The 57266-nt window shown below is 68.8% G+C and carries 51 protein-coding genes and 4 riboswitches (1 of these 55 running past the window's edge); of the genes, 27 read left to right on the plus strand and 24 right to left on the minus strand.

All coding sequences use genetic code 11. The features are described 5' to 3' along the window. Positions 1 to 95 precede the first annotated feature (95 nt). The 3 genes from purB (at position 96) to AB0333_RS07345 (ending at position 3384) form a co-directional block, all read left to right on the plus strand. Complete coding sequence (gene purB / locus AB0333_RS07335) at positions 96 to 1586, plus strand: adenylosuccinate lyase (RefSeq protein WP_366218040.1); 1491 nt, start codon at positions 96 to 98, stop codon at positions 1584 to 1586. 63 nt (positions 1587 to 1649) lie between these two features. Continuing rightward, entirely contained in the window at positions 1650 to 2303 is a 654-nt protein-coding gene (locus AB0333_RS07340) for a trimeric intracellular cation channel family protein (RefSeq protein ID WP_366218041.1), read from the plus strand. 208 nt (positions 2304 to 2511) lie between these two features. Beyond that, a complete protein-coding gene (locus AB0333_RS07345; protein ID WP_366218042.1) occupies positions 2512 to 3384 on the plus strand; it encodes a methylenetetrahydrofolate reductase in 873 nt (290 codons plus the stop codon). 80 nt (positions 3385 to 3464) lie between these two features. On the opposite strand, the gene AB0333_RS07350 is transcribed toward AB0333_RS07345, so the two are convergent. After that, positions 3465 to 4055 (minus strand): dihydrofolate reductase family protein, encoded by a 591-nt coding sequence (locus AB0333_RS07350; protein ID WP_366218043.1) that lies wholly within the window; start codon positions 4053 to 4055, stop codon positions 3465 to 3467. A gap of 106 nt (positions 4056 to 4161) precedes the next feature. Here AB0333_RS07350 and AB0333_RS07355 point away from each other — a divergent pair, with 106 nt between their 5' ends. Then, on the plus strand, positions 4162 to 4683 hold the full coding sequence (locus AB0333_RS07355) for a septum formation family protein (RefSeq protein WP_366218045.1): 522 nt from the start codon (positions 4162 to 4164) through the stop codon (positions 4681 to 4683). Positions 4684 to 4932: 249 nt separating this feature from the next. Here AB0333_RS07355 and AB0333_RS07360 read toward each other — a convergent pair whose 3' ends face one another. Together AB0333_RS07360 and AB0333_RS07365 are read right to left on the minus strand one after the other, a co-directional pair. After that, positions 4933 to 6078: a hypothetical protein gene (locus AB0333_RS07360; RefSeq protein ID WP_366218047.1), complete on the minus strand. Its 1146-nt coding sequence runs from the start codon at positions 6076 to 6078 to the stop codon at positions 4933 to 4935. A 373-nt stretch (positions 6079 to 6451) separates the two neighbouring features. Continuing rightward, a complete protein-coding gene (locus AB0333_RS07365) occupies positions 6452 to 7879 on the minus strand; it encodes an aminomethyl transferase family protein (RefSeq protein ID WP_313818079.1) in 1428 nt (475 codons plus the stop codon). Positions 7880 to 8034: 155 nt separating this feature from the next. Between AB0333_RS07365 and AB0333_RS07370 the strand changes: the two genes are divergently transcribed. Further along, entirely contained in the window at positions 8035 to 8517 is a 483-nt protein-coding gene (locus tag AB0333_RS07370) for a hotdog domain-containing protein (RefSeq protein WP_366218049.1), read from the plus strand. A gap of 207 nt (positions 8518 to 8724) precedes the next feature. Beyond that, positions 8725 to 8940: a hypothetical protein gene (locus AB0333_RS07375; RefSeq protein WP_366218051.1), complete on the plus strand. Its 216-nt coding sequence runs from the start codon at positions 8725 to 8727 to the stop codon at positions 8938 to 8940. A gap of 23 nt (positions 8941 to 8963) precedes the next feature. On the opposite strand, the gene AB0333_RS07380 is transcribed toward AB0333_RS07375, so the two are convergent. Continuing rightward, a complete protein-coding gene (locus AB0333_RS07380) occupies positions 8964 to 10094 on the minus strand; it encodes a putative sulfate exporter family transporter (protein ID WP_366218053.1) in 1131 nt (376 codons plus the stop codon). Positions 10095 to 10165: 71 nt separating this feature from the next. Between AB0333_RS07380 and AB0333_RS07385 the strand changes: the two genes are divergently transcribed. Next, a complete protein-coding gene (locus AB0333_RS07385; protein WP_366218055.1) occupies positions 10166 to 11173 on the plus strand; it encodes a LysR substrate-binding domain-containing protein in 1008 nt (335 codons plus the stop codon). Between the two features lie 158 nt (positions 11174 to 11331). Continuing rightward, a complete protein-coding gene (locus AB0333_RS07390) occupies positions 11332 to 12330 on the plus strand; it encodes an MDR family oxidoreductase (RefSeq protein WP_366218057.1) in 999 nt (332 codons plus the stop codon). A gap of 114 nt (positions 12331 to 12444) precedes the next feature. Here the strand turns inward: AB0333_RS07390 and AB0333_RS07395 are convergent, their stop codons facing one another. After that, positions 12445 to 13611, minus strand: a complete 1167-nt coding sequence (locus AB0333_RS07395; protein ID WP_366218059.1) for an epoxide hydrolase family protein — start codon at positions 13609 to 13611, stop codon at positions 12445 to 12447. Between the two features lie 136 nt (positions 13612 to 13747). Here AB0333_RS07395 and AB0333_RS07400 point away from each other — a divergent pair, with 136 nt between their 5' ends. The 12 genes from AB0333_RS07400 to AB0333_RS07455 all read left to right on the plus strand — a co-directional run bounded on the left by AB0333_RS07400 (position 13748) and on the right by AB0333_RS07455 (position 28462). Next, a complete protein-coding gene (locus AB0333_RS07400) occupies positions 13748 to 14104 on the plus strand; it encodes a VOC family protein (protein WP_366218061.1) in 357 nt (118 codons plus the stop codon). A gap of 321 nt (positions 14105 to 14425) precedes the next feature. Beyond that, positions 14426 to 16639 (plus strand): tannase/feruloyl esterase family alpha/beta hydrolase, encoded by a 2214-nt coding sequence (locus AB0333_RS07405; RefSeq protein WP_366218062.1) that lies wholly within the window; start codon positions 14426 to 14428, stop codon positions 16637 to 16639. A 244-nt stretch (positions 16640 to 16883) separates the two neighbouring features. After that, the gene (locus AB0333_RS07410) at positions 16884 to 17786 is read left to right on the plus strand and encodes a MetQ/NlpA family ABC transporter substrate-binding protein (RefSeq protein WP_366218064.1); all 903 of its coding nucleotides are present in this window, start codon (positions 16884 to 16886) and stop codon (positions 17784 to 17786) included. A gap of 128 nt (positions 17787 to 17914) precedes the next feature. Then, complete coding sequence (locus AB0333_RS07415; protein WP_115932694.1) at positions 17915 to 18946, plus strand: methionine ABC transporter ATP-binding protein; 1032 nt, start codon at positions 17915 to 17917, stop codon at positions 18944 to 18946. Between the two features lie 26 nt (positions 18947 to 18972). After that, entirely contained in the window at positions 18973 to 19611 is a 639-nt protein-coding gene (locus tag AB0333_RS07420) for a methionine ABC transporter permease (RefSeq protein WP_245952487.1), read from the plus strand. 262 nt (positions 19612 to 19873) lie between these two features. Then, positions 19874 to 20524: a GntR family transcriptional regulator gene (locus tag AB0333_RS07425; RefSeq protein WP_366218065.1), complete on the plus strand. Its 651-nt coding sequence runs from the start codon at positions 19874 to 19876 to the stop codon at positions 20522 to 20524. A 48-nt stretch (positions 20525 to 20572) separates the two neighbouring features. Then, the gene (gene atzF / locus AB0333_RS07430) at positions 20573 to 22300 is read left to right on the plus strand and encodes an allophanate hydrolase (RefSeq protein ID WP_366218066.1); all 1728 of its coding nucleotides are present in this window, start codon (positions 20573 to 20575) and stop codon (positions 22298 to 22300) included. A gap of 97 nt (positions 22301 to 22397) precedes the next feature. Further along, positions 22398 to 23363: an ABC transporter substrate-binding protein gene (locus AB0333_RS07435; RefSeq protein ID WP_366218067.1), complete on the plus strand. Its 966-nt coding sequence runs from the start codon at positions 22398 to 22400 to the stop codon at positions 23361 to 23363. 26 nt (positions 23364 to 23389) lie between these two features. Continuing rightward, the gene (locus tag AB0333_RS07440; RefSeq protein ID WP_366218068.1) at positions 23390 to 24322 is read left to right on the plus strand and encodes an ABC transporter permease; all 933 of its coding nucleotides are present in this window, start codon (positions 23390 to 23392) and stop codon (positions 24320 to 24322) included. A gap of 16 nt (positions 24323 to 24338) precedes the next feature. Next, positions 24339 to 25139 (plus strand): ABC transporter ATP-binding protein, encoded by an 801-nt coding sequence (locus AB0333_RS07445; RefSeq protein ID WP_366218069.1) that lies wholly within the window; start codon positions 24339 to 24341, stop codon positions 25137 to 25139. Positions 25140 to 25292: 153 nt separating this feature from the next. After that, positions 25293 to 25976 (plus strand): TetR/AcrR family transcriptional regulator, encoded by a 684-nt coding sequence (locus AB0333_RS07450; RefSeq protein ID WP_366218070.1) that lies wholly within the window; start codon positions 25293 to 25295, stop codon positions 25974 to 25976. After that, positions 25976 to 28462 carry a YhgE/Pip domain-containing protein gene (locus AB0333_RS07455; protein ID WP_366218071.1) on the plus strand — a complete coding sequence of 829 codons (2487 nt, stop codon included), beginning with the start codon at positions 25976 to 25978 and terminating at the stop codon, positions 28460 to 28462. Before AB0333_RS07450 ends, AB0333_RS07455 begins: the two co-directional genes overlap by 1 nt. A gap of 6 nt (positions 28463 to 28468) precedes the next feature. Here the strand turns inward: AB0333_RS07455 and AB0333_RS07460 are convergent, their stop codons facing one another. The 8 genes from AB0333_RS07460 to AB0333_RS07495 form a co-directional block, all read right to left on the minus strand. After that, entirely contained in the window at positions 28469 to 29788 is a 1320-nt protein-coding gene (locus AB0333_RS07460; RefSeq protein WP_366218072.1) for an LLM class flavin-dependent oxidoreductase, read from the minus strand. Continuing rightward, a complete protein-coding gene (locus AB0333_RS07465) occupies positions 29785 to 31524 on the minus strand; it encodes an ABC transporter ATP-binding protein (RefSeq protein ID WP_366218073.1) in 1740 nt (579 codons plus the stop codon). Before AB0333_RS07465 ends, AB0333_RS07460 begins: the two co-directional genes overlap by 4 nt. Beyond that, a complete protein-coding gene (locus tag AB0333_RS07470) occupies positions 31524 to 32450 on the minus strand; it encodes an ABC transporter permease (RefSeq protein WP_366218074.1) in 927 nt (308 codons plus the stop codon). Before AB0333_RS07470 ends, AB0333_RS07465 begins: the two co-directional genes overlap by 1 nt. Continuing rightward, complete coding sequence (locus tag AB0333_RS07475; RefSeq protein WP_366218075.1) at positions 32447 to 33583, minus strand: ABC transporter permease; 1137 nt, start codon at positions 33581 to 33583, stop codon at positions 32447 to 32449. Before AB0333_RS07475 ends, AB0333_RS07470 begins: the two co-directional genes overlap by 4 nt. Next, the gene (locus tag AB0333_RS07480; RefSeq protein ID WP_159553072.1) at positions 33580 to 35223 is read right to left on the minus strand and encodes an ABC transporter substrate-binding protein; all 1644 of its coding nucleotides are present in this window, start codon (positions 35221 to 35223) and stop codon (positions 33580 to 33582) included. Before AB0333_RS07480 ends, AB0333_RS07475 begins: the two co-directional genes overlap by 4 nt. After that, complete coding sequence (locus AB0333_RS07485) at positions 35220 to 35999, minus strand: class I SAM-dependent methyltransferase (protein ID WP_366218076.1); 780 nt, start codon at positions 35997 to 35999, stop codon at positions 35220 to 35222. Before AB0333_RS07485 ends, AB0333_RS07480 begins: the two co-directional genes overlap by 4 nt. Further along, entirely contained in the window at positions 35983 to 37329 is a 1347-nt protein-coding gene (locus AB0333_RS07490; RefSeq protein WP_366218077.1) for an acyl-CoA dehydrogenase family protein, read from the minus strand. The genes AB0333_RS07485 and AB0333_RS07490 overlap by 17 nt, the downstream gene beginning before the upstream one ends. 55 nt (positions 37330 to 37384) lie before the next feature. Then, positions 37385 to 37499, minus strand: a riboswitch (SAM riboswitch). A 172-nt stretch (positions 37500 to 37671) separates the two neighbouring features. Then, positions 37672 to 38028 (minus strand): DUF1801 domain-containing protein, encoded by a 357-nt coding sequence (locus tag AB0333_RS07495; RefSeq protein ID WP_366218078.1) that lies wholly within the window; start codon positions 38026 to 38028, stop codon positions 37672 to 37674. A gap of 159 nt (positions 38029 to 38187) precedes the next feature. Here AB0333_RS07495 and AB0333_RS07500 point away from each other — a divergent pair, with 159 nt between their 5' ends. Beyond that, positions 38188 to 39312, plus strand: coding sequence for a DNA alkylation repair protein (locus tag AB0333_RS07500; protein ID WP_366218079.1), 1125 nt, complete (start codon positions 38188 to 38190; stop codon positions 39310 to 39312). Between the two features lie 80 nt (positions 39313 to 39392). Then, on the plus strand, positions 39393 to 40160 hold the full coding sequence (locus tag AB0333_RS07505) for a helix-turn-helix domain-containing protein (protein ID WP_115932678.1): 768 nt from the start codon (positions 39393 to 39395) through the stop codon (positions 40158 to 40160). Here AB0333_RS07505 and AB0333_RS07510 read toward each other — a convergent pair. Both AB0333_RS07510 and AB0333_RS07515 read right to left on the minus strand, forming a co-directional pair. After that, positions 40115 to 41323 (minus strand): globin domain-containing protein, encoded by a 1209-nt coding sequence (locus AB0333_RS07510; protein WP_115932677.1) that lies wholly within the window; start codon positions 41321 to 41323, stop codon positions 40115 to 40117. The genes AB0333_RS07505 and AB0333_RS07510 overlap by 46 nt on opposite strands. 117 nt (positions 41324 to 41440) lie before the next feature. Continuing rightward, positions 41441 to 42412 (minus strand): AraC family transcriptional regulator, encoded by a 972-nt coding sequence (locus tag AB0333_RS07515; RefSeq protein WP_366218080.1) that lies wholly within the window; start codon positions 42410 to 42412, stop codon positions 41441 to 41443. A 103-nt stretch (positions 42413 to 42515) separates the two neighbouring features. Between AB0333_RS07515 and AB0333_RS07520 the strand changes: the two genes are divergently transcribed. After that, a complete protein-coding gene (locus AB0333_RS07520; protein ID WP_366218081.1) occupies positions 42516 to 43373 on the plus strand; it encodes an NAD(P)H-dependent oxidoreductase in 858 nt (285 codons plus the stop codon). 94 nt (positions 43374 to 43467) lie between these two features. Further along, on the plus strand, positions 43468 to 44322 hold the full coding sequence (locus tag AB0333_RS07525; RefSeq protein ID WP_366218082.1) for a DUF5067 domain-containing protein: 855 nt from the start codon (positions 43468 to 43470) through the stop codon (positions 44320 to 44322). 30 nt (positions 44323 to 44352) lie between these two features. Here AB0333_RS07525 and AB0333_RS07530 read toward each other — a convergent pair whose 3' ends face one another. Together AB0333_RS07530 and AB0333_RS07535 are read right to left on the minus strand one after the other, a co-directional pair. Then, complete coding sequence (locus AB0333_RS07530) at positions 44353 to 44496, minus strand: hypothetical protein (protein ID WP_211309052.1); 144 nt, start codon at positions 44494 to 44496, stop codon at positions 44353 to 44355. A gap of 165 nt (positions 44497 to 44661) precedes the next feature. Then, the gene (locus tag AB0333_RS07535; RefSeq protein ID WP_366218083.1) at positions 44662 to 45336 is read right to left on the minus strand and encodes a thiamine phosphate synthase; all 675 of its coding nucleotides are present in this window, start codon (positions 45334 to 45336) and stop codon (positions 44662 to 44664) included. A gap of 8 nt (positions 45337 to 45344) precedes the next feature. After that, positions 45345 to 45438, minus strand: a riboswitch (TPP riboswitch). Between the two features lie 165 nt (positions 45439 to 45603). Here AB0333_RS07535 and AB0333_RS07540 point away from each other — a divergent pair. Next, positions 45604 to 46506, plus strand: a complete 903-nt coding sequence (locus AB0333_RS07540) for a type II CAAX endopeptidase family protein (protein ID WP_366218084.1) — start codon at positions 45604 to 45606, stop codon at positions 46504 to 46506. Positions 46507 to 46509: 3 nt separating this feature from the next. Here AB0333_RS07540 and thiM read toward each other — a convergent pair whose 3' ends face one another. Continuing rightward, positions 46510 to 47328 carry a hydroxyethylthiazole kinase gene (gene thiM, locus AB0333_RS07545; RefSeq protein WP_366218085.1) on the minus strand — a complete coding sequence of 273 codons (819 nt, stop codon included), beginning with the start codon at positions 47326 to 47328 and terminating at the stop codon, positions 46510 to 46512. After that, a riboswitch (TPP riboswitch) is annotated at positions 47319 to 47412 on the minus strand. Its footprint overlaps the gene before it by 10 nt. Positions 47413 to 47497: 85 nt before the next feature. On the opposite strand from thiM, the gene AB0333_RS07550 reads away from it, so the two are divergent. Next, positions 47498 to 48007: a helix-turn-helix domain-containing protein gene (locus AB0333_RS07550; RefSeq protein WP_115932670.1), complete on the plus strand. Its 510-nt coding sequence runs from the start codon at positions 47498 to 47500 to the stop codon at positions 48005 to 48007. Beyond that, the gene (locus AB0333_RS07555; RefSeq protein WP_366218086.1) at positions 48004 to 48561 is read left to right on the plus strand and encodes a DUF6036 family nucleotidyltransferase; all 558 of its coding nucleotides are present in this window, start codon (positions 48004 to 48006) and stop codon (positions 48559 to 48561) included. The genes AB0333_RS07550 and AB0333_RS07555 overlap by 4 nt, the downstream gene beginning before the upstream one ends. Here AB0333_RS07555 and AB0333_RS07560 read toward each other — a convergent pair. The 6 genes from AB0333_RS07560 to AB0333_RS07585 form a co-directional block, all read right to left on the minus strand. Next, on the minus strand, positions 48552 to 49952 hold the full coding sequence (locus AB0333_RS07560; RefSeq protein ID WP_366218087.1) for an MFS transporter: 1401 nt from the start codon (positions 49950 to 49952) through the stop codon (positions 48552 to 48554). The two genes, AB0333_RS07555 and AB0333_RS07560, sit on opposite strands and share 10 nt — an antisense overlap. Then, positions 49949 to 51652: a bifunctional hydroxymethylpyrimidine kinase/phosphomethylpyrimidine kinase gene (locus tag AB0333_RS07565; RefSeq protein WP_366218088.1), complete on the minus strand. Its 1704-nt coding sequence runs from the start codon at positions 51650 to 51652 to the stop codon at positions 49949 to 49951. Before AB0333_RS07565 ends, AB0333_RS07560 begins: the two co-directional genes overlap by 4 nt. Next, positions 51643 to 51736, minus strand: a riboswitch (TPP riboswitch). Its footprint overlaps the gene before it by 10 nt. Positions 51737 to 52079: 343 nt before the next feature. Further along, positions 52080 to 53048 carry an HNH endonuclease signature motif containing protein gene (locus AB0333_RS07570; protein ID WP_366218089.1) on the minus strand — a complete coding sequence of 323 codons (969 nt, stop codon included), beginning with the start codon at positions 53046 to 53048 and terminating at the stop codon, positions 52080 to 52082. 168 nt (positions 53049 to 53216) lie between these two features. Beyond that, a complete protein-coding gene (locus AB0333_RS07575; protein ID WP_366218090.1) occupies positions 53217 to 54299 on the minus strand; it encodes a hypothetical protein in 1083 nt (360 codons plus the stop codon). Beyond that, positions 54296 to 56542, minus strand: a complete 2247-nt coding sequence (locus AB0333_RS07580) for an ATP-binding protein (protein WP_366218091.1) — start codon at positions 56540 to 56542, stop codon at positions 54296 to 54298. The genes AB0333_RS07575 and AB0333_RS07580 overlap by 4 nt, the downstream gene beginning before the upstream one ends. Further along, positions 56539 to 57266, minus strand: the 3' portion of a protein-coding gene (locus AB0333_RS07585; protein WP_366218092.1) for a DNA cytosine methyltransferase. Its footprint extends 1102 nt past the window's final position; only the last 728 of its 1830 coding nucleotides appear in the window; its start codon lies beyond the right edge, outside the window; it ends in the stop codon at positions 56539 to 56541. Before AB0333_RS07585 ends, AB0333_RS07580 begins: the two co-directional genes overlap by 4 nt.

Raw genomic sequence — 57266 nt, forward strand, 5'->3', positions numbered from 1 at the left:
GTGATTGACGCTCCGTGCACGGCGGCTGACGATCCGCGCACGACGCCGCCCGGTACAGAACCCGGCGCACACGCCGGGGATGAAAGAATGGCCCCATGCCTGAGTCTTCCGCGCCGCAGTCGGCCTCCTCCGCCCAGCCCGCTTCAGCCCAGAGCCCGTCTGCCACGGACGCGTCCTTCGGCTTCGTCGCCGGAGGACGCAGGTCCCTGGCCGACGCCGGAATCCCGCTGGGCCCGCTGGACGGCCGCTATCGTTCCGCGGTGGACGGGCTGGTCGAGCATCTCTCCGAGGCCGCCCTGAACCGCAACCGCCTGCACGTGGAGGTGGAGTGGTTCATCCACCTGGCGCGCCACCAGGTGCTGCCCGGACTCACGCCGCTGCACGAGGCACAGGAGGCGGGCCTGCGCCGTATCGTCACCAGCTTCGACCGGGACGGCGTCGCCGAGCTGGCGGCCATCGAGAAGGAGACGGTCCACGACGTCAAGGCCGTGGAGTACTACATCAGCCGCCGGCTGCCGGACCTGAAGCTGGAACACCTCACCCCACTGGTCCACTTCGCCTGCACCTCCGAGGACATCAACAACCTGTCCTACGCCGTGGGCGTGCGCGACGCGATCCGCGAGGTCTGGCTGCCAGCCGCGCGGACCGCCGTCGGGACCCTTCGCCAGATGGCCGAGACCGCGGCCGGCACTCCGATGCTCTCCCGCACCCACGGCCAGCCGGCCACGCCGACCACGCTGGGCAAGGAGATGGCGGTGTTCGTGCACCGCCTGGACCGCCAGCTGAGGCGCATCGAGCAGCAGGAGTACCTGGGCAAGATCAACGGCGCCACCGGCACGTACGCCGCGCACCTGTCCGCTGTCCCGGAGGCCAACTGGCCAGAGGTGGCCCGCACCTTCGTGGAGCACCTCGGCCTGACCTGGAACCCGTTGACCACGCAGATCGAGTCGCACGACTGGCAGGCCGAGCTGTACGCGGACATCGCGCGCTTCAACCGCATCCTGCACGGCTTCTGCGTGGACGTGTGGAGTTACATCTCCATCGGCTACTTCGCGCAGATCCCGGTGGCCGGTGCCACGGGCTCCTCCACCATGCCGCACAAGGTCAACCCGATCCGCTTCGAGAACGCCGAGTCCAACCTCGAGCTGTCCAACGCCCTGCTGGACTCGCTCGGCGCCACACTGGTGGAGTCCCGCTGGCAGCGCGACCTCACCGACTCCACGTCCCAGCGCAACATCGGCAACGCCCTGGGCCACTCGGTGCTCGCCCTGTCCAACGTCACGAAGGGCATGGGCCAGCTCAAGGTCGCGGACGCCGTGCTGGCCGAGGACCTGGACCACAACTGGGAGGTCCTCGGCGAGGCCGTGCAGACGGTCATGCGCGCGCAGGCCATCGCCGGCGTGGAAGGAATGGACAACCCCTACGAGCGCCTCAAGGAGCTCACCCGCGGCCGCCGCGTGGACGGGGAGCGGATGCGCGAGTTCGTCCAGGGCCTGGGCCTGGAGCCCGACGCCGAGGCTCGCCTCATCGCCCTCACCCCCGCCTCCTACATCGGCCTGGCCGAGGAGTTGGCCCGCGGGATCTGACCGGGCGCCGGCACGGACCCGACCGGGTACCGAGCCGGCCCCGCCGACAGAGGAGGGACGGGCATGATCGAGGCCCCCGAGGCGCCGGCCTATCTCGAGACGCTGCTGCTGGTCCTGGACCTGTGGGGCGTGTTCTTCTTCGCCGTCTCCGGCTGCCTGCTGGCCGCCCGGCGGCAGTTCGACATCATCGGCTCGGTGTTCCTGGCCTTCCTGGCCGGGCTCGGCGGCGGTGTGGTGCGGGACCTCATCATCGACGACGGGGTCCCCAATGCCTTCGCCAACCCGCTGTACCTGATCCCGCCCGCCGTGGCCGCGGCGCTGGTGTACTTCCGGCTCATCACCCAGGGCCGCCTGCGGCGCACGCTGCTCGTCTTCGATGCGGCCGGCCTGGCCCTGTTCTGTGTCACCGGCACGCGCACCGCGCTGGCCGCGGGAATCGAGCCGGCCATGGCCATCCTGCTGGGCGTCGCCACTGGTGTGGTCGGCGGCCTGCTGCGGGATGTGGTGGCCAATGAGGTCCCCGAGATCTTCAACCGCCATGGCCTCTACGCGGTGCCGGCCCTGTTCGGCGCCGGCCTGAGTTCGCTGCTATGGACGCTGGATATCTTCAACTGGCTGACGGCCGCCCTGGTGATGGGGGCCGTGTTCGCGTTCCGGGTGATCTCGTTGCGCCGCCGGTGGGTGGCCCCCAACGCCGCTCGCAGCCCCGAGTCCTGAACCGGCGCGAGCGACGTCGGCAGGGAACCTTCGATCAACATACCTATACCTATGGGGATAGTTATATTAGGCTCGGTTCTGTCAGCGTGACCGGGACCACAGCCGAACCGGTCACGCGGCACCAAGCCAGCCCGGCCGACGTCGGGCCCGTCCTCCCGGAGCAACCGGACCACACGGGCCACGGCCCCCGAACATCCGAAGGATCCGCATGAGCTCTCCGAACCCCACCCCCACCGCCTCCGGCCGCCCCTCCGTCATCACCGACCCGTCCCTGGAGATGACCGGCAAGGACAAGGACATCGACGCGCTGCGCGAGGCCGCCCCGCTGATCCCGGCCGGCACCCGCATCAACGTGACGTTCCTGGGCAACGAGGACCTCGGCATGCGCGTCAAGGCCTCCACCGCCGCGAAGGAACTGGGGTACGTCCCGGTCCCGCACATCTCGGCCCGCCGTCTGACCTCCGAGGCCGAGCTGGTGGAATTCCTCACCGCACTGCGGGACCAGGTCGGCGCCACCCACGCCTTCGCCGTCGGTGGCGACCCCTCAGAGCCGATGGGTCCCTACGGCGCCTCGGTGGACCTGATCACCTCCGGCCTGCTCAAGGAGTACGGCTTCACGGACATCTCGATCGCCGGCTACCCGGAGGGCCACCCGGACATCTCCGACACCCAGCTCTGGGATGCCCTCGAGCGCAAGTACGCCTCCCTGCAGGAGCAGGGCCTCAACGGCACCATCCTCACCCAGTTCGGCTTCGACGTGGACCCGGTCCTGGCCTGGGTCAAGGAGGTCCGCCGCCGCGGCATCGACCTGCCGATCCGCATCGGCGTCCCCGGCCCGGCCGGCATCAAGCGCCTGCTGACCTACGCCTCCCGCTTCGGCGTGGCCACCTCCGCGGGCATCGCCAAGAAGTACGGCTTCTCCATCACCAACCTGCTCGGCACCGCCGGCCCGGACAAGATGATCCAGGACCTCGACGCCGGCCTGACCCCGGCCGAGGGCGACGTCAAGCTGCACTTCTACACCTTCGGCGGAACGAAGACGACCGCCGAGTGGATCAAGGACTACCAGGCGAAGCACTGACCCTGAATCCGTGGCGTGCGGGCCGAGATCACTCGTGATTTCGGTCCGCACAGCGGCGGCGGGGTTACCGTCCGGCAGGCTCAGGCGGGGCCGTGCAGAGTGGGGCGGTAGACGAGTTCCTGGGTGCGGCCGTCCAGGGTCCGGCTCTCGAGCAGCTCCAGGTCGAGATCACCCGCCCCGGCGAACACCGGCGCCGTCCCCGACTCGGCCGTGAGTACGGGATAGACGGTGACTTGCATCCGGTCCACGAGCCCCGCGGCCAGCAGCGCCCAGTTCAGGGACAGGCTGCCGTGGGAACGCAGCGGCACCTCGGATTCCTCCTTGAGCCGGGCGACCGCCGCCACCCCGTCCTCGGTCACGAGGGTGGCGTCCGGCCAGTCCAGCGGCTCGGTCAGGGTCGAGGAGATGACGAAGGCCGGGCAGCCGACCATGCGCGTGACCCAGGGGTCCCGGACCTCGTCCTCCGCGCCGGCTCCGGAGAGCATCCCGACGAACTCCCGGAATGTGGTGGCGCCGAAGACCATCCGCTGCTCCGGCCCAAACGAGGCAAGGCGGTGCTCCAGCAGCTCAGGTCCCTGCTTACCCCAGTAACCGCCCCAGTCCCCCGGCGGGCCGTAGGAGCCGTAGCCGTCCAGGCTGGCGAAGACATCCCACGTGTAGCTGGCGGTCATGGTGATCTCCTCGAGCGGCGGCGGTCTCGGCGGCGGTGCTGGACTCAACGGTCCGCCTGCCGAGGCCGCGGCGCAAGGGGCCGGCGGCGGCTTCTAGAGTGGTCTCATGCGCGCCGACCCTTCTTCCGCCGCCCGCCCGGCCCTGATCACGACGGCGGCCCTCGGCCTTCTCCTGAGCGTCGCCGGGTGCGGCGGTCCGGGAGGCCATGAGGAAGTAGTTGGAACCTCGACCCCCACGCCGGCGGTCACGGCGGAGCCCACGAGCATCTTCCAGCTCGCCCCCGGGCAGTGCTTCGACCGGCCCGAGGAAGACGGGCTCTACGAGGTGGCGGTGGTGCCGTGCGAGGTGGCCCACGACCTCCAGATGTACGCCCTGTTCCAGCTGGATGACCCGGCCTGGCCGGGCGATGACCGGGTCCATGAACTGGCCGATGACGGGTGCCGCGAACAGTTCACCACCTTCACGGGCTCGGGCCCGGAGGAGTCCGACCTCGGCTACACCATGTACACGCCGTCCGAGGGGTCCTGGTCCGAGGGTGACCGCCAGGTGCAGTGCGCCCTGCAGCTCAACAGCGGCGGCCGGATGATCGGCTCGCAGGTGGGTGGGGCTCGGATGGGTGGTTCGTAGGGCCGGCCTGTCGCCGATCACGCTGGCGACCCCGTCATTGGCTGGATAATTCGTCACTGGCATTGGCGACCAATTGTCCAGCCGATGACGGGCAATTGCCGATGACGGGCAATTACTGCCCCACGGCGCAGGCGGGGTGCCTGAAGACCGTGGCGGACGGCCTGCTCCCCCACGCGTGGAGGAGCCGCAGAGGCCAGGAGCTTCCTCGTTGGCCTGTGGATCACACGTACTGGATCACAGGTACCACCTTCATCCCCTGCGCGGCACGCCGGCGCGGTCCAGCTTCCACGCCAGCCTGCGGGGATGTCTCAGGTCGGACCAGTCCCAACGCACGGTGATGATGCCTTCAGCCCGGATCCTGTCCTCCCGCTCCCGTTCCTTCCGTAGGACGTCCATCGTGGATTCACCGGAGTAGCTGTCCGGTCCGCTGTACTTCTTCAGGCCATCGCACTCACCGAGAATGCGGCCCCCTTCCCACCAGAAGTCGCCTCGGGCGATCTCCTCGCCCTGGGCATCTTGCAGCACTTCCTGTTGGACCGGCGCCTCAAAGCCCAGCTCATGGAATCTCACCTTGCTCCACGACTCCGCCACGGATTCCGAGCGCTCCGAGGCGAGGGCAAGGCACGCGAGATACCGCTGTCTCGCGCCGGCCGAGGTGCACCACGATGCAGCATCCACCAGATCCTCCATGCTCCACGGCTCCTCAGCCCGCCCGGACCCAGACCGGTCCCGCCGCCCACTCATCAGGGCATCGAGCACCGACACCGCGTCACCCAAGGGCAGCAGGGGTACGGTGTCCGCCACGGCACAGACCAGCGCCTCGGCCGTGAACAGCGAGCCGTTCGGCAGCAGGGACTCGATCACGGGATCCCCCGTCTCACGGACTTCTCGCCAGGCCGACGGCCACAGGTGGCAACACTCAGCGAAGGCCGAGAAGTCCGACCTTCCACCGAGAACGGGGCGTCGCCTCCTGGCCGACCCCGGATGGATCGTACGGGTGTCGATGGCCTGGGGGACGTTGACCATCGGCAGGTCGTGAAGCACCAGGGCCGCCTGCCGGCAGAACACGGGGGTGCCGGGCCGGCTGATGGCCATGGCCGCCACCGTTGTCAGGAACCGCTGCCGGGGCCGCGCCTCGTTCCACTCGGGGAGAGCTGCGTAGACACCGGGACGGACGCGGACGGCCCGGCCCCGGCTGACGTCTCGGGAGCATTGACGAATCAGCCCGTCAGCATCGATCTCCCCACGTGCCAGCCGCACGGGCATCCCCCACAGGAGCATCCCGGAGTCGTCGAACCCGTCGGAACCGCAGTCGAGGATCCCGCCCCGCCCTCGGGGTAGGTCCAGCAGGGAGCCCGCCGGAGAGAGGACATCAACATCGGTGAGAGCCGTCATGGTCCAATCTGACCTCACTGGCCGGAGCCGTAGGTCCGTCCTGATCGTCACTGTGGACGAATCCATCGGTCGGACCACTGTGGAGGAGTGCGCCACCCCTCCCCGGCACGCGTCCTCGCCCACGGGGTCGTCACCAGCCTCGTCACCATCTGGACAGTTCGTCGATCGGTACTCTGACGAAGTGTCCAGCCAATGACGAGACAACGGCCCGGTGGTGGCCGGGAACGGCGGGCCCTGATCCGGCCAACGCCAGAGACGACGGCGGCGCCCCACCTGCGAGAGGTGGGGCGCCGCCGTCGTTCAGACGCCTTGGCGGGCCATCCCCACCGGTGGAGATGGCCCGCAAGGCGGGGGGCCGTTCAGGCCGAGAGGATCAGCCCTTGTAGCCGGTGCGCCAGCCGCCCTGGTAGGACTCACGGGCCACGGCGGAGAAAGGCACCGGGGAGACCGTGGCGGAGACCTCGGTCTGGACGTGCGGCTCGACGGTGGTCTTCCGGGTGCCGCCGTCCGGCTCGCCCCAGACGACCTTCAGCTCGGCGCCCTCGGGGACGTCCGGGTTGATGGTGGCCAGGGAGAGGGCACGCTTCTCATTGGCGGAGTAGCCGGTGAACATGGACACGCCGACCACGTTGCCGTCGGCGTCCACCACGGCGTCGTAGTTCGAGGAGCCGTAGTTGGCCAGCGGCAGGTCGAAGTACTTGAAGGGGGTGCCCTCCGTGTCGTACAGCGAGGACTGGATGCGCTTGATGTCCTCCGGATCCCAGGCGAGGGTGACCTTCTTGCGCTGGGCGGCCGGGTCGATCTTCTCGAGGGCCTCACGGCCGATGAAGTCGTGATCGAACTTCACGAAGTTGCCGTAGCCCAGCTCCCACGGGTTGAGGTAGTAGTCCTCGATGTTGTCCGAGACGAAGGAACCGGCCACGGCGTTGTTGGCCTCGTAGGAATCGGCACCCAGCCACTGGCGGTACTCGGCCATCATGCCGTCACCGGTGTAGATCGCCGGCAGTGGGGACGGGATCCAGCCGGACTCCAGGGTGTTGGACGGGTAGGCGCGGGAGCCCACGGGCAGCATGCCGAACTCGGCACCGGCGGTCACGATGGCGTCGCGGATGCGGTCGTAGTCGGCGTAGGGGCCCCAGATCTCCAGGCCCGGAGCACCGGACATGCCGTGACGCAGGGTGCGGACCTGGGTGCCGTCGATGTTCATCCAGGACATGTTGAAGAAGCCCAGCTGCTCCAGCTTCTCGCCGTGCAGCTTCTCGATGATCTCCCAGGCGCGCGGGCCCTGGATCTGGAAGCGGTAGTACTCGCGGTGCACCGGCTTGCCCATGGGGCGGGACGGGGAGCGGCGGTCCTCGACGATCTCGAGGTTCTTGTAGTCACCGCGCTGGGCCTGGAAGAGCATCCAGTTGGTGACGGGGGCGCGGCCCACGTAGACGTACTCCTCCTCTTCCTGGCGGAACAGGATGCCGTCACCGATGACGTGGCCGGCCGGGGTGGTGGGGACGTACTGCTTGGCCTTGTTCACGGGGAACTTGGCCACGGAGTTGATGGCGGTGTCCGAGATCAACTTGATGGCGTCCGGGCCGCGCAGGATCAGGTTGTCCATGTGGTGCGACTGGTCGAACAGCACGGCCGACTCACGCCAGGCGCGCTGCTCCGAGCGCCAGTTGGAGAACTCCGGGGCGACGACGGGGTAGATGTAGGCGCCGATCTGGGAGTTGCGCAGGTGGTCAACCACGTTGCCGGACGCGTCCAGCACGTCCTGCAGGGACTTGGTGTTTGCAACGGTTTCGGTCATCGAAACGGTCCTTTCTGGGGTTACTGCCGGGGCGACCGCGCGGACGGGGGTGATCCGCACCACACGAGGTTCACTCCAGACCATATACCTATGACGATAGGTATGTCGAGACCTGTCTTCCGACGCGATCAAGACGCCCGGGATACGCTCGGTCCATGAGCGAAGAACCGACCGACCGCACCGCCGCCCTGCCCACGATCGGCCTGGACGGCCCCATCGACCCGGCCACGGACGGCGTCAGCTTCCACACTCGCAAGTGGGTCAAACCCGAGGACCTCAATGCCAACGGCACCCTCTTCGGCGGCTCGCTCCTGCGCTGGATCGACGAGCAGGCCGCGATCTACGCCATCATCCAGCTCGGCAACCACCGCAGCGTGACGAAGCTGATCTCCGAGATCAACTTCGTCTCCTCCGCCGAGCAGGGCGACATGATCGAGATGGGCCTGAAGGCCACGCACTTCGGCCGCACCTCCCTGACCATGCGCGCCGAGGTCCGCAACATGATCACCCGCCAAGTCATCCTCACCATCGAGAAGATCGTCTTCGTCTCCCTCGGCCCGGACGGCAAACCTGTCCCGCATGGGTACACGGACATCACCTACCACCGGGACCGCCTCCCGCTGCAGAACCGCGGCTGATCCCACACCACACCCCCGTGCCCGACGCCGGCCCTGGCCTCCGCAGTGCTGTGGCGCGCCGCGCCGGGACTCACCGGCCGGCGTCGCCGATTGTCCACAGTTGAGCGCTCGTTTCCCGGCGGGTCCGGACCGGCTCCCCGGGCGGGGATGAACCCGTGCGCCGTGGCGCCGGGAGACCGATGATGGAAGCAGTCGAAAGGAGACGTCATGAGCGACCCGAAGGCTGGCCCCGGGACCAGCACCACCCCGTCCGCCGCCACCGCCACCGCCACCGCCGAGGCCACCAGCACCCACGCGGAGGTGGCCGACCAGCTCATGGCGGAGGCCGCGAAGGCCCAGGCCCGGCATGAGCACGATGACGCCCGCGCGGACGACTGGGGACAGGCCTCGTTCCCCGCGTCCGATCCGCCGCAGAACTACTGAGGCACCGGGGCCGACGTCGGCCGCTACAGCCCCAGCGCGGCGATCCCGCCCAGCGAGATCCCGAGGATGACCACCGTGGAGAGCAACCCGAGCAGCACCGGCCGATAGCCGACCCGCATCAGGCTCTTCAGGTGCACCCCGAGGCCCAGGGCAAACATGGCCGCCGAGAGCAGCAGAGTCTGCAGGACCTGGCCCACACCCAGGACCGGCTCGGGCAGCACGCCCGCGGTCCGCAGGAGCATGGCCGCCACGAAGCCGAGGACGAAGAGCGGCACGATCGGCGGACGCTTGACGTCCCGGCTCGTCGCTTCGGCCTTACCAGCCGTGACCGCCCGGCGCTGCTGCCGCCGGTGGTGGATCGACACCCCGGCCGCCATCGGCGCCAGCATCAGCACGCGGGCCAGCTTCACGGTCACGGCGACGGCGAGCGCGCCACCGCCCACCGCACCACCGGCGGCCACCACCTGCGCGACCTCATGGGTGGAGGCCCCGATCCAGATCCCGAGCGTCTCCCCCGGCAGGTCCAGCAGCCCCCCGAGGAACGGCACCAGCGGGATCATGATCGTGCCGAACAGCACCACCAGGGCGATGGCGGTGGCGACCTCTTCCTCCTTGGCCTTGGCCACCCCGTCCATGCCGGCCACCGCCGCCGCGCCGCAGATGGAGAATCCGGAGGCGATCAGCAGCCGCTGGGCCGGCGAGATCCCCAGCCGGGCCCCGATCCACAGTGTCCCGAAGAAGGTCACGGCCACGGACACCACCACCACGGCCAGCACCCCGACGCCCAGGTCCAGCACCGAGGCCAGGGACACCTGCAGCCCGAGCAGCACGATCCCCGTGCGCAGCAGCTTCTTGGCCGAGATCGCCACCCCCGGCGCCAGCACGGCCGGCACGGGAGCCAGGTTCCGCCACAGCGCCCCGGCCAGGATCGCCACGAGCAGGGGGCTGACGCCCGGCACCAGCTGGGCCAGCCCCCACGCGAGCCCCGCGCCGGCGAGGCAGACGGCGAGGCCGGGCAGGGCCGGCGTCGGGAACCGGCGGAAGCCGCGCCGCGTCCCTGGCAGAGCCGCGGGAGTTGAACCGCGCTCGCCGCCGGCCCCCGGGGGCGGCGTGGGTGCTGCGGAACGGGTGTGGAGGCTGTCAGGAAAGGGCACCCCTCGACGATTCCAGCCCCGACCGACGGGCAGTAGCCCCCGCCAGACCAACGCGGTCATATGATGCTGATATGTCCACCGCAGCAGAACACGGCCCTCAGCAGAGCCGCGAGCCTGGCCCGCAGCACACCCACCAGGACTCCCCCCGCGCCCCGCACATCGACTCGTGGCTGAACCTGACCATGCTGCGCCTGCTGGTCGGCGTCGCCGATCGAGGGAGCCTGAGTGCGTCGGCGCGGGCGGCCGGGATCGCCCAGTCCAATGCCTCCCGTTCCCTCCGGACGCTCGAGCGGCGGCTGGGCTACACGCTGCTGCGCCGGTCCACCCGCGGCTCGACGCTGACGCAGGAGGGCGTGCTGACCGTCGAGTGGGCGCGCGAGGTGCTGGACGGCGTCGACCGACTGTCCGCGGGGGCCGACGCCCTGGCGCACCGGGGGCAGGAGGAGCTGGCGATCGGGGCGAGCATGACCATCGCCGAGCACCTGCTGCCGGGCTGGATCGGGGGCTTCCGCACGCGGCGGCCGGGCGTGGCCACCCAGCTGCGGGTGATGAACTCCGCGCAGGTCATCGAGGCGGTGACGGCCGGGACGGTGGCCCTGGGCTTCGTGGAGACCCCCGACCTGCCGGCGGACCTGCACGCGGTCACGGTATTCACGGATCAGCTGGTCGTCGTCGCGGGACCGGGGCACCCGTGGGCCCGGCGCACCGAGCCTCTGGACCCGGCCGAGCTGGCCACCACCGCCCTGGTCGAGCGCGAGGAGGGGTCCGGGACCCGCGCCTTCCTCGACCGCCTCGTGGACGACCACCGCCCCGCCCCGCTCGTGGAACTCAACAGCAACTCGGCGATCTGCCAGGCGGTCGTGGAGGGCATCGGCCCCACCGTCCTCTCCCGCCTGGCTGTGGAGGGCTACCTTCGTTCCGGCCAGCTCACCGAGATCCCGACGCGCGGCCCGCGGCTCGATCGCCTCCTGCAGGCCGTCTGGCGGGGCCGGCTGCCCGACGGCGGCACGGCGGCCGAGTTCCTCGAGGTCGCCCTGGGTGGTGGCCACGGAGGCTGCCCCTCGCACAATTCCCGGTGATCCTGGCTACTCCCGGTCATGATCACCGGGAATAGCCAGGATCGGCGGGAAAGCTGCCCTGGGCCCATGGCGTCCGGCGGCGCTCCTCCGTACGGTGAGTGGGGAAGAGCCACCGGTATCTAACGAAGACCGAACGAAGACCGAACGAAGGAGGACGCATGCGCGCAGTGATCGTGCCAGCCCAGGGCGCCGAGGCAGAGGTCAAAGAGGTGATGGAGGACGAGCTGCTTCACGGCGTCGGCGAATCCGGCACCGTGGAGCTGGACGTGCTCTACTCCAGCTACAACTACAAAGACGGCATGGCCATCAACGGCGGCGGCCGGGGCATCCTGCAGAGCTTCCCGATCATCCCGGGCATCGACATCGTCGGCACGGTGACCCGTTCCGAAGACCCGAACTGGTCCGCCGGAGACACCGTGGTGCTCAACGGGGACGGCATCGGCGAGTCCCTGCACGGCGGCTTCGCCACCCGGGCCCGGGTCCGGCCGGACGCCCTCGTGAGACTGCCGGAGGCACTGAGCCCGGAGCGCGCCGCGGCCCTCGGCACCGCGGGCTTCACCGCGATGATCTCCGTGCTGCAGTTGGAGGACGCGGGGGTGACCACGGAGTCCGGTGACATCCTGGTGACCGGCGCCGCCGGCGGGGTCGGCTCCGTGGCGGTGTCCCTGCTGGCCGGCCGCGGCTACCGCGTGGTGGCCTCCACCGGACGCGTCGAGGAGGAAGGCGACTACCTCCGCAGCCTCGGCGCCGCCGATTTGATCGACCGCCACGAACTCTCCGACGAGCTGGGCAAGCCCCTGCAGTCCGAGCGGTGGGCCGGGGCCGTCGACGTCGCCGGCAGCACCACCCTGGCCAACATCCTCGCGCAGATGCGGTACGGCGGCACCGTCTCCGCCTGCGGCCTCGCCCAGGGGATGGACCTCCCGACCTCCGTCACCCCCTTCATCCTGCGCGGGGTCACGCTCACCGGCGCGAACTCCGTCAAGGCCCCGCGGGAGCTGCGGCAGCGGGCCTGGGATGCGCTGGCCGCGGAGCTGGACCTGAACCAGCTGGACGAGATGACCACGACGATCGGCCTGGAGGACACCATCCCCTACGCCGAGCGGATCCTGGCCGGACGCACCCGCGGGCGCACCGTCGTCGACGTCAACCGCTAGGCCGGACCGCGACGGCGGCGCGGTTCAGCAGGCCGCCCGGCGCACCCCGCGCTCCGGGCCCGGCCTCGGCGCTCGGAACATGTGCGCGGCGGCGCGGAGCAGGGCTCCCCATCCTCACCGGAGGTCGCGGAAGAACGCGGTGATCTCCTCCGCCAGGGCCTCGGGCTGCTCGAGCGCGGCGAAGTGCCCGCCGCGGTCCATCTGCGTCCAGCGGCGGAGGTCCGTGAAGTGCCGGGCGGCCAGGCTGCGCGGTGGAATCCGGATCTCGGCGGGGAAGGCCGCATAGCCGGTGGGCACGTCCACGGTGGCGCCGCCGGACAGTGGACCGATGCCCTGGACCTGCCCGTGGTACGGCCAGAACGAGGACGCGATGGCACCGGTGAACCAGTACAGGGCGATGTCCGCCAGCATCCGGTCACGGTCCACGGCTTCGAACACGTCACCGCCGTGGTCCGTCCAACCGTGGAACTTCTCCCCGATCCATGCCGCCAGCCCGGCCGGGCTGTCCATCAGGGCAGCCGCGAGGGTCTGCGGCTTGGTGCCCTGGATCTGGGTGTAGGCGCCCTCCTGCCGGCGCCACTGCGCCTGCTGTTCCAGGTAGCGCCGTTCCTCCTCCGTAGTCTCCTCGGCGGGGACGGCGCCGGGCAGTCCGATCAGGAAGTTCAGGTGGATGCCCGTCAGCTGCTCCGGGTGGCGGACGGCGAGGCTGGTGGCGAGGTGCGCACCCCAGTCCCCGCCCTGGGCGCCGAACGTGCGGTAGCCGAGGACGTCGGTCATCAGCTCGCCGAAGAGGTCGGCCATCTCCGGCACGGCGAGCCGGGGCTGTCCAGGCCGGAAGGACAAGCCGTAGCCGGGCAGGGACGGCGCCACCACGGTGAACGCATCGGCCGGGTCTCCTCCGAAGCGGGCCGGGTCGGTCAGCCGCGGGATGAGGTCCAGGAACTCGAACACCGAGCCGGGCCAGCCGTGACTGAGCAGCAGGGGCATCGGCGCCGGTCCCTGCCCCGGGACGTGGAGGAAGTGCAGCGGGATCCCCCGCACCTCGCTGCGGAACTGCGGGAAGGAGTTCAGCTCGGCCTCGTGGGCTCGCCAGTCGAAGCCGTCCCGCCAGTAGCCGACCAGCTCGGCCAGCCAGCCGACGTCGGTCCCGTGCTCCCACGGTTCACCCGGCGCCGGGTCCGGCAGCCGGGTGTGGGCCAGCCGCCGCTCAAGGTCCTCGAGGGCGGATGCGGGAATGTGCAGTTCGAAGGGCACAGGCTGGCGAGGGTCGTCCGTTGTCATGGCCTCAGTGTGGCGCACGGCACGTCGGGGCGCGACACCCTCTGGAGGGACGGGGCGCCTGACGTGACGGGGCGCCCTGGAGGGGCGGAGCACCGAATCGTCGACGCCGTCCCCCCGGCGTCCCTACGATGGGCCGATGGCACCCACCCACCACACCATCGACTACGTCGAGTTCGCCGCCCCGGACCTGGAGAGGGCCAGGGCCTTCTACGGCGAGGCCTTCGGCTGGGCCTTCAACGACTACGGCCCGGATTACGCGGGCATCCGTGCGGCCGAGGGCGACGGCGAGGTGGGCGGCCTGAACCCCCATGCGGCCGCCGGGTCCGGCATGCCCCTGGTCATCCTCTACTCGGACGACCTCGACGCGACCGTGGAGGCGGTGCGATCAGCCGGCGGGCAGATCACCCAGGAGCCCTACACGTTCCCCGGCGGCCGGCGGTTCCACTTCACCGACCCCGGCGGCAACGAGCTGGCGGTCTGGTCCACGTCCTGACGAGGCCGGGCACGGACCCTCAACGTCTGCCCGCAAAGTGCGCTGGAGACGGTGCAGTGGAGTGGAAGGGTGGCGAGTTCCCGTCAAGCCCTGCGCCGAGTCCAGCAGCGATGAACGTCGCCGCGCCAACGGAAGAGTTCCACCCGGCGGTGTGATCCTTGACACACCTGCGGTGCTGGATCAAGGATATGGCCACAGTCCGTCGGCGCTCCCCCCGCTCTGGTGACCCATCCTCGCTGCTCTCGATGGGTTCCACGGCGGGCGAATCGCGGGTCCTCCCGCACGGCACCGCCGGAAGCCATCACTCGGGGAGGAACCATCATGTCCAGATTCAAGGACGGTGCACGGCGACTGGCCTGCACCGTGGCGGCGGTATCCATGGTGGCGGTGGGCCTCTCGGCCCCGGCCCAGGCAGCCGGGTCGGCGGGCCCGGCAGACGTGGGATCAGGTGGAGCTGAGAACTGCTCCACCCTCGCCGGACTGCAGATCGACGCCGCACAGATCGGGGTGCCCACCTCGGGCGCCGTCGTCAACAGCGCCGAGCACGTCTCGGACGAGACGGACGGGTCCTACTGCCAGGTGATCGGCAAGACCCTGCCGGTCGATCCGGAAGCGCCCGGCGTGACCTTCCAGGTGAACCTCCCGGACGGTTGGAACGGGAAGTCCCTGCAGTTCGGTGGCGGTGCGTTCAACGGCACCCTCGTCACCGGGACCGGGCACCACAGCCTGCAGCCGCAGGACCTCGAGACCCCGCTGGCCCAGGGCTACACGACCCTTGGCTCGGACGGAGGCCACGAGTCGGGGGGCGGCTTCGACGCCGAGTTCGCCCTCAATGAGGAATCCCTGAAGGACTACGGCCTGTACTCCATCAAGAAGGCCCATGACGTCTCCGAGATCCTCATGGACACGTACTACGGCCAGGAGTCCGAGTTCGCCTACTTCATCGGTGGCTCCCAGGGCGGCCACGAGGCCCTGGACGCCGCGGCCCGGTACCCGGACGACTACGAGGGAGTGGTGGCCAACTACCCGGCCTACAACGTCATGATGCTGCACCTGTCCTCCCTGAATGCCGGGCGGACCATGTACGCCGAGGGCGGCGAGGCGTGGCTCAGCCCGGAGGACACGGAACTGCTGACGGACACCGTCTACGAGGTGTGTGACACGGTCGAACTCGATGGCGCCGCAGACGGCATCATCTCGAACGTGGCGGGCTGTAACGAGGTCCTGACCATCGATGCAGTCGAGCAGCTGCTCGGCTGCGAGGCCGGTGCCACGGACGAGGACGCCTGCCTGACACCGGAGCAGATCACGGCCATCAGCACGGTCCACTCCAGTTACGTCCCCGGCGTGGAGATCGCCGGCCAGACGGAGGCCCGTCGCTGGCCGATCCTGGAGGGCGCGCTCTGGCAGGCCTCGAACTTCGGGGCCGAGCCGCAGCCGTCCAATCCCCTGTCCGGCAGTGAGGGCCTGCTCTACAGCGTCGGTGCCACCAACGTGAAGTACCTGATCACCCAGGACCCGGACTACGACGCCATGGAGTTCGATCCCACGGAGTGGGAGGACCGGATCCAGGAGCTGGCGGCCATCACGGACGTCTCCGACGTGAGCCTGGAGCCCTTCTTCGACCGTGGCGGCAAACTGATCATGACCCACGGCACCGCGGATGACTTCATCAGTCCCCACAACTCGGACGCCTACTGGGAGCAGCAGACCGAGATCTTCGGCGATGAGCTGGCGGACAATGCCCGTTACTACAAGGTCCCGGGACTCGGCCACGGATTCGGGCCGTTCAACGCCACCTGGGACGGACTGGGTGTGCTCGCGGGTTGGGTGGAGGACGGCACGGCGCCGGGCACCCTGACCGCCGAGGATGCCAATGAGGGCACGGACCGGACCCGGCCGATGTGCCAATATCCGGCCTGGCCCGAGTATCAGGGAGCCGGATCCGAGGACTCGGCCGACTCCTTCGAGTGTGTGACCACGGAGACGGTGGCCGATTTCACCGACAATGAGCCCGGATCGGTGTACTACGCCCCGGTGCGGTGGCTGCAGGTGGCGGGGATCACCCACGGCTATGCCGACGGCACCTTCCGCAAGTTCCGGGACATCAGCCGTGGCGAGTCCGTGGCCTTCCTGCAGCGTCACCTCGCTCCGGATGCCGAACCGACCGGGATCACTTTCCCGGATGTGCCCGAGGGGTCGACCTTCTTCACCCCGGTCAGTTGGGCCGCCGCCGAGGAGATCACCCTCGGCTATGCCGACGGGAAGTTCAGGCCGGGCCAGTCCGTGACCCGCGGCGAGTTCGCCTCCTTCCTCTACCGCGCCGTGGACCCGGCACACCAGGGCCCGGAGGAGAGCGAGTTCACGGACGTGGACACCACCGACACCCACTACGAGGCCATCACCTGGATGGCATCGGAGGGCATTTCGCAGGGTTACCGTGACGGCTCCTACAAGCCGCACCAGCACATCACCCGGGCCGAGACCGCCACCCTGCTCTACCGGTACGAGTACCTGGTGGCCGCCCAGGGCTGACGCTCCGCTCCTGCCCAGCCACAGGGTTGCTCACTGTGGCTGGGCAGGATCGCAGTGGCCGGGGCAGTGGTGGGCAGGATCGTGCCGACCCTGGCGTCATGCAACTACACGTTTCGCCCGGAAAGCGCAGTCGGGGACTCCACAGGCCGGTGAACTATCCTGTATGTCGGCGTATGACGGCAAGAGCGCGCATAAAACTACGCTTTAACCGGTCACCACCCCCTTGACAACAGGAGCACCACCCATGACTCGCAACCACACCCGCGCACTCTCCCTCTCGGCTCTGGCCCTGACCGGCGCCCTGGCACTGACCGCTTGCGGCGGCGGCGAGTCAGACGCCGAGCTGGGCACCGAGGAGAATCCGGTCCAACTCGGAGTGGTGGGCGCCTCCGAACCGTACTGGACCACCTATGAGGAGGCCGTAGAGGCCGAGGGCATCGCGCTGGAGATCGTGGACTTCACCGAGTACACGCAGCCCAACCCGGCACTGTCCGAGGGCGAGCTGGACATCAACCAGTTCCAGCACATCCAGTACCTCGCGGACTACAACGTGGCCGCCGGGGATGACATCCAGCCCATCGGCGCCACCGCCATCTACCCCATGGGCCTGTACTCCGAGAAGTACGACTCGGTGGACCAGATCCAGGAGGGCGAGACGGTGATCGTCCCCAATGACACGGTGAACCAGGCCCGCGGCCTGCTGGTGCTGCAGTCGGCGGGGCTGATCACGCTCCGGGACGGCGGCAACGCCTCCTCCACCCCCGAGGACATCATCCAGGAGGAGTCCAAGGTCCAGGTCTCCGCCCTGGACGCCGCCGTGACCGTGACGTCCCTGCCGGACGTCGCCGCCGCCATCGTCAACAACGACTTCATGGGCGACGCCGGACTGACTCCCGAGGACGCCATCGCCCAGGACGATCCCGAGGACGCGGCGGCCCTGCCCTACGTCAACATCTTCGCCACGAAGGCCGAGGACAAGGACAACGAGGTGCTGAACCAGCTGGTGGAGATCTACCAGACCAACCAGGACGTGCTGGACGGCGCCCAGGAGTCGGCCGGAGGCTCAGCGGTGTTCCTGCAGACCCCGGCTGCGGAGCTGCAGGAGTCGCTCACGACCACTGAGGAAGCCCTCAGCAACGCAGGCTGATCCCCGGCACCCGGTCCGACGCCGGCCGCCACCTTCCGCTGAGGTGCCGGCCGGCGTCGGGCGTGGTGGGCACGGCAGTGCCCGGTCAACTGGTGCCCGAATCGAAGGAATTGCAGGACAATCACCCCATGCCCCACATCGCTCTGAAGGACGTCACCAAGGAGTATCCCGCGCCGCAGCGCGGTCATGCCCCGACCGTGGCGGTGGACCGTGTCAGCCTCGAGATCGAGAAGGGTGATGTCTTCGGCATCATCGGTTACTCGGGTGCGGGGAAGTCGACCCTCGTCCGCCTGATCAACGCCCTCGAGCCGGCCACCGCCGGCTCCATCGAGATCGACGGGACAGATATCACCCGGCTCTCCGCGGCCCGGCAGCGCCAGATGCGCACCGGCATCGGGATGATCTTCCAGCGCTTCAACCTGCTCAGTTCCCGCTCGGTGCGCCGCAACGTGGAGTACCCACTGGAGGTCGCCGGAATGGGCAAGTCCGAGCGAAAGAGGAAGGCGCTCGAGCTGCTCGACTTCGTGGGGCTCGCGGACAAGGCGAGTGCCTTCCCGGAACAGCTCTCCGGCGGCCAGCAGCAGCGCGTCGGCATCGCCCGGGCCCTGGCCGCGGATCCGCCCATCCTGCTCGCCGATGAGGCCACCTCCGCCCTGGACCCGGAGACCACGGACGAGGTCCTGGACCTGCTGGCCAAGGTCAACCGGGAGCTCGGCGTGACGATCGTGGTCATCACCCACGAGATGGACGTGATCGCCCGGATCGCCACCAAGGTCGCCGTGATGGACCGCGGCCAGGTGGTGGAGGCCGGCGAGACCTACTCCGTCTTCACCAACCCGCAGACCACCACGTCCAAGCGCTTCGTGCGCACCGTGGTGCGGAACCTGCCCTCGGGCGACGAACTCACCGAGCTGCGCGCGCAGCACGAGGGGCGGTTCTTCACCATCTCGTTCACGGACGAGGGGGCCACCGAGGCCCGCGTCTTCGGGGCACTGGCGCGCGCCGGCGTCGACTTCAACCTGGTGTACGGCGGCGTGGACTCCATCCAGGGCCGCGTCTACGGGCTGCTGACGATCGCCGTGCGCGGGGACGCCGCGGCAGTGGACGAGGCGATTTCCTCCATCGGATCCGGAGTCACCGTTGAGGAGGTGCACGCATGACCATCATCGATCAGATCACCGAGCTGATGCCGACGCTGCTGGAGCAGACCGGCATCATGCTGTGGATCGTCGCCCTCGCTCTCGTCTTCGGCGGGATCTGCGGCCTCATCCTGGGCCTGCTGCTGTATGTGACCCGCAAGGGCGGAATCATGCAGCAGACGGCTGTCTTCTGGATCATCAACATCCTGGTCAACACGTTCCGCCCCGTGCCGTTCATCATCTTCATCGCGGCCATCCAGCCGTTGGCGCGGCAGGTGGTGGGCACCGGCATCGGCTCCGACGCCGTGGTGTTCGGCATCTCGATCGCGGCCAGCTTCTTCATCGCCCGGCTCGTGGAGCAGAACCTGATGGCCGTGGACCCCGGTGTGATCGAAGCGGCCCGCGCCATGGGTGCCAGTCCCTGGCGCATCGTCCGCACCGTGATCCTGCCGGAGGCCCTGGGCCCGCTCGTGCTGGGCTACACCTTCGCCATCGTCGCCCTGATCGACATGTCCGCCGTGGCCGGCATCATCGGTGGCGAAGGCCTGGGCAACTACGCCGTCTCCTACGGTTACCGCCAGTTCGACCCCGTGGTCACGTGGACCGCCCTGTTCATCATCGTGATCGTGGTTCAGGTCATCCAGGCCCTGGGCAACATCCTGGCCCGCAAGATCCTGCGGCGGTAGGCCTTTCCACCACCGCGAACAACGACGCCGGCTCGGTCACCCCAGGTGACCGGGCCGGCGTCGTTCTGTCCCGTGCCCCTCGCGAGGTGCGGAGATACGCGGGACATGCCGCATCCACGAGAAACAAGAAAGACCCACAACGGTTACGCGGAATCAATGTCCAGCAACAGGTCCGAAACCTCCAATGGCCAGTATTCAACGCATGGATACAACGGTGGATACACGGCAGGGTTTCCCCGGCGCCGCGGCGTCAGGACGCAAGGTGACCGAACAGGAGCGGGTCTACCTCCAGTTGCGGGACGACCTGCTCGCCGGCGCGATCTCGCCGCTGGTCCGCATCACCGAGATGCGGGTGGCGGAACGCTACAGCGTCTCCCGCACGCCGGCCCGTGACGCCTTGGCCCGGCTTCGCGCAGATCGGCTGCTGGCCTTCCGAGACGGCGCCCTGTACCGGTACATGCCGACCCGCAAGGAACTGTCCGACCTCTACGAGCTACGCGTCACGCTGGAACGTCAGGGGATCGTCCGCTGTACGGGCGTCGAGGACACCGTCCATGACACCGCGCTGATCGAGACTGAACTCGCCTTGTGGCATGAGCGGAAATCCCAAGGCGTCACCCCGGACGCTGGATTCGTCACCGCCGACGAGCAATTTCACCTCACGCTGCTGTTGGCCTCCGGCAACACGGAAATGGTCGAGACCCTGAAGGGGGTCAACCAGCGGATCCGCTCGGTCAGGATGCACGACTACCTCACTCAGGACCGCATCAACAGCACCATCTACGAGCACCTCGAGATCGGCGAACTGGTCCTGACCGGCCGCCTCCTGGAGGCGCTGGAAGCCCTGGAGAGCCACATAGGCGAATCCCAGACGGTGTCCCTGGCGCGCGCCACGGACAGCTTCTCCCTATAACCCGGGCCAGATGCCCCAGACCTGGCCATTCGACAACGAAGGATACTGATGCCCACCCTCTCCCCCACCGCTGCGGTCGAGCGTTCCTACGCGCGCATCGCCGCGACCCACAGCAGTCACCTCTGGATCGCCTTGCAAGACGAATCCGCAGCTCTGAAGGAGGCCCTGGGTGTGGAGCGCGCACTCGAAGCTGGCCATGAGATGCCTCTGGCGGGATTGACCTTCGCCGTCAAGGACAACATCGACGTGGCCGCGTTCCGTACGACCGCGGCCCACCCGGGCTTCGACCGGCGAGCCGTGGTCAGCGCATCCGTGGTGAGCCGCTTGCGAGCCGCCGGCGCGGTGTTCATCGGTAAGACCAATCTGGACCAGTTCGCCACCGGCCTGGTGGGCACCCGCAGCCCCTTCGGCCAACCCTCCAGCGCCCTCGCACCGGAGCGGGTGTCAGGTGGCTCCAGCTCCGGTTCAGCCGTGGCCGTGGCAGAGGGACTCGTGGACTTCTCACTCGGCACTGACACCGCCGGCTCCGGACGGGTTCCCGCCGCCTTCAACGGCATCATCGGGTTGAAGCCGACGTACGGGCTGGTCGCCGCCGACGGCGTGGTCCCCGCGTGCCCGTCCTACGACTGCGTGTCCGTCTTCGCCCCGACCGTCGCGTTGTCCGCAGCCGTCCTCCGGATCGCGTCCGCTCCCTCGGAGCGCTACCCGCACAGTCGGGTGCTGCCGGACACCGCGCCCCTGTCCGCTCCTCAGGATCCCGTGGTGGCGATTCCACAGGACCAGGATCTGACCAGCCTGCCCGAGGCCTTCCGGACTGCCTTCGCCGGTGCGGTCGCGCAGTTGGTGAGCCGTGGCGTCACCGTCCAGAAGATCGATTTCTCCCCCTTCGCGGAGGCCGGGCGGCTCCTCTATGAGGGCGGCCTGGTCGCAGAACGAGCCGCCAGCTTCGGACGGTTCCTGGCCGAGCATCCGGAGGGGACGGACCCCCACGTGGGGCGCATCGCCGCCCACGCGGAAGAGATCCCCGGAGTCACCGTCATCCAGGACCAGCAGGTGCTGGCTGAACTCACCCGACGGGGGCGGGAGCTCTTGCAGGGCGTTGACGCACTGGTGGTCCCCACCGCTCCGGAGCACCCCCTGATGAAGGATGTCCTCGCCGACGGAGCCGGTCTCATCAACACCGGGTTGGGGACCTTCACCAACTTCGTCAATCTCATGGACATGGCCGCCATCGCTGTTCCCGTCACCCACACCACCGAGGACGGCGCCTTCGGGATCACGTTCGTCACCAGGGCATTCCACGACCAGGTGGGGATCGACCTCGCCGCGGACTTCCTCCGCGAGCCGCCGGCACTGTCCACGACGGCCGGAATCGACCTGGCCGTCTTCGGGGCGCACTTGCACGGCCAGCCCCTGAACCGTCAGCTGACAGACCTGGGCGGTCGCTTCATCGACGACATCACCACGGCGACCGATCATCGGCTCTACCTGGCCGGAGGGTCCCCTCCGCGTCCCATCGTGGCCCCGTCCGCCTCGGGCATTTCCGTTCCCGGCGAGCTGTGGCGCCTCCCCCTGACCTCTCTGGGGCGGTTGTTGACTGGCCTGCCGGCACCGATGGGGCTGGGGCAGGTCTCCCTCTCGGACGGACGCACCGTCTGCGGATTCATCGGCCAGGTCCAGGGTGTGGAGCAGGACATCACATCGTTCGGCAGCTGGCGCGCCTATGTGGACGCGGCCAGCGAGGCCACTCCCGCCCCCATCCCAGTCCACCTCTAATCCCACGTACCCGTTCTCCGGGCGTCCGCGTCCGAGCCTCCGGCTACCACCGCTGTTCGTTCCCTCCACACGACCCCCTTCAAGGAGCTGCACCACCATGCCGAACACCCGTATCACCCGCACCCTGTCCCTCGCCGCCGTCAGCGGTCTGGTAGCCGCCTCGGTGGTGGCCTGCGCGCCCGCGGAGGGCGCCGGGGACACCATCACCGTGGGCACCCTCCGAGCCCAACCACACCTGTACACGCCGTACTTCTACGATCAGTTCGCGCCAGAGGGGAAGAGCTTCGAGATCGTCCTGTTCGATTCCTCCTCGGACGTCAAGAACGCCGTGGTCTCCGGGTCCGTTGATCTGGGCGTCACCGGCGCACCGTCTGTTCTCGCCGGATTGGCTGATGGTCAGGACGTCAAGATCATCGCCTCCTCGGCTGACGGCGGATCCCGCATCGTCGGGGCGCCGGACATCACGGATCCGCAGGATCTGGCCGGCAAGACCATCGGTTACCCCATGGGTGCCTCGCAGGAGATCCTGCTCAAGCTCACGCTCGAGAACCTGGGGATTGACCCGGACAACGACGTCACCCTGGTGAACCTTCCGTTCTCCGAAATGGCGAATGCCTACACCTCGGGTCAGATCGATGCCATGTCCTCAGCCGAGATCGGCCCATCGGTGGCCATAGACGCCGGAGCTGTTGACATCGTGTCTCCCTATGACACTCCGGTGGGAGAGGTCAACATCGTCCTGGCCGCCACCGGCGAGTTCGTAGCCGAGGAGCCGGAACTCGCCCAGGAGGTCGTGGACACCCACATCCAGGCCTCCGAGTACATGGCGGAGAACCCCGAGGAATGGTCAGCGGGCCTCGTGGAGGACTTCGGCATGGATGCGGCCGTGGCCGATCTCGCGATTCAGAACGTCACGCCCCGGTGGGAACTCGATGACGACTATCAGGCGCAGGTCGCAGCCCTGGCCGAACAGATGCTGGCCTTCGGGCAGATCAGCGAGGGCGTCGATACCTCGGCCGCCCTCGACCCCACCTTCGTTGTTGCCTCCACCGTCAACGACTAAAACGAGCACCGATCAAAGGAGGACCCATGACCACTCCAGTCCCGACGACCTCCGCGCGTACCGCCGGTGATGTCGCCTCAGCCCCTGCCACCGCACCGCCCTCTGGGGGCGCCTCCACGAGAGGAGCAGCCTCCAGGCAGCCATCCACGGCCAGCCGATCCGGCAAGGGCCGCGCCTGGCTACTGGCCATCCCCGTCCCCATCGCCATCCTGATCCTGTGGACCCTGGGGGTCCAGGGTGAGTGGATCCTGCCCTTCGGCATCAAGATGGCTTTCCTGCCCACGCCCATGGACGTCGGCGCACGGCTGTGGGACTTCGCCTTCGGCGGGATCATGAATGACGCCTTCAGCGGCACCCTGTGGGCCCACCTGTGGGCCTCGACCCTGCGCGTCCTGCAGGGCTTCGGCCTGGCCACAGCCCTCGCCGTTCCCCTCGGTGTGGTGATGGGCCGGTCCAAGACCGTCTTCCGGATGCTGGAACCGACCATCAACCTCATCCGACCCATCCCGGTCACCGCGTGGGCTCCTCTCACCTTGCTGATCATCGGGTTCGGGGATCGATCCACCGTGTTCCTGGTCTTCCTCGCGGCGTTCTTCCCGTTGTTGTTGAACACCATCACCGGAGTCCAGCAGGTGCCGGAACGCCTGCTGGAGGCGTCCTCCATGCTGGGCACCCCCGCCAGCCAGGCCCTCTACAAGGTGGTCCTACCGGCCGCCATCCCCAGCATCGTCAGCGGCATGAGGGTGGCGCTGGGCCTGGCGTGGGTCATCCTCGTGGTCGGAGAGACCGTCGGTATCACTACCGGACTGGGCGCTGCCATCACCCAGGCACAAGAGCAGTCCCGCACGGACCTGATCATCGCCGGGATGATCGTCATCGGCCTGGCCGGCTTCGCAGCTGATCGCCTGCTGACCCTGGCTGTCCGCCTCGTGGTCGGCCGCCGCCCCCTCGCCACGTAGAACCAGGAGAAATCACATGAGCATGACACCTCTGGACACCGCCGCCGACGGCACGGTGGTCCTCACCCATCTCGGCAAGCACTTCCCCGGCGCTCCCCTGCCGGCGGTGACAGACGTCAGTCTGAACATCGGCAGCGGCGAGTTCGTGTGCATCGTCGGAGCCAGCGGCTGCGGGAAGTCGACGGTCCTGCGCATGGTGGCCGGCTTCGAGCAGGCCACTGACGGCGCCGCACAGGTCTCCGGACGGGACGTCAGCGGCCCTGGCCCAGACCGTGGCGTGGTCTTCCAGGACTACGGCCTGTTCCCCTGGCTCACGGTGACGGAGAACATCGCCTACGGTCCGCGGCAGGCCCGGTTGGCCAAGGCCGACGTCCAGGACCGCACCTCCAGGGCCCTGGAGTCCGTTGGATTGACCCGGGTCGCCCGGTCTTTTCCCCACCAGCTCTCGGGCGGCATGCAGCAGCGAGTGGCCATCGCCCGGGTCCTCGCCAATCGACCGGCCGTGATGCTGATGGACGAACCGTTCGGCGCACTCGATGCCCTGACGAGAAGCGGGATGCAACAGGAGCTGCGACGAACCCACCACGAGGCCGGCGTGACGATCCTGTTCGTCACCCACAGCATCGAGGAGGCCGTCTTCCTGGCGGATCGGGTCGTCGTCATGGCGGGGGGATCGTCCCATGGCAATTCCGGCCATGTCCGTGAGGTCGTCCCCATCACCCTGGGTCAGGACCGTGATCCCGCCTCCGGCGAGTTCAACGAGATCAAGCGGTACATCAACGGGCTGGTCCACGCGGGGAATGCGGTCCCCGTCTAGGCCCCAACAACCCCGAGAGGATGACACTCGTCAACACCTTCTTTGCCCGTCAGGACGCATATGCCCGGATCACCGCCGGATTCCACGCTCAATTGGCTCATATTTTTTACAGGTGTAAACTTCGTCCCGAGCTGAAGGGCAAGGGAGGCATCGATGAACGATCGAGTGCAGGATGGACGGTCACTGGCACCGCTGGTGGATGCCGTCACGGCAATGCTGGACGAGGACTCCGACCCCGCCGCCCTCAACGTCGCGGACATCGCCCGCCGTGCCGGCGTCAGCCGCCCCACGTTCTACAAGTACTTCCGGGACGTCCCCGCCTTGGTCCGTGCGGCCGCGCTGCAGCGGATGGAGGCCACGTTCGAACGCGTGCCCGCGGTGGAGATCGGGGACACCTGGACCATCTTCGCCCGGGACACCTTCCAGACCCTGCTCACCGACCTGGCCGAGCGCCGCCGCTTCTACCTCTCGGCCATCGCCCTGAACCCCACGGACGTGGCCAGCGACTTCGTCCGCTACATCTCCCACCGGCTCCTGGCGCACTCCCCCCTCGGCCCGATCATCCACCGCCGCAAAGGCCCGGACACCGCCGCCGAGCGCGCGGAGTTCCTCGCCGCCGGCACGGTCTGGCTGGTGCAGCAATGGCTGGCCTCCTCCACCGACCCGCTCGGCGAGGTCCCAGAGATGGTCGAGCGCCTCTCCGCCCTGCTCCTGTCCAGCTCGGGCGCCACGGAGCAGGAGATCGCCACGGTCCGCTCGGCCTCACCGGCTCCCATCACCTTCTCCACACACCCCGGCACGACGCCGGCCGGCTCCTCCCCGGAAGGGATCGCCTGATGGCGCAGCACCAGAACCACAAGCCCACCTTCCGGCTGCGGAACAGCACCACGCCGTGGCCGAGTCCCGGCGCGCACCACTCTGCCGCCGAGGACCTCCAGCCCACGAAGGCCGGGACGTCAGCGCTCCGGAAGTACGGTCCCATGGCCTGGTTCGGCGTGATCCTGCTGGCCCTGGCCATCATCCCGTCCCTGTACTCAGGACTGCTCACCGGCTCCAACATGGACCCGACGGGTCACCTCGATGCGGTGCCGGCCGCCGTCGTGAACCTGGACGAGCCGGCTGAATCCCAGGGCGAGACCATCCACCTGGGCGAGGACCTGACCGAGGAACTGGTGCACCCGGCCGAGGACGCGGACAACCTGGACTGGCAGCCCATGGATGAGTCCGAGGCACAGACCGCCCTGGAGTCCGGGGACGTGCTGGCCGTGCTGACCATCCCGGGGCAGTTCTCCGCGCACGCGGCCGGGCTGTCCACGGGCGAGGCGGCGGACGCGGAGCAGTCCACCCTGCGTATGCAGACCAATGACGGCGCGAACATCATCATGGGCACCATCGCGAAGACCATCGGCGAGACCGCGTCCAGCACGGTGGCCCAGGGCATCGGCGAGGAGTACGTGAAGAACGTCCTGCTGGGTTTCACCGAGGTGCATGACGGCATGCAGGAGGCCGCCGACGGCGCCGGGCAGGTGGCCGAAGGTGCGCATGATGCCGAGAGCGGCGCCGGAGACCTGGTGGTCGGGATCGACCAGCTGGCGGACGGCTCCGTCACCCTGGACAGCGGGGCCCAGCAGCTCGCCGAGGGAGCGGCCGCCGCCAACGCGGGCAGTCAGGACCTCGCCCAGGGCGCCTCCTCGGCGAACGACGGCGCGCAGCAGCTCAGCTCGGGGCTGGACCAGATGCGGTCCCAGACCGAGTCCCTGCCCAGCCAGACCCAGGCCCTGGCGGACGGGGCCGGGAAGGTGGCGGCCGGCGTCGGGCAATTGGACCAGGGGGTCACCGCCCTCGAGGACACCGCGGGCACCCTCTCGGGCGGAGCCGGGCAGTTCGCCTCGGGAGTGGACGAGGCCGTGGCCGGCGCGCAGCAGCTGCGGGACAGCGCGGGCGCGGTGGTGACCGGCGTGCAGCAGGTGCAGGGCGATGCGGGCACAGTGGAGGAGCGGATCGCGAACCTGCAGGCCGCCTACGATTCGATGACCGACGAGCAGCGCCAGGCCGCCCTCACCGAGCTGGCCGACGGCGCGGGGCAGGTCACGGCCGGCGCCGAACAGGCCGCGGCCGGGGCGTCCACGGTGAACGAGGGGCTCGGCGGGATCGTCGGGGACACCTCCTCCGGCACGGGGCTGACCGGCCTGCAGGACCGCGTGGACGAAATCGCCTCTGCGGCGTCCACGGCCACCACCACGGTCTCCGAGGTGGCGGACAATATCCACACGCTCTCGGACGGCGCCGACCAGGTGGCCGCGGGAGCGCAGACCCTGGCGGACAGCTCCGGCGCGTTGACGGACGGGATCTCCACGGCCGCCACCGGAGCGCAGACGCTGGCCGACGGCACCTCGCAGCTGAGCGACGGCGCTGGCCAGCTGGCCTCGCAGATGCCGGCACTGGCCTCCGGTGCGCAGGAACTGGCCGCGGGCAGTTCCGAGCTGTCCTCCGGACTCGCCACCGCCGATGACGGTTCACGCGAGCTTGCCTCCGGGTTGGGGGAATTGTCCGATGGCTCCGGCCAGCTGTTCACATCCCTGCGGGACGGCACGGCGGACGTACCGAGCTACACGGATCAGGACGCCTCGAGCATCGGCTCCGTGGCCGCCCTGCCGGTGAGCGCGGACATGGAACGCACCAACGAGGTCCCCTCCTACGGCTACGGACTGGCCCCGTACTTCATGGCCCTGGCCCTGTGGGTGGGCGCCCTGGGGTACTTCCTGATGCGCCCGGCCGTCCGCGAGACCATGATCGCCGAGCGCAAACCCCTGTGGCGCGTGATGCTGCGCTCGGCCGCGTTGCCCGCGCTGATGGGCGTGGTGCAGTCCCTGCTGATGGTCTCGGTGATCGTGTTCGGCCTGGACATGATGCCGGCGAACGCCTGGGGGCTGGCGGGCTTCGCCGTGCTGACCTCGGTGACGTTCATGGCCATCAACCAGGGGCTGGTCGCGCTGCTGGGACCACCCGGGCGCTTCTTCGCCCTGATGCTGATCGTGCTGCAGCTCTCGGCCGCCGGCGGCACCTATCCCGTTCAGACCGCGCCCGCGTTCTTCCAGGCGATCCACCCCTGGCTGCCGATGACCTACGCGGTGGAGTCCTTCCGGTCGTTGATCGCCGGCGGGACGATCGGCGTGGGCCAGGGGATCACGGTGATGCTGATCTGGATGGGCGTCGCGGTGGTGATGCTGGCGGTGGCCGTGGCGCTCAAGGGCGTCAAGGCGCGTCAGGCCACCTCCGCCTCGGGTCGGCCCGAGGGGCAGGCTGCGGTGGCCACGGCCTGACCCGCCTCAGCGGCGCCCCACCAGGTCCGCCGGCGAGTCCACGGGCAGCCCCAGGTGCCCGCGCAGGGTGCTGGACGCGTACTCGTGCCGGAAGACCCCTCGCCTGCGCAACTCCGGCACCACGTGGTCCACGAAGATCTCCGCCCCGGAGGGGAAGGTGTCCGGCATGATGTTGAAGCCGTCCCCCGCCCCCGCCAGGAACCACTCCGTCAGCGTCGCCGCGATCTGCTCCGGTGTGCCGACGGCCAGCCGGTGACCGCTGCGGATCCTCCGGGTGAGCTGCCGGGGTGTCAGGTTCTCCTTCCGGGCGAGGTTGAGCTGTGCCTCGAGGAATCCGTGGCTGGTGCGCACGGAGTCGCTGGGTTCCGGGAACTTCTCCCAGGGCAGGGGCCGGTCCAGGTCGAGTTCCCGGGCGTCGATCCCGAGACGCCCGGCGATCAGCCCGAGCTCCTGGTCCAGAGACAGGTGGGAGTCGAGCTCATCGGCCTTCCGGTGCGCCTCCTCCTCCGTGGAGCCGATCACGGTGGAGAGCCCCGGCATGATCTTCAGGGTCTCGGGGTCCCGGCCGAAGCCCGCGGCACGCCGCTTCATCTCCCGGGAGAAGGCGATGCCGTCCTCAAGGGTCGTCTGGGTGGTGAAGATGGCGTCGGCGTGCTTCGCACCGAGGTTCTTACCGCCCTCGGACGAGCCGGCCTGGACGATCACCGGCCGGCCCTGTGGGGTGAGCGGGAGCGTCCCGGCCCCCTCCACGGAGAAGAACTCCCCCCGATGCTCCACGGGGTGCACCAGGTCCCGGGTGCCGTCCGCCCGCTCCACCGCGTCCGGCTCCCAGCTTCCCCAGAGCCGGGTCACCACGTCCACGAACTCGTCGGCGCGGCGGTAGCGATCGGAGTGGAACGCGGCACCATCCTGGCCGAAGTTGCGGGCCGCGGCATCGCCGGCGGTGGTGACGGCGTTCCAGGCCGCTCGGCCGCCGCTGATGTGGTCCAGCGAGGAGATCCTGCGGGCCAGGTTGTAGGGGTGGTTGTAGGACGTGGAGGCGGTGGCGATGACCCCGATCCGCTCGGTGGCGGCCGCCACAGCCGTCAGCAGGACGATGGGATCCAGCTTCCCCGTAGGTTGGGCCGGATCCCCCTGGAAGGCGGGGCCGTCCGCCAGGAAGATGGCATCCAGGGTGCCGCGCTCGGAGATCTTCGCGATGTCGGTGAAGTACTCGACATCCGTCGTGGCGGTGGCGGGCACCTCGCCGTACTGACGGGCGGCCGCGTGGCCGCCCAGCCCCAGGATGTTCATGCCGATGCTCATCTGCCGTGATTGCCGGGTCATGGGGTCCTCTCTCTTTCGGACTGGTCCTGCGCCGAATTGGAGCAGGTCACGTGCGTGGACTTTCCGGATGCTCGTGGCACGGCGTCGATGAGCGCCCGCGTGGAGGGCTGGGTGGATTCCTCGAAGACCTCCCGCACCGGGCCGGACTCCACGACCGCACCGCGCTCGAGCACCGTGACCGAGTCGGCCACTTGCCGGATCAAGCTCAGATCGTGGGAGATCAACAGGAACGTCAGGCCGTACTGGTCGCGGATATCGAAGAGCAGGTCCACGATCTGTGCCTGCACCGTCACGTCCAGGGCGGACGTCGGCTCGTCCAGCACCAGGACCGAGGGCGAGAGCACGAGAGCTCGCGCGATGGCCACCCGCTGGCGTTGGCCGCCGGAGAGCTGGCTGGCCTTGCGCCGCCAGAGGTCGTGACCGAGGCCCACGCGATCCAGCATCCTCTGGGCCTGCTCCAGCGCCTCCCGGCGTCCGAGTCCGCGGATCCGCAGAGGCTCGGCCACGAGCCGTTCCACCGGGATGCGGGGGTTCAGGGCCGAGAGCGGATTCTGGTAGACGAGTTGCAGCCGTTCCGGGGAGGAGTTCACCACCCCGGGCGTCCGCCCCAGCCGCTCACCGAACACCTCGATCTCGCCGCCGTCGAACCCGGTCAGGCCGGCGACGATCCGGGCGATGGTGGTCTTTCCCGACCCCGATTCGCCGACGAGCGCGTGGATCTCCCCGGCCGCTACCTCGAAGCCCACGTGGTCCACGGCGCGGACGCCGGGCACGAAGGACTTGGACAGGGCGCGGACGCTGATGCCCGGTCCCCCGGGATCGCTGCCAGCGGCGGCGCTTCTCCGTCCATCCGCCGCCTCGGCGAGCCGGTCAGCGTACTTGTCCGGGTTGAGGGCGGGTACGTCGGAGAACAGTTGCCGCGTGTACTCGTGGACGGGACGGTGCAGAACCTCGTTCACCGTCCCCTGCTCCACCACGCGGCCGTGCCGCAGCACCACCACGCGGTCCGCCCGCTCCGCCGCCAGTGACAGGTCATGGGTCACGAGGATCAGCGTCAGCGAGAACTCGCGCTGCAGGGAGGTCAGCAGGTCCAGGATCCTCTTCTGCACCGTGACGTCCAGGGCGGAGGTGGGCTCGTCCGCGATCAGGACCTCGGGCCGGCCCGCGAGGGCACTGGCGATCAGCACGCGCTGGAGCTGGCCGCCGGACAGCTCGTGCGGGTAGGACCGGTAGCGGTGCGCGGCGTCGAGGATGCCCACGTGCTCCAGCAGCTCCAAGGCCGCCCGCGCCGCCTCGGTGGAGCCCACGCCGCGGGCCTGCACCACGGACTCCGCGATCTGCTGGCCCACCGGCATCAAGGGGTCCAGGGAGCCCAGGGGGTCCTGGGGGACGTAGCCGAGGACAGTTCCCCGCAGCGGCCGCCACTGCCGGTCCGTCAGCGAGGTCACGTCCCGGCCGCCCAGCGTGAGCCGCCCGGCCTCGATCCGTCCGTTGTCCGGCAGCAGCCCGGCCAGCGCGGAGACCACGGAGCTCTTGCCGGAACCGGACTCGCCCACCAGGGCAATGGTCTCCCCGCGGGGAACCGTGAAGGACACGTCCTCCACGCCGGTGGTGCGCCCCTGGGGCGAGCTGTAGGTCAGGTGCAGGCCGTGGACCTCGGCGACGAACGGCCCGGCGTCCGCCGCCTCGACAGGGACGGTCGCCGCGGACCGGGCCAGGGTGGTGGTAAGTGTCATCAGGAGAACTCCTTTCTGAGCCGCGCCGCGAGGCGCTGCAGGTGGGACAGCGAGAGGACGGTCAGGACGATGGCGAGTCCGGGACCGATCAACAGCCAGGGGGCGGACATCAGGTACTGCCGCCCCTCGGAGACGAGCAGGCCCCACTCCGGTTGCGGCGGTACCGCGCCGAAGCCGAGGAAGCTCAGTGCGGAGATCCAGATGATGGCCCCGCCGAACTGCAGGGGGATCAGCGTCAGGACTGGGCCCAGGGAGTTCGGCAGGATGTGGTGGACGAGCGTGCGCGCCCGGCCCGAGCCCTGGTGCTGCGCGGCCTCCACGAACGCCGAGTTTCGGATGCGCAGGACCTCTGAGCGGGTGATTCGGGCGAAGTTCGCGATGGAGGAGATCCCCACGGCGATGGCCGCGTTGATGGCTCCGAAGCCGAGGGCCACGATGACCACCATGGACAGCAGCAGCCCCGGGACGGACAGCAGCACATCCACGATCCGGCTGACCAGGGCGTCCACCCAGCCGCCGAGGTACCCGGCGAGGAGGCCGAGGACGATTCCCCCGGCCAGCCCCACGGTGACGGCCACCGCCGAGGCCGAGAACGTGGTGGTGGTCCCGAAGACCAGCCGTGAGGCCAGGTCCCGGCCGAGGTAGTCCGTGCCGAGCAGGTGCGCGGCTCCCGGTGCTTCGAGGATCTGCCCCGCCCCAGCCTCCAGGGGGTCGTAGGAGGTCAGGAGCGTGGGTGCGGCCACGGCGATGAGCAGTCCCAGGACGAAGAGTCCGGACAACCAGTCCGCGGGCCGCAGCGTGCGCAGCACCGCCCGGACGCGCTGGCGGCCGGTCTGCCCCGGGGCCAGCCGGGAGTCGCCGTCCGACTCCGGGGAGCGTCCGTCCCGGGGCGCGAGGACGCCGGCGGTCGGCAGGGAGGTGGTCATGACGTTCCTTTCGGGAGACTGACATTCGGGTCACCGGGAGGACCCGCTGGACGGCGCGCCGGACGCCGGGCCACCCGGGACTCCGTGATCACGATGCGGGGGTCGATCAAGGGATAGATGAGGTCGGCGATCAGGTTGACCACCGAGTACAACGCGGCCACGAACAGCACCACGGCCAGCACCACCGGCGAGTCCTGCGAGCGCACGGCCTGTTCCGTCACCAGGCCGAGCCCCGCCCGGTTGAAGACGGACTCCACGATCACCGAGCCGGCGATCAGGTCCGCGATCGTGAGGGCGAGCAGGGTCAGCGCCGGAATGGAGCCGTTGCGCAGCAGGTGCCGGCCGATGATCCGCGAGCGCGACAGGCCCTTGGCTTTGAGCACCTTGACGAAAGGCTGGTCGTTCGCCTCGCCGAGACCCTGGATCAGCACCTGCGTGACGGAGGGGCTCACCGCGATGCCGAGGGTCAACGCCGGCAGGATCAACCCCGCGGGACCGTCGGTGTCCAGGGCGGAGACCCAGCCGAGCTGGTAGGAGAACAACTGCAGCAGGAACAGCCCCACCAGGAAGCTGGGCGTGGACAGTGCCAGGGAGGGGTAGACGTTGAGGGCGGCCCGCACGGCCGCCGAACGGCTGAACACGGCGAAGACGGCCACCAGCGTGGCGATGAGCACGGCGATCCCGAATGCCACGAGGGCCAGCAGCAGGGTGGATCCGATGCCCTGGGCGAAGAGGTCTCCCACAGCCCGGCCGGTGCCCAGCGAGTAGCCGAGGTCCCCCTGGAACAGCCGGCCGAGGGTGATGAGGAACTGCTCCACGGCGGACAGGTCCAGGTTGTAGTACTCGATGATGACCTGGGCTTGTTCCGGTGGAACCGGGTTCTGCGGGTTCTCCAGGCGGTTGCGGACCGGGTCCCCCGGCAGCGCGAAGAGCACCCAGTAGGTCAGCAGGTACACCAGGGCCACCACCAGCAGCGCGTGTCCCGCGCGCCCGGCCACGTACCGTCTCATGCCGTGCCCGACGCGCGGTCGCCAGGCTCGGGGCGAGGCGGCGGTTCCCGAGGCATCGGCCTCGTCCTCCGGGGAGACGGTGCTTCCCGGTGCGGCGGGGTGCTCCCGGACCCCGGCCGTCACTTCTCCTCCGTCCAGGCGCCGTAGAACAGCGGGCGGGCCTCGGCGCTGAAGCCGAAGTCGTGGACGGTGGGCTGCACCGCGAAGATCTGGGAGTCCTTGATCAGCGGCACGCTGTAGGCCTCATCGATCACGTGGTCCTGGAGATCACCGAGGATCTCCTCGCGTTCGGCGGGGTCCGTCTCCGTGGCCTGGGCCTCGAAGAGCTCCTCCAGCTTCGCGTCCCCGGAGGGCAGGGCGAATCCGTTGGTCCCCTCCGGGTCCCAGGAGGTCCTCAGGGTGGCCCACGGGGCCGGGTAGGGCCACCCGGAGCGAGTGGCCGCCACGTCCTCCGCGGCGTAGGCGGCCGAGACCTGCGAGTAGTCGGCGTCCCGCAGTTCGAGGTTGATGCCCAGCTCCTTCAGCTGGGCCTGGACCAACTGGTACAGCGGGCGGGCGGTGCTGTCATAGACGTCGATCACCGTGATCAGGTGCAGCTGCTCGCCGTCCTTGACCCGGTACCCCTCGGCATCACGTTCCGTGTAGCCGGCCTCGTCCAGCAGCTGGTTGGCGTGGTCCGGATCGTACTGCAGGGTCTCGCTCGCATCCTGGAACCCGAAGGCGTCCTCGGTGACGATGCTCTGCGCCACGTCCCAGTTCTCCGTGTAGAGGTCCTCGACGATGCGCTCCCGGTCGATCCCGTCCCGGATCGCCTGCCGGACCCGGACGTCCTGCAGGGCGGGGATCTGCTGCTTCAGGATCCACTGGTTGGTGGCCCCCAGCCCCTGGGCGGAGATGATCTGGGCCCCCTGCTCCGCAAGCTGGGTCTCGTCACTGGGCTGGATGTAGCGGATGGCGTCCGCCTGCCCGGAGCGGAAGGTGCCGATGCGCACGGTGTCATCCGTGACGGCGCGGACCACCACCCGGTCCAGGTAGGCCTCCCCCTCGTGGCCGACGCCCTCGGGCGCCCAGTCGTAGCCCTCACGCTTGGCGAAAACGATCTCCTCGCCGTACTTCTCGCTCTCCACCACGAAGGGGCCGCTGCCGATGAGCCCGGTGATCTGCTGCTGCTCCTCCAGTGAGGCCTCGATGGTGGCATCGGCCACGAGGGAGGCGGACCAGCCCGAGAGGACGTCGAGGAACTCGGCGTACGGGTGCTCCAGGGCCACCGTCACGGTGTCCCCCTCCGATTCCACGGACTCGACCGCGGGGAACTGGTTGTTCGGCTGGATGCCCTTGGCCTCGTCCCCGTCGGCCTGCCACTGGAGGTTGCGTTGCACGCTCGCCGCGTCCAACGGCGTCCCGTCCGAGTAGGTCACCCCCGGGCGGATGGTGAACTCGTAGGTCAGGCCGTCCTCGGAGACGTCCCAGGACTCGGCGATGTACGGGAGCAGTTCCCCGGTCTCCGGGTCCTTCCAGACGAGCCGGTCGGTGACGTTCTCCACGTAGGCACTGTCCTGCCACGTCCCGGCGCCCTGGAGCTGGGTGGAGCGGGAGGCCTCGGCGTCGAGGTACGTCAGGGTGCCCCCCTCCTTCTCCACGGGTCCGGTGGAGGCCGTCTGACCGGCCGGGCTGCAGGCGGCGAGGGCCAGGGCCAGGGGCGCCGCGGCCAGCCACAGCGTGGTCCGGCGGGATGTTCTGGCGGGATGGTTCTGGGTGGTCATGACTGGTTCTCCCCGGTGATGGTGGGTTGGCGTGCTTCGATGAGGTGCCGTGTCGAATGGGTGATGAACGGCCCGTGGGTCTGGATGTGGTCATGCAGGTCCTTCAGCCGACATCGGTGGTGCGCCACGGTGAATCCGGGCACCCACCAGATGACCTTGCGCAGCAGGTAGACCACGGCGGCCACGTCATGGATCTCGATCCTCAGCCGAGCCCTGCGGAGGTCGACGACCTCCAGTCCTGCCGCCCGCGCGTCGTCCGCCTCCGCCTCCGGGTCCCGCACGTGGCGGGCGCCCGGCTGGGGGCCGAGGAAGAACTCGATGAGTTCGAACGCGCTGGCCGGGCCCACGTGCTGGGCGAGGTACGTGCCCCCGGGCTTCAGGACCCGGGCGATCTCCTCCCACCAGAGGCTCGCGGGGTGCCGGCTGGTGACCAGGTCGAAGGCCGCATCGGCGAACGGCAGCGGCGGCTCATCCGGGTCCGCCACCACCACCACGCCGCGGGGGTGGAGCCGGGCGCTGGCCCGTGCGAGGTTCGGCGGCCAGGACTCCGTGGCCACGGCGGTCGGTGGGAACGTCTCGGCCTGCGCCAGGACCTCCCCGCCGCCGGTCTGGATGTCCAGGGAGGCGGAGGCGTCCCGGAGCTGACGGGCGAGCTGGCCGGCGTAGCCCCACGGAGGCCGTTCCTCTGTGGCCCGGCCCTGCAGCCAGGAGAAGTCCCACCCGGTCACGTCCGCGGATTCGCCGGCCTCGAGCAGTTCCTCAAAGGTGGCGGCCATGGTCAGCGTCACCCCGACCGGCATTGCCTGCTGGCCCGGCTTGGCCCTCTGGGGCCTCCTGGGCGTCCTGGCCCTCCTGGACTGCCGGGGCGCCCGCCGGCCCCTTGCCGCCCCAGAGCGCGAACTCGCCGGTCAGCAGGTACTCGCCGACCGCCCGGGCCCGGTACTTCGCGGGGTTGTGGCTGGCGATGGTGCGGGCGTTGCGCCAGTGCCGGTCCAGGCTCCGGCTGGTGCTCGTGGCCGAGGCCCCGCCCACCTCGAAGATCTCGGTGGTGGCCCGCTGCACCAGCTCAAGGACCACCAGCTGCGCCTGGAATACCTCCCGGGCCAACTGTGCGGATTCCTCCGCCAGGGACGCCACCTCATCCTGAGTGCCTTCCCGGGCCCCGTCGGCGGCCTTCCGCGCATACGCGTCCAGCGCCGCCACCTGCCCCAGCACGATCAGCCGGGCGGCGTGGGCCTTGGCGGCGACCTCCCCGACCACGGTCTGGACCACGTCCTCCTCCCGGGGCGCCAGCTCGCCCCGGTGGGCGAAGGTCCGCCGCCGGGGGCGGACATAGTCCATCGCGTCCTGCACCGCCGACTGGGCCACTCCTGCCGCCACCAGGAGCAGGATCACCTGGAAGAGCCCGACCCCGAACCCGGCCTGCGGATCCTCCGGCTCGAAGGCGCGGATGTCCTGTGGGTCCACGGGCACGTCGGTGAGGGTGAGGCCGCCGCTGGCGGTCAACTGTTGGCCGAAGCCGTCCCAGTCGTCCGCCACCCGCACCCCGTGGTGGGAGGCGTCCACCAGCACCGAATGCCGCGTCTCCCCTCGGACCGCGGACAGGGAGATCCAATCCGCGTAGATGCTGCCGGTGGTGTAATACTTCGTACCGGTGACGGTCCACCGCCCGCCGCGCTCCTCCAGCCGGGTGGTGATCTCCGTCAGCTCGTTGCGCTCCGAGGCAGCATTGCCGATCAGCGCCCCCGCACCGATCCGACGCAGCCACTGATCGCGGTGGTTCCCGGGGGGCCTCAGCAGCAGCCGCTCCAAGAAGGCGATGTGGCCGCGCAGCAAGTGCGCGACGTTCGAATCGGCCGCGGCCAGGTCCACCAGCAGGGCAGCGAATTCGCTCAACCCCACGCCTCGGCCTCCGAACTCGAGGGGGACCCGCAGCGCGGTGAAGCCCGTCTGCTTCAGCTCCTCCACCACCAGGAACGGCAACTCCCGAGACCGCTCGCGCTCCACGGCACCCGCGCGGATACGGGAGAACAGGGGTGCGAACTCGGCGCGGATCTCCTCGGCGCTCGCACGGGCCGGCGCCGGGGTAGGTGAAACAGTGGTCATGGGTGCCCTCTCGGATGGCCTCGCCGAGCAGCGATCATCCAGGGATGTCTTCGGCAGGCTGTACTTGCCGGTCACCGCTGCGGGCCGGCCGAATCATCACCTGGTGCACCCCACCACAGCGAGAGGGTTGCAGTCCGGCCAGCCAGGGCTTCGCACCGGAACTCGTGATTCTGGGGACGAGGCTACGAACTCACGGTCCTGTCCGCATCACCTGATTAATCTGACGACTTCTACGCTCCGGTGTGCGCGAAGACCGCCGAGACCACGCCATAGGTCGTCATGGGAGGTCATCTCTTCATGACCTGGCCTGCCACGTCGTCCGAAACCGGCCAGGCTGAGCCCTCAGGCCTCGGCCTCCTGGCGCGAAGCCCGCGCCAGCCGTTCGACGAGCTCGTCCGGGATCGGCTTGCGCGGCGAGAAGGTGATGCCGGTCTTGGTCGCCTTGAGGCCGGCGGCCGCGATGTCATCGGCATGTGCGGAGAGGGCGCCCGGCAGGAGATACAGCCCGCACTGCTTGCTGAACGCCGCATAGCTCGCGACGACCGTGCCACCGATGCTGAACCCCGGCATGTTGTAGGCCACCATCTCCTCCGCCTCCGGCAGAGTGCGGGCCAGGATCGAGCGTAGGCGCTGCAACTCCGGCCGGAACGGCTCGGGTGCCGCTGCGATGTAGGCGTCGTGGTCGGCGATCGTCGTCATGGGCGTGCCTCGCTCCTGGTGTTGTCAGTGGTCCAGATTCTCGCTCCCGGAATCCCGGGCCGTCCATGGTCCTGTGGCCGAACGCCCGCCCGGGTCACATCTGCCTGGCTGCTTCGGGTCGGTCCCCTGCGCCGGACCCCGCCCGGCGATAATGATCGCATGCCTTCCGCTGACGAGCTCCTGGGTGCACGCGCCGCCACCGCACTGACCCGTTCCATCCGGCGGGTCGTGCCGGGGACGGACCTGCATTCGTTGCCCCGAGCCGCGGAGTCGCTCGACGGCCTCGCCCTCCGCGAGCGCGCGGACCTGCTACGGGAGGCTCTCCTGGTCGACCTCCCGGGCGACTATCAGTCACTCGCCCACGTCATCCGTCAGGCGCGGGACAGCAGCTCGGATTTCTCCGGCTGGCTCATCTGGCCGGTCACCGGTGCGGTCGCCGCCCGGGCCGTCCAAGAGAACACCGCAGCAGCGTTCACGGACGCCATGGCCCTCCTGGCAGAACTCACGGGCCGGCTCACCTCGGAGTTCTCCCTCCGCACCCTCCTGCGTCACGACCTGGACCGAGGACTGGCGATCATCGCCGTGTGGACGGATTCCGCGGACGAGCACATCAGACGCCTGGCCAGCGAGGGCACCCGCCCCTACCTCCCCTGGGCGGTGCGCATCCCGGCCATCACCGCCCATCCCGGCGTGACCGTGCCCCTCCTCGAGGCTCTGTACCGGGATCCCAGTGAGTACGTCCGGCGTTCGGTGGCCAACCACCTCAACGACCTCAGCCGGGATGCCCCGGACCTCGTTGTCTCGACGGCCCAGCGATGGCTGGCGGACCCTGGTCCGCAGACGCCTGCGCTGGTACGCCACGGTCTGCGGACCCTCCTCAAGAACGGCCACCCAGGGGCACTGGACCTGCTCGGATTCGGGCCCGTGTCCGTCGACATTGACGGGCCGCATCTCACCGAGGCCCGGGTGCCCTGGGGCGGAGAGGTCCGCTTCACCGCGGTGGTGCGCAACGTCGGCCCGGAGCCCGCTCGTCTCGCCATCGACTACGTGATCCACCATCGCAAGGCCAACAGCACCCTCAGCACCAAGGTCTTCAAGCTGACCACCCGGACCCTCCAGCCCGGAGAGGAGATGGCCGTGAACCGGTCGCACTCCTTCCGGGCGATCACCACCCGCCGCTACCATCCCGGTGGCCACGCGGTCGCCCTGCAGGTCAACGGGATCTCCACCCTTCCGGTGCCCTTCGAACTGTTACCCGCGGATCAGGCCCTCAGCCTTTCTTGAGGACCCGGGAGGCCAGGTGGACCCTTGGCACCCGTCTCGGAGCCGTTTATCCGGGTGCCGCCGCTCAGTATCATGGGAGCATGCCGCGGCGGGTGGAGGACTTTCGGGGGCTCACACAGAGGAGCCGATTGCGGCTGCTGCACGCGGTGCAGCGCCTCCCGGGCCGGCTCCTGCAGGAGCTCGCCGAGGAGACCGGCCTGCCGCTGAACACCGCCCGCGACCACCTCCGGGTCTTGGAGGGTGAGGGGCTCGTCGCCAGGGCTCCCGTCGAGACCGGCCGGCGGGGCCGGCCCCCGAACGGATACTCCCCCGTACGCCGCACCGAGCACAGCCTCGTGGCGGAGCAGCGAGCCCGGGCGGCCCAGGAACGGGGCGAGGTCCTGCGCGGCCTGGATCCGGAACTCGACCACCGCGACGTCCTCGGCGACGAGGCGGTGCACCAGCTCGACGCCCTCTACGAGCACCTGGAGGACGCCGGCATGGAGCCCGAGGTCGACGAGCGTGACCTGACGATCGGCCTGTTGCCCTGCCTGTACGAAGAGATGATCGACGCTGAACGGCCGGCGGTCTGTTCCGTGCACGCCCGGCTCGTGCGGGACCAGCTTGAACAGGTCCCGGGACCGCTGGAGTTGCGCCGCCTGCATCCCTTCGTCGGCCCCGAGCGCTGCGTGCTTGTGCTCGGACGCCACGGCGAGGCGGCGCCGTCGTCGCGCCCCGGCGGTGTCGAGGCCGATCGCGACGATGCTGAACTGGAGCGGGCGGCCGTGCGGGCGCTGCGGGCGCTGCCCCCTGAAGACGGGGATCAGGCGGGCGACTGCGCCCAGAGGTCCGGACCGAACACCTCGTAGTGGATGTTCTCGCTCGGCACGCCCTGCTCGATCAGCGCACGCCGGGCACTCTGCATGAACGGCAGCGGTCCGCACATGAACACCTTCGCTTGCTCGGGCAGTTCGACGTCGGACAGGTCCATGAATCCGGACTTCGCCGGATACAGCGTCGGCGCAGTCTCGGCGTCCTTCCGGTACCAGTTCTGGGCCCGCGCGTCCGGCATGGCAAGCACCTGCCGGCGCAGACCGCTATACAGGGCGTGGTGCACGTGGGACTTGTCGGCGTGGAAGAGCCGCACGGTGCGTCCGGGCTGCCGACGCGAGAGGTCCTCCATGATCGCCGCCACCGGGGTGATGCCGATGCCCGCGGAGACCAGCACCAGCGGGGTGTCGGATTCGTCGAGCACCACATCACCTGCGGGTTGCGAGACGTCGAGGACCGTCCCCGGTTGCGCGTTCTCGTGCAGCCAGCCGGAGACCTGGCCGTCCGGTGCGCCGTCCACACCGTGCACGCGCTTGATCGTCACGCGCAGCGAGTCGCCCCGGGGTCCGGAGGAGATCGTGTACTGCCGCGGCTGGCGGCGCCCGCCCGGCAGGTCGACGGCGATTGCCACGTACTGTCCCGTCCGGTGGGCGGGGACTTGCCCCTCCACCGGGGACAGCAGCAACGAGAAGACCTCCTCGGACTCCTCGAAGCGCTCCACCACCCGGTAGTGGCGCCACGGGTGTTGAGGGTCGGTCCCGCCCTCGGCGTAGAGCTTTCCCTCCTCGGCGATCAGGGAGGTGGCGAAGAGCCAGTAGACCTCGTCCCAGGCCGCCGCCACCGCGGGCGTGACCGCCTCGCCGAGCACCTTCTGCACCGCCCCGAGCAGGTAGCGGCCGACGATCGTGTACTCGGGGGCGGTGATGCCGAGTGAGACGTGCTTGTGTGCGATGCGCCGCATCACCGGCGTGAAGTCCGGCGCCTCGGGATCCAGCAGGTGCACCGCGAACGCCACCACCGAGGCCGCCAGCGCCTTCGGCTGTTCACCGATGGCCTGGTTCGCCTGGTTGAACACGTTGAGCAGCTCGGGATGGGCGGCGAACATGTCCGCATAGAAGACCTTGCTGATCTCTTCGGCGTGCTCTGCGACGACACTCGCCGTCTGGGCCACCACGGCTTCGGAATTTGCAGACAATCTCACGGGGTGCCTCTTCTTCTGGGTCGATGCGGAACTGCGTGACCCTCTGATCGTGGCTCACCGCCCGACCCCGGCGCTGGCGGTTTCACCGTGATTATTCGGACCCGCCGTCGTCGGGCGTTACTCGACGGCCTCCGTCACGGCCAACCGCCGGCTCTGCACCCGGTATCTGCTGGGCCTGACACCGTACTCCCGGGTGAAGGCGGCGCTGAGGGCGAAGGCGCTCGAGTAGCCGACCTGCCGGGCGATCGATTCCGTGGTGTCCTCCCGTTCCTGCAGGAGGTCCGCGGCCACGCACAGGCGCCACCCGGTCAGGTAGGAGATCGGTGGTTCGCCCATCACCTCGGCGAAGCGACGGGCGAAGGTGGCGCGGGAGACCTGAGCGCGGCGTGCCAACGACTCAACGGTCCAGGCCCGCGCCGGATCGGCGTGAAGTGCCCCAAGCGCGGGGCCGACGACGGGATCCCCGGCTGCCCCGTACCAGGCGGGGACGTCCGTGTCCGGCAGTGCGAACCAGTCCCGCAGTGCCCCGATCAACACGAGATCCAGGAGCCGGTCCAGCACCGCCTGCTGCCCGGGTTCACGGTTCTCGAGTTCGGACTCGAGCAGTCCCAGCGCCCGTGAACGCTGGTGGGCACGGGGAACCACGACGACGTTCGGCAGTGCCTCGAGGAGCCGCCCGGCGATCCTGCCGGAGGTCGGGAAGGACCCGGCGAGCAAGACGTGCTCCGAGTCCAGACCCGGCTCGTCAGCCACTCGCACGAGCCCACCGTTCCCTGCAGTGAGGCGCTCCCCGGTCTCCTCGAGGCAGGCCCCCTCGGCGGTCAGCACACACGTGGTGGGGATCCGTCCGGTGGGGTCGCTGGACAGGAGCGTGGACCCCGAGCCGGTGAGGATCGCGAGGTCGCGGGTGCCCAGGCGCAGTGGATCGGCCCCGTCCCGCCGGAGCCAGGCCTCGCCCCGGAGCATCACCAGGACGGTGATCGAGGCACCGCCCTTCTGACGGATCGCCCAGGGCGGGGAGAGCAGGTTCTGGCCGATCAACGCCCCGGAGGAGCGGATGTTCTCCAGCACTTCACTGAGCGTGTCCACGCTGCCAGGTTAGACGATCACGCATCGATTTCGGAGTTCCGACTATTCTCCGTCTGATCTACGTGCGGTGGACTGGGGGCTCCCCCACACCAGGAGAGACACCATGCCCGTCGATCATCCCCCCGTTCCCGGCTCCGCCCTCTGGGTTCTCGCCCACCCCCGCCCGGAGTCGCTGAATGGCCACCTGTACCGCGCCGGCGTCGAGGCCTTGTCCCGGGACCACGAGGTCGCCACCTCGGACCTCTACTCCCTGGGGTTCGATCCCGTCTTCGGCCGAGCCGACCTGGGCGAGCCGCATGACCGGCCGGGGAACCTGGCCGAGCTCGCCGGACAGGCCTACTCCCGCGGCGAGCTGCCGGCGCAGGTCCAGGCCGAGCACGCGAAACTCGCTGCCGCGGAGCTGCTGGTCCTCCAGTTCCCCCTGTGGTGGTACGGCCCGCCGGCGATCCTCAAGGGCTGGCTGGACCGCGTGCTGACGGACAGCTTCGCCTATGACAACGAGCTCGACCCGGACGTGCACCTGCCCCGCCGCTACGGCGATGGCGGGCTCAGCCGACGCAAGGCCCTGATCATCGTCACCGCCGGGGAGGACGAGCGCACCATCGGCCCCCGCGGTCTCAGCGGCGACCTCGACTCGCTGCTGTTCCCCCTGACCCATGGAGCGCTCTGGTACGTCGGCATCGACGCGCTCGACCTGCACGTGATCCACGACGCCGATGCGCTCACCGCGGGAGATGTCGAGCGGGAGCGGGAGCGGCTCCTCCGCCGGCTCCAGGGGATCGACGCCGAACCGACCCGCCCCTACCGGCGCCTGCGCGACGGGGACTACCCCTCAGATCTGCGCGCCCTGCACCCCGAGGTGCTGCCCGGGCGGACGGACCTGGGCATCCACCGGGCGACCCTCAGGTCAGACGGTCTGGAGGCGCGGCCCGGGGAGCCTCGGATTAACGCTGCCCTCTAAGGTCGCGGGACGAACGCAGAACCTGCGGCCGACTTCGGCCGTCATGCATAGGCACCAAGATCACCGTCCGCCCATCAGGGAGAGGCATTCCTCCATGCGCACCCGCTCGACCGCAACCATCGCCATCGCAGCCGTCCTAGCCCTCGGACTCGCTGGATGCGCCTCCGGCTCCATGGACTCCGGCACGGCCGCTGCCAGCCCTGCCGCCGCTACTTCACAGGAAGCCGCCCAGCTCGATCTGACCGGCGAGTGGGAACAGGCTGGCGCGGCCGGGGAAGGCAACGCCAGCATCCAGTCGGCGACCATCGTCGATGACACCATCACGGTCTACTGGATCAACGACGGCGAGAAGGCGCTCTACTGGGCCGGCACTGCCGAACTCCCCGAAGGAGCCGAGGGATCATTCACCTTCGACTCCGAGAACGACACCAGCAAGACCGACACGGCGCTGCTCGCTTCAAGTGACAACACGAAGACGTTCACGTTCGAAGACGAGACCCTCAGCTACGAGGTCAGCGCCCTGGGCGAGACCTGGACCGCCGAGCTGCAGCAGACCAGTTCGACGCCGGCCGCCGCACCCGCCGCGGAGGAGTCGTCCACCAGCGATGTCGCCGTGACCATCGGGGGCGCGTCGTTCTCGGAGGACTATGAGGGTGCCCCAGTCATCGTGGTGGACTTCGAGTTCACCAACGGCTCGGAGGAGACCGCCAACTTCATGACGTCCACCCAACCGCAGGCTTTCCAGGGCGGCGTCGAGCTGGACTCCTACGCCTACGTTGAGGACATTGACTCCAGCGCCACGATGACAGACCTCAAGCCGGGCGCCTCGATCTCCGTCCAGGTGCCGTTCACGCTCCGCGACGAATCGCCCGTGATGGTCGAGGTCAGCGAACTGTTCAGCCTGGACGGTGCCCTCCTCGACTCGCAGGAGTTCGACGTCACGCAGTGACGCAGGGCGGGGTTCGGTCTGTGCCGAAGCTCAGGCCCTCCCGAACCCCGCCAGCACCTCCCGCACCACCGCACCCGGATCCGTTGCCTCCATCAGCGCCCGCACCAGCGCGACGCCGGTCACGCCGATCCCAGCCAGCGCGGCGGCATCTGCGGGGGCATCCGCGGAGGTCACGTCCCGGCTTCCGGCCGGTGGACGGCGGCCTGACCTCCTCAAGCGTTCAGCCAAACGTGTCATTGACCTGTCGACCTGATTCCCGCGGGTTCTTGTCGCGAAGATTCCCCGTGATCATGATTTTTCGCCGTGATCATCACGGGGATATTTCACGATCACCGGGAATTACGGGAAGCGCGAGGGAAGAGCGCCGAACCCCGCCAGCACCTCCCGCACCACCGCACCCGGATCCTCCGCCTCCATCACCGCCCGCACCAGAGCGACGCCGGCCACGCCAGTCCCAGCCAGTGCGGCGGCATCGGCGCAGGTCACGTCCCCGATCGCCACGATCGGCAGGGCGGTGGACGCCACCAGTTCCGGGTAGCCGTCCACGCCGAGGGGTTCCCGGCCGGACTCCTTGGTCGGGGTCCGCCGAAAGGGCCCGGCACCGATGTAGTCGAGCAGATCGCGCTGGGCCTCGGCGGCACGCACCAGCCCCAGGGTCCCGGTGGTCAGCCCGATGATTGCCTCCGGTCCCAGCAGGGCGCGGGCGTCGGCCACGGGCAGGTCGTCCTGTCCCAGGTGCACCCCGTGCACCGCGGCTCCCCGCAACCGCGCGGCCCACGCGACATCCGGCCGGTCGTCCACCAGCACGCGGGTGGCCGGGTTGGCTACCCGTACGGCCTCCGCCACGGCGAGGACCAGGTCCAGCAGATTCGCGGCCGAGGTCTCCTTGGCCCGCACCTGCACGACGCCGGCCCCGGCGGCCGCCGCTGCCGCCGCCACGTCCACGGTGCGCCGGCCGGTCCCGGAGGTGACCAGGTAGCAGCGCAGGTCGAGAGCATCTTGGGGTGCACTCATGGGGCCAGAAGAAGTCACGCGGACATCCCTTCGCTAGGTCGAACTAGATCAGGTTCCACGGGTGTGATCTCAGCGCCGGACGGCGCACCCCGTGTCCAGGAGTCAGTGTAGGGCAGGCACTACACGCCCTCTCTTGCAGGACCGCAGCCCCGGCCGAGTCACTCCGCAGAGCTACCGGACGTGCCCCCTCCGGGGTGACGATCCGCGGGTCTGTTCTCCGTAGCGTGCATTTCGCCCGGCAACAACGCCGGCGACAAAGGAGCACCCATGCAACCCGCACCCGCACCCCTGAGCAAGCCGGAGACCTCGTCGGTCCAGAAGTCCCCGTTCTGGTCCCGCCCGTCAGTGCGCGCGAGCACCATGGTGGTCGCTTTCGCGGCCCTGATGATCATCACCAATTCCGCCGCGTCCGCGCTCGGCAGCCCGGCCGCCGCGCTGCTGATCGGTCCGGTTCTCGGTGTTCTCGTGCTGTGGCTCTACTCCGTCGCCGTGCGCCGCATCGAGCAGCGTCCCGTCATCGAGCTCGCCCGGCCCACCGCTGCGAAACGGCTGCTCCTCGGCACGCTCGGCGGCCTCACCCTGGCCTGCGTCTCCATCGGCCTCATCGCCGCGTTCGGCGGATACCAGATCATCGGCTGGGGAACACTCGCTGGAGCTCTCACCATCGTCGGCATGATGTTCGCCGTGGCCGTCGCCGAGGAGGTCCTCTTCCGCGGGGTGATCTTCCGCCTCGTCCAGCAGCGCTGGGGCACCTGGATGGCCCTCGCGGCGTCCGCGCTCCTGTTCGGCCTCGTCCACCTCGTCAACCCTGGCGCCACCCTCTGGGGAGCCCTCACGCTCGCCGTCGAGGCAGGCCTCATGCTCGGCGCCGCCTATGTGGCCACCGGCTCGTTGTGGCTGCCCATCGGCCTCCACCTCGGATGGAACATCACCACGGTCGCGATCTTCGGCACCATCGGCTCCGGGGGCGACGCTCGCGAGGCCCTCGTGGAGGCAGTGACGCCCGGGCCCGTCTGGCTCACCGGCGGCAGCTTCGGACCTGAAGCCAGCCTCATCTCCGTGGCGGTCTGCTCCATCGCCACGGTGCTCCTGCTGATCTCCGCTCACCGCAACGGCCGGATCACCCGCCCTCAGAAGCCCACCAGCACCTCGCGCACGGCAGCCGCCTGATCGTCAGCTTCCCTCGGCGCCCACGGCATCGAGCGCATCGAGCAGCTCCATCCGGAAACTCCCCGGCCCGGCGGCCCGCTCGGCGGCGAGCTCCCCGGCCACGTTCATCCACACCGTGGCGGCCAGCGCGGCCTCGAAGCCGTCCTCGGCCACCACCGAGCACGCCGCGGTCAACGCCCCGAGCAGGCACCCCGTGCCGGTGACCCGGGTGAGCTGGGAGGTGCCGCGCGCCACCAGGGTGCTGCGGCCGGCGTCGAGCACCAAGTCTGTTGCCCCCGAGACGGCGACCACTCCCCCGGTCCTGCGCACCACCTCGCGGGCCGCGTCCTCGGCGGCCGCGGGCGCCGAGACCGAGTCCGCCCCGCGCCCGCCCGTTCCGGCGCCCACCAGCGCCAGCACCTCGGAGGCGTTGCCGCGCACCACCGCCGGACGAGAGTCCAGCAGGCCCCGGGCCAGCGGCGTGCGCACCGGCGCCAGGCCGATCGCGGTGGGGTCCAGCACCCACGGTCGCCCGTCCCGCACGGCGACCTCGACCACCGCCGGAATCCCATCCATCGCATCGGTGCTCAGGGTCCCGAGGTTGACCGCGAGCGCGTCGGCCACGGTGGTCACCACTGGGGCCTCGGCGAGGGTCTCGGTCATCATGGGGCGGGCGCCGGCGGCCAGCAGCCCGTTGGCCACGATCCCCATGGACACGGTGGCGGTGATGCAGTGCACCAGCGGCGCACGCTCGCGCACCGCACGGATCACGGGCGCGACGGCGGCCAGGTCCGGATCGTGCGCGAGGTCCGGTCCCGGCCGGGTGGGGAGGGAAGAAGTCACGCGGACATCCCTTCGCTAGTTCGAACTAGATCAGGTTCCACGGGTGTGATCTCAGCGCCGGTCGGCGCACCCCGTGTCCAGGGTTCAGTGTAGGGCAGCCACACTCAGTCCCACCCCTCGCGCCACGTCCAGTCGTTGTGTTTTTGGTGTTTAAGAGTAGCCTTTGACCATGGACGATGACTGGCTCAGCACGGGCAGTGCCGCAGAGATTCTCGGTGTCTCGCGGCAACATATCGTTGACCTCTGTGATCGCGGCGATCTGCCGTCCATCAAGGTCGGCACACATCGGCGGATCCGGCGCGACTCCCTCGCTCGCCTCATAGCGCCGCAGTTAACTCGCAATCAGGAAAAATCCCTGTGGCTTCATCGGGCAGTGCTGGGCGCTCTCATGATGGAGCCCGCCGTCGTGCTTCAGTCGGCTAGGGACAACATCGCTCGGTGGAAGTGCGCGCATCGTCCGGACGGCAAGTCCGTCCACTATCTCGACCAATGGAGTGCAGTCATCGAGGGCGGAGTGGATCAGGTGGCCGCCGTGCTGACCGGAACCGATGAACTGTCTTGCGAGCTTCGGCAGAACAGCCCCTTCGCCAGCGTCCTCACCGATGAGCAGCGGCAGCAGGTCCTGCGCTCATTCCAGCAGCACTGGCGCCAGGACCACAGCGGGGAGCGCGCCGCATGAACAGACAGCAGCTGGCCCACATCCTCCGGTCGGCATGCACCATCGTGGGCGACAAGGACGTGCTCGTCATCGGCTCACAATCGATCCTCGGCTCCTATGACGAGGACGACCTGCCCGCAGAAGCTACCGCATCGATCGAGGCCGACATCGCCTTCCTCGATGATCCCGATCGAGGGAAAGCAGACCAGGTCGAGGGCATCATCGGCGAGCTGTCCGGATTCCATGCCCTGAACGGCTTCTATGCAGAAGGCATCCATGTTGAGACAGCTATCCTCCCTGAAGGGTGGCGGGATCGCCTGGTCGGGTGGGACCTCCTCTCCTCGGCTCCCGCGGAACCTCACTTCCTGGAGCCGCACGACCTCGCCGTGTCGAAGCTGGCAGCAGGCCGCGAGAAGGACAAGACGTTCGTCAACGCACTCATCGTGAACGGCATGCTCGATGTGAAGACCCTGCACGAGCGCAACGAACTGATCTCGAACGAACACCAGTTCCTTAAAGACCGGTCCCGATCGCATCTCAACAACATTGGAAGGGCCTCAGGTAGTCAGACCTGACCGATCGCGAGTGGACGCTGGCGATGGCGCAATGCCCCCGCGGCGACCTCGTCGAGGTCCCCGTCCAGGTCCCGTGGCGCCAGCTTCGGCCCCAGCACAGCGCCGAGCACGAGCAGCACCCCGCCCAGGACCACCAGCGCCATCACGGAGCCATCCCGTCCCAACCTCGCCTCGAGCGCGGGCAAGTAGAAGGGGTAGAGCGCCGGCAGGATGAGGGACAGGCTGTACCCGGAGCCGTAGCCGGTGGAGCGGATCTCGGTGGGGAACCGCTCGGAGAGGTACGCCGAGACGGGACCGTAGGCGGAGACGGTGATGACCTGCAGCACGGCGGCGCACGCGGCCGCCGCGGCGAGGGTGGGCGAGTGCACCGCGAGCCACCACACCACCGGCCCGGCGATCCCGGCGGCCACACCCCACAGCACGAAGACCCGGCGCCGGCCCACCCGCGTGGACAGGTGCCCGGCCAGGGCCATCACCACGGCCTGCGCCACGGAGGCGATCCCCATGACCACGGGGACCGCGGTGGGATCCAGCGGGGAGTCAGTGGCCAGCCGGTCGGTCAGCAGCAGCACGGTGGTGTTGGTCAGCAGCCACAGCCCGGTCATCAGCACGAAGACCTGCCAGAAGGCCCGCGCCCACCGGCCGGCGAGCAGCTGCCGCAGCCCCGGCCGTCCGGCTGGCTTGGCCTGCCCCACCGGCTCGGCTTCTGCCGCCCGCTGCCTACTGCGGTGGAACACCGGGGCGTCGGCGACCTGCCGGGAGTAGTAGACCAGCATCCCCACGGAGAGCAGGGCCCCGAGCACGAACAGCAGCCGCCAGCCCCAGGCGGCGTAGGCGTCGGGCCCGATCAGCGCGAGCAGCCCGGCCACGGAGAACGCGATGGACGCCTGCGCCCACGGGGCCATGGACAGGATCAGCCCGCTCATGAGCCCGCGGCGTCGGGGTGCGGACCACTCCATCGCCAGCGGGATGGCCGCCGAGTACTCCCCCGCCACGAAGATCCCGCACAGGAACCGCAGGGCCAGGATCAGCCCGATGGTCCCGGCGCCGAGGATCTCGTGGGTGGGGGTGGCCGCGATGGCCAGGGCGCACAGGGCGGTCCCGGCGATCGCGATCCGCGTGGTGCGGGTGCGCCCGAGCCGGTCGGCGATGCGCCCGAACACCACCCCGCCGATCGGCCGCCCCAGCAGCATCGCGATGACGATCAGCGCCCCGGTGGACGCGGCGGCGGCCGGCCCGGCGAGCACGAGCATCGCCGGGGCCAGGGCGGTCAGCGGCAGGAACACGTGGATGTTGTCGATCCAGTTGCCCACCACGCCTGCCCGCAGGGCGGCCTTGCCCTCCGAGGGCAGGTGAACGACGGCGGCCGGCGCCGTGGCAGCGGCCGTCACCGGGCGCTCCCGGCCAGTTCCGGGCGGCTGGTCGCGGTGGCGGGCAGCGCCGCTTCCCCGCCGGGTTCGAGCCGGAGGGCCTGGTCAAAGAACTCGAGCTCGTGCCGGCAGGCGGTCAGGTAGGCGCGGGCCGCGGCGGCTCGCACGGCCGGGGAGGCGGCAGCCATCTCGGTCTCGAGTTGGGCCAGCGCCTGTTCGGTGGCGGTGACGAAGCCGGGGTCCCGGTAGGTGTCCAGCCAGGCGGCATAGGGGTGGTCGGCAGGGACGGCGGGCAGTGCGGCCCCGACCTGGGCGTAGAGCCAGAAGCAGGGCAGCACGGCGGCCACGCCCACGGCCCGGTCCTCGCCGAGGGCGGTGGCCAGCAGGAAGCTCGTGTAGGCGGCCGTCACGGGGCTCGGCGCGGGCGTCGCGCCGGTGTGGTCTGCGGTGCCGAGCCAGCCGCGGTGTAGTTCGGCCTCCTCGGTCAGAGCCCCGGTGGACGCCTGCGACCAATAGACCTGGGCTGCGGGGTCGGTGCTGCGGGCGGAGAGTGCGCCCAGAGCCCGGGCGTAGCCGTTGAGGTACAGCGCGTCCTGGGCCAGGTAGAACGCGAAGGCGTGCTGCGGCAGGCTGCCGTCCACCAGGGCCCGGACGAAATCGGAGTCCGCGATGGCGGCGGTGGTGTCCGCCCCGGCGGCCCAGAGGGCGGCGGTCCACGGTCCACTCGCTGCGACGGCCGGCGCGGGGATGGTGACCTTTCGGCTGTCGTCGCCTGCCCACGGGGTAACCAGGCCGGCGGGTGTCTCGAGAAGGTGGGGGACGGCGTCGGGCGTCAGCCAGGGGGCGGAGGAGGCGGCGGCCTGCAACCGGCGGGCGCGGTGCCCGTGGTCCACGGGGCCGTGGCCGGAGCCGACGTGCAGGGCGGCGCCGTGGGTGATGGACTCGTGGAGCCAGTCGGTGGCCCAGGACAGGGCGTCGGCGGGGCTGTCCCCGCGGCCGAGCCGGGTGGCCAAGGCGGAGGACAGGGAGCAGCCGGTGCCGTGCGTGCTGGTGGTGTCCACGCGGGTGGAGGGCACGGCGATGCGGGTGCCGTCCGGAGCCAGCCAGGTGTTGGTGACGGTCAGGGTGTCCAGGTGGCCGGTCTTCACGACGACGGCCACGCCCGTCTCCGCGGACCAACGGGCGGCCTGCTCGAGGGCCTCGTCCTCGGTGGCGGCGCGGGGCTGGCTGGTGAGCACGGCGAGCTCGTCGATGTTGGGGGTGACCACGGTGGCGCGTCGGCAGAAGGCGACCATGGCCTGCTCAGCTTCGGGCTGCAGCAGCCGGTCCCCGCTGGTGGCGACCATGACCGGGTCGACGACGAGGATGCGCGGCTGGATGGTGTCCAGCCACGCGGCGACCGTGGCGATGATCTCCGCGGTGCCGAGCATGCCGGTCTTGACGGCGTCGAGGTCGACGTCGTCGCTGACGGCATGCAACTGTGCGGCAAGGAACTCGGTGGTCGGGACGTGGAGGTCCCGCACGCCGTGGGTGTTTTGGGCGACCAGGGCGGTCACGACGCTCATGCCGTAGCCGCCGGCCGCGGTGATCGACTTGAGGTCCGCAGCGGTGCCTGCGCCCCCGCTCGGATCGGTGCCAGCGATCGAGAGCACGCGGGCCACTGAAGCTGCTGCGGGCAGGACGGAGCTGGGCGGAAATTGGGTAGGGCAAGAAGAAGTCACGCGGACATCCCTTCGCTAGTTCGAACTAGATCAGGTTCCACGGGTTTGATCTCAGCGCCGGTCGGCGCACCCCGTGTCCGCAACCCAGTTTAAGGCAAGACACCGACGGCCGGTTGGGCGGGCTCACGATCGATCGTGGCGCCGAGCGCAACACTAAATGCCAAGCAACTGCAGATGGACTCAGTGTTCGCCGTGACGTTACGGTCGACGGCATTCACCCGCCGACTCGCAAGTGTGGCAGTCGGCGCGTCTGAGGCGACGACCCCTTGACCCCCAGGTGCCGGAATCGACGGCTCTACTGCCCCTGACCTGGGGTTTTCCGTTTCAGCCGCTTGCTCTGGGCATCTCGTCTTGCAGCGTTTGCAGGCTGTTGGTCACTTGATTGGTCCACTTCGGTTGTCCGCGTCACGCCGAGGTCGGCGCACTCTCAACTCGCTGCCTTTCGGATGTTGCAGATCAGGTGGGCGAGGACCGAGTTGCCGCGAGTGTGGTCCCCACCCGTCGACAGGGGAACGACGTGGTCCAAGCTCGCGCTCATGGCATCGGGGTGTAGCACTTGAGGATCGACCTTCCCTCCACAGATGCCGCAAGTCCAAGCGTCTCGTTCGTACACCTCCACTGGATCAAACCGCTCGATGGTGGCTTCTGAACGCGCCCGGCGCTCGTGCTTTGCCGCATTGCTGCTGACTCGGCGACGACGATCCATCTCCGCTCGGTAGCGCGACGAGTGCATCGGCTCGGGGTAGGCCGGTGTGTCAACAGGGACGGCGGCGTAGCACTCCCAGAAGAAGTAGTCCACGCCGTCGGGCTGTAGATCCGTGATCCGCTCGCGGCGCCATTGACACAGGACGCCGTTGATGTCGAAGGTGTGGCTGAATAGCTGACCCTCAAGGCGTTCGCCTCCTGGACCGTGCGGTCCGATCACCAGGGACGAGTAGTAGCCATCATCACTCGCCCCTGCTACGAACATGTCACCGCTCTGGGCAACGGCTAAGACGATGCGCGAGGTGAAGTAGCCGTCGGGCATGTCCTGGACGAGGTAATGGGTCAAGATGCCGTAACGCTCGACCACATCACCTGGATGCGGCCCGTACCCCTCCCACTCGATAGGCAGTTCGGGCGGGCGCGCATCCGGGAGGGTGCGGAAGACACGAGGGCCGCTGGTTCGTGGATTCGGTCGCGGCCCGGTCGCTTCGACCGCCGCCGCCACTCGTTCGGCGTTGATGCTCGCGCTTCCGCGACCGTAGCGGTGACGCAGGAGGTTGTTGCACCGTCCGGAGCACACGTGTCGGTCTCGTTGCACCCAGTGGGCGCTCATCGGCACCGGCTTGCCACAGATGACGCAGGGTTCTCCGCCCTTGGCTCGGCCATCTGGATGTTTCAGTGCCTCATCCATGACGCGGAAGTGAGCGTCTTGATCTGCCATAAAGGTCAGCCTTGCATCAGTGGCCGAGGCGTCCGGTATCGATATCGGTCCTGCTGATGGCGGTTAGCTAGGGGCGATCGTGGGCAGGGCACCATCCCGTGACCTTGCGGGCACTCGCTTGGAGGAAGTTTACGCAAATCAATCGCCGGTTGATTGACCGCCCGAGAGTCGCCGCTTCACACGATCAGAGTCGAGGTCGGGCACTCCGATCCGGCCCCTGTACTGGCTATGTTGAACGAGCAGACCCTCGGAAAACGGACTTACGAGCGAAGCTATCGGGCTCATCGCATCGAGAGTCTCGGCCGTGACCGCTTGCACATTCTCTAGGTCGAGAACCAAGTCCGGAATGTCGCGAAACGCAGGCAAGTAGTAGAAGCGGCCTTGAGTGGCTGTCAGAACATGCTTCTCAAGCTCATTCCAGGCGGCCTTTGACTTTGAAGCGGACCACTTCTGGAATCTGGAATTCGATCCCAAGTCGCCTGCTTTGGCCAGTAGCGCGAACTCGAACTTGTCTTGAGCGAAGTCGCATGCTGGCGTGAGGATCACCCACCATGTGGCATCCGGCGCTCGAAGGAGATCGCCTGGTGCGCGGCGAGTCGAAGCAGGCGGGTAGATGTATCGATGACTCGGGTCTGCGGTCAACGACTGTTCGCTGTCTTCTTCGAGCACCCGAGAGAGGCGGCTGAGCAGAACTTGCGCGATTCCCGAGGAGTCCGCAGCTTCGGTGTACTCCGCCCAATTTGGCGCCAGCTCCGTCCACATGTGTTTGCGCAGGACGGTGGCTACATGTTGTTCAATGCCGCTGATTGTGATGACCGCACGACTAGCAACTGCCGCCTGGATTGCCGCAGGTAGTTTATCGGTGTCATCCTTGGTTACGACGGTGACCAGGGGAGCCATCTGCTCATGGACGACTGTTTCAGGGAGAGCCGTCCAGAAAACCACTGGGGCAAAGCGGGCATCCTTAATGTTCAGATATACAGCGTGCCCAGCGGCCTCATCGTCCGGCGACGGGTCAGGAGTGTCACGCCGGACATCCAGCACCACAACGTCACTCTCGCCCCGACTGAACTTGGCGAATCCCTCATCGAAGTCTGTCTCCACCGAGACCTCAACCTCAATTTCATCGCTTTCCTCAAACGCGTCTTCGATCTCGCGCCGCGCATCCGCTGCCAGGTCAGCCTTGTCCTCGATGATGAGGACACGTACCTTTTCCTTCATTGGACCCGCCTCCTGAAGGTGGCCTCGAAAGTTGCCCCGTCGAGCGGACCTTCGTCAATAAGGATGAGCTGGCCCTCGTAGATGTCTTCTACGAGGTTGCCTACGATGCTCAGGCCGAGTCCCACGCCTTCCGGTTTACTGGAGAAGTAGGGGTCGAAGATGTGCGCGCGGACGCCCTCCGCTACCCCGGGTCCAGAGTCGCTCACGACGAGGCTCAATGAGGAGTCATCGATGAGCCGGGCGGCAGCGATGACCTTCCGCTCGGTTCCTTTCGCCTGGGTTGAGGTCCAGTAGATGGCGTTTTGGATGAGGTTGATGAGGACTGTCAGCAGTTCAGCTTCGTCGATTTTCACAGCGACTGTATCGCCCTCTCGAAGCAGTTCGACGCCGCGGTCGTCGGCTTCCTGCTGGAGTATCGAGATTGCCTTGTCGATGACGTCGCTGGTGCTGATTTCCTTCGGTCGTCCGCGCTTGCGACCACCGAAGGGCTCGATCTGTTTGAAGAGAGATGAGAGTAGTTCGGCTTGGGTCGTCGTCTCTGACATTGCTTCCACGGCGAGGTCGATCTTCTCCCCGTCGGTGAGGCTCTTCTTGTTCAAGTCGCGGGTACCGAAGCGCGCGATGTTCTTGAGTCGTGTCACGACGGTTCGACCGTCGTGAAGGACGCGATCGATGAGTGCGCCGAGGGTGGCGAGTCGGGAGTATCGCGAAAGGACGTTCTGAACCTCTATGACGCCTTCCTGGATATCGCGGTTCTTCTCGTCAATGAGTCCGATCAGGCGCTTGTCGCCGGGATAGCTCTGGGCCAGAGCGGTACGAATCTCACCGAGGTCGAAGCGCTCAAACAGGCCGCCCTTGCTTTCGCCCGGTTCCTTCTTGGGGTGGCGCGCGGTGTACCGGCGCGTCTCTAGTTCGTTGAGCGCGGCTTTGACGAGCGTCTGGAGGTCCGAGTAGGCGGTGCCGGCGAGGATGCCCTCTCGGTTCGACTGGTCCTTGAGCCCTTCGTTCGTGTCGGCGCCGATGAAGACGTGTCCGATGACTTGGTTGTTTGATACGCGGCGGGTTGGGGTCTGGACTCGTCGTAGGTCGAGTCCGAGCCAGTCGTCGCCGCTTTCACCGAATGGCAGGACTCGAAAGCCATCTCGATAGATGCTAACACCGGCAACCTCGCTGAGCGTGTCGCGGAAACCCTTCAAGTCCTTCGCGCTGGGCGCTGCGTTCTCTGCGTCTGTCTCCTGGAGGGTCCGTTGGATGGCTGTCTTGTCTCGGTCCCAGACGTTGATCTCGAAGTCGAAGGGTCCTGCCTGCGGGGAGCGCTTGTCATCGGTCCACAACTGTTTGACGCCGATATCCTCCTCCAGCGGGGGGTCCTGCTGTGTGTAGCGAAGGGTGGCGGACCCCTGGGCATCCACGGAGCCGGTGAGGCTGTAGTGAGGGGTCTGGAGTTCAGACGATGGCTCGATAGGACCAGCGAGGTCCTCTAGGCCCTCCTCGACGTCGACCAGTTCCAGGATCACCTGGAAGTCGGGCTCGGCATCTTCTGCGTTCGCGAGGCTTGAGCCTGTCCCCGGACGGGGCCGTATCAGCCGCGTCAGCGCTGTACGTAGCTCAAGAAGGTCGTCACGATCCCACGCGCGAGAGAGGCGGTCAATCTGGACCACAGTCCCCCGGCCGTGATGCCAGGTCTCGTTCTCGGCTGCGGAAAAGGTATCAACGGCTGCGCCAGAGTCAGAGAAGACGTCAGGTGCTCCGACTTCCCAGGCGACCTCGATCTGATCGAGGTAGGCGTCCTCGCGGTCGAAGTCCGTCCAGTCGATCAGGAGTTTGACCTCGTCGGCATTGGTCATCCGCGTGACCAGCATCATTTCGTGACCGAGCCGGGCAGCGGCGAGCCGACCGATGCCCTTCTCGCCGAGCACTCGTCGACCTCCGTCGCTGCGAGGGCGTCGTCTCTTGGTGTCGGTCGCGATGTCGAGCCATGAGCGCTGGAGCGTGGCGACGTCCATGCCGTGGCCGTCATCCCATACCTCGATGCGACCTTTCGCCTCCTCCAGCGGACCGTGGAAGCGGAGGAGAACGACGCTGGCGTCGGCGTCGTAGGAGTTCTTGACCAGTTCGATCAGCGCGACCTTGTCGCTGCTGATCAGGTCGCTGCCGAGTGTCCGGAGCAGCCGCGCCTTGGGGCGGAGCGCGCCACTACCCGAGGGCTCATGGCTCACGGCCTGCTGGACATCCGCACTCATGAGACTCGCTCTCCCCTGGACTGTGCTGGGAGTGGAGTAGCGGGGTCGAGGACTCGGGCACGCGCCTCGGAAACAGCGATCGCACGAATCGCGCACATCCTCAATGCAGCGTCCTCGCCACTGGAGACCAACTGAGCGAGAGCGACCTTGATGTCAGTGCGCAGCCCGGTGTGCCCTTCGGGCAACTCCATAAGGAGGGTCACGACTCTGCTGACGTGTTCGTTGACAAGAAGCTCGTTGCCGCCGCGTAGTAGCGAGAACACGCGGTGTTGCGCGTCGCCGAGCATGGCTGCAACGCGCGGTGTCCAGTCGACCGACGGGCTCTCACGGACGATGCCTCGAAGCTGTCTTACGGCGTCCTTGCGAGTCTTACTGAGGGTGTGCACGTCAATGTGCTGAAGCGAATCGATGGAGAGGTCTGGAACGCCTCGGAGTGGTTCCATTAGTGAAGCGGCAGTTACGACAGGAAGTCGGTGCATGTCAAGCAGCGCGGCTACCGCGGCAGCAGCGGCCGTCATGTCCGGCCCGGGGTAGAGCCACCATGCCGTCTTTCTCTGCTCTTCGGCCCACAGCGACAGCCTTCGGCGCAGATCGGGAAGTCTGGGCTGCTCCTGACGTGGCTCCGCGAGGGGCAGGATCGCCTCCGCGACGGTCCGCCCGAGTGCCGGCGGGACTGCATTGCCGATCTGCCGGAAGGCGTCGCTGCGGGTCCCTGCGAAGCGGA

It is taken from the genome of Citricoccus sp. NPDC079358, assembly GCF_040702545.1.
In the GTDB taxonomy this organism is placed as follows: Bacteria; Actinomycetota; Actinomycetes; order Actinomycetales; family Micrococcaceae; genus Citricoccus.

Coding starts and splice junctions, on each gene's coding strand:
- AB0333_RS07555 (WP_366218086.1), top strand. CDS start 48,004: ATGAACAGACAGCAGCTGGCCCACATCCTCCGGTCGGCATGCACCATC.
- AB0333_RS07420 (WP_245952487.1), top strand. CDS start 18,973: ATGCCGACGCTGCTGGAGCAGACCGGCATCATGCTGTGGATCGTCGCC.
- AB0333_RS07490 (WP_366218077.1), bottom strand. CDS start 37,329: ATGACCACTGTTTCACCTACCCCGGCGCCGGCCCGTGCGAGCGCCGAG.
- AB0333_RS07570 (WP_366218089.1), bottom strand. CDS start 53,048: ATGGATGAGGCACTGAAACATCCAGATGGCCGAGCCAAGGGCGGAGAA.
- AB0333_RS07345 (WP_366218042.1), top strand. CDS start 2,512: ATGAGCTCTCCGAACCCCACCCCCACCGCCTCCGGCCGCCCCTCCGTC.
- AB0333_RS07440 (WP_366218068.1), top strand. CDS start 23,390: ATGACCACTCCAGTCCCGACGACCTCCGCGCGTACCGCCGGTGATGTC.
- AB0333_RS07405 (WP_366218062.1), top strand. CDS start 14,426: ATGTCCAGATTCAAGGACGGTGCACGGCGACTGGCCTGCACCGTGGCG.
- AB0333_RS07370 (WP_366218049.1), top strand. CDS start 8,035: ATGAGCGAAGAACCGACCGACCGCACCGCCGCCCTGCCCACGATCGGC.
- AB0333_RS07415 (WP_115932694.1), top strand. CDS start 17,915: ATGCCCCACATCGCTCTGAAGGACGTCACCAAGGAGTATCCCGCGCCG.
- AB0333_RS07340 (WP_366218041.1), top strand. CDS start 1,650: ATGATCGAGGCCCCCGAGGCGCCGGCCTATCTCGAGACGCTGCTGCTG.
- AB0333_RS07500 (WP_366218079.1), top strand. CDS start 38,188: ATGCCTTCCGCTGACGAGCTCCTGGGTGCACGCGCCGCCACCGCACTG.
- AB0333_RS07355 (WP_366218045.1), top strand. CDS start 4,162: ATGCGCGCCGACCCTTCTTCCGCCGCCCGCCCGGCCCTGATCACGACG.
- AB0333_RS07400 (WP_366218061.1), top strand. CDS start 13,748: ATGGCACCCACCCACCACACCATCGACTACGTCGAGTTCGCCGCCCCG.
- AB0333_RS07505 (WP_115932678.1), top strand. CDS start 39,393: ATGCCGCGGCGGGTGGAGGACTTTCGGGGGCTCACACAGAGGAGCCGA.
- AB0333_RS07480 (WP_159553072.1), bottom strand. CDS start 35,223: ATGACCACCCAGAACCATCCCGCCAGAACATCCCGCCGGACCACGCTG.
- AB0333_RS07450 (WP_366218070.1), top strand. CDS start 25,293: ATGAACGATCGAGTGCAGGATGGACGGTCACTGGCACCGCTGGTGGAT.
- AB0333_RS07435 (WP_366218067.1), top strand. CDS start 22,398: ATGCCGAACACCCGTATCACCCGCACCCTGTCCCTCGCCGCCGTCAGC.
- AB0333_RS07460 (WP_366218072.1), bottom strand. CDS start 29,788: ATGACCCGGCAATCACGGCAGATGAGCATCGGCATGAACATCCTGGGG.
- AB0333_RS07365 (WP_313818079.1), bottom strand. CDS start 7,879: ATGACCGAAACCGTTGCAAACACCAAGTCCCTGCAGGACGTGCTGGAC.
- AB0333_RS07375 (WP_366218051.1), top strand. CDS start 8,725: ATGAGCGACCCGAAGGCTGGCCCCGGGACCAGCACCACCCCGTCCGCC.
- AB0333_RS07465 (WP_366218073.1), bottom strand. CDS start 31,524: ATGACACTTACCACCACCCTGGCCCGGTCCGCGGCGACCGTCCCTGTC.
- AB0333_RS07390 (WP_366218057.1), top strand. CDS start 11,332: ATGCGCGCAGTGATCGTGCCAGCCCAGGGCGCCGAGGCAGAGGTCAAA.
- AB0333_RS07485 (WP_366218076.1), bottom strand. CDS start 35,999: ATGGCCGCCACCTTTGAGGAACTGCTCGAGGCCGGCGAATCCGCGGAC.
- AB0333_RS07350 (WP_366218043.1), bottom strand. CDS start 4,055: ATGACCGCCAGCTACACGTGGGATGTCTTCGCCAGCCTGGACGGCTAC.
- AB0333_RS07385 (WP_366218055.1), top strand. CDS start 10,166: ATGTCCACCGCAGCAGAACACGGCCCTCAGCAGAGCCGCGAGCCTGGC.
- AB0333_RS07470 (WP_366218074.1), bottom strand. CDS start 32,450: ATGACCACCTCCCTGCCGACCGCCGGCGTCCTCGCGCCCCGGGACGGA.
- AB0333_RS07445 (WP_366218069.1), top strand. CDS start 24,339: ATGAGCATGACACCTCTGGACACCGCCGCCGACGGCACGGTGGTCCTC.
- AB0333_RS07535 (WP_366218083.1), bottom strand. CDS start 45,336: ATGAGTGCACCCCAAGATGCTCTCGACCTGCGCTGCTACCTGGTCACC.
- AB0333_RS07525 (WP_366218082.1), top strand. CDS start 43,468: ATGCGCACCCGCTCGACCGCAACCATCGCCATCGCAGCCGTCCTAGCC.
- AB0333_RS07410 (WP_366218064.1), top strand. CDS start 16,884: ATGACTCGCAACCACACCCGCGCACTCTCCCTCTCGGCTCTGGCCCTG.
- AB0333_RS07520 (WP_366218081.1), top strand. CDS start 42,516: ATGCCCGTCGATCATCCCCCCGTTCCCGGCTCCGCCCTCTGGGTTCTC.
- AB0333_RS07495 (WP_366218078.1), bottom strand. CDS start 38,028: ATGACGACGATCGCCGACCACGACGCCTACATCGCAGCGGCACCCGAG.
- atzF (WP_366218066.1), top strand. CDS start 20,573: ATGCCCACCCTCTCCCCCACCGCTGCGGTCGAGCGTTCCTACGCGCGC.
- AB0333_RS07575 (WP_366218090.1), bottom strand. CDS start 54,299: ATGAAGGAAAAGGTACGTGTCCTCATCATCGAGGACAAGGCTGACCTG.
- AB0333_RS07360 (WP_366218047.1), bottom strand. CDS start 6,078: ATGACGGCTCTCACCGATGTTGATGTCCTCTCTCCGGCGGGCTCCCTG.
- AB0333_RS07580 (WP_366218091.1), bottom strand. CDS start 56,542: ATGAGTGCGGATGTCCAGCAGGCCGTGAGCCATGAGCCCTCGGGTAGT.
- AB0333_RS07455 (WP_366218071.1), top strand. CDS start 25,976: ATGGCGCAGCACCAGAACCACAAGCCCACCTTCCGGCTGCGGAACAGC.
- AB0333_RS07540 (WP_366218084.1), top strand. CDS start 45,604: ATGCAACCCGCACCCGCACCCCTGAGCAAGCCGGAGACCTCGTCGGTC.
- AB0333_RS07550 (WP_115932670.1), top strand. CDS start 47,498: ATGGACGATGACTGGCTCAGCACGGGCAGTGCCGCAGAGATTCTCGGT.
- AB0333_RS07395 (WP_366218059.1), bottom strand. CDS start 13,611: ATGACAACGGACGACCCTCGCCAGCCTGTGCCCTTCGAACTGCACATT.
- purB (WP_366218040.1), top strand. CDS start 96: ATGCCTGAGTCTTCCGCGCCGCAGTCGGCCTCCTCCGCCCAGCCCGCT.